Below are 55466 nucleotides of genomic sequence, written 5' to 3'. Positions count from 1 at the left end.
GGCGCGTGATTTTCACGACAGATCTCGACAAATCGATTGAACCCGCGTTCAGCCTCGTCCGGCGCTGCAGCGCTGGTGAAGCTGGGCCGCATGCCCGAACGGGTATCGGCCGCCAGGGTGAACTGGCTGACCAGCAGCAGGCCGCCGCCGGTGTCGCGCAGCGAGCGGTTCATCTTCCCCGCCTCGTCGGCGAACACCCGGTAACCCAGCAGGCGCTCGGCCATGCGCCGCAGCTGGGCTTCGGTATCGCCCGGCTCCATGCCGACCAGGGCCAGCAGGCCCGGGCCGATCTGTCCCACCGCTTCGTCATCGACATGGACGGCGGCCTGGCTGACGCGTTGGATCAGGACGAGCATCGTGGGCTTCCAATGAACAGGGCCGGCCACGATAGCAGCGGCCTTGGCTAAACTGGCGCCGATGAATCCGCAACGCAAAGCCCGGCTGGTCTACCGCGCCACCACCCTGTTCGCCCGCCTGCCCTGGCCAACGCTGCGGGGAGTCGCGCGCGCGCTGGCGTGGGCCTGGATCAATCTCAACGCCCGTGAGAGCCGTGTCACCCGGCGCAACCTGGAACTGGCCTACCCGGAGCTGGACGGCGCCGCACGCGATCGCCTGCACCGCGATCTGCTGCGCTCCACCGCGCTGCAGGCCATCGAGACCCTGCGCCTGTGGAGCCAGGCGCCGGCCGACAACCTGCGCCTGCACCTGAAGCAGCGCCACGGCGAGGCCCTGTACGACGCGGCCCTGGCCAGCGGCAAGGGCGTGATCGTGGCCGCGCCTCACTTCGGCAACTGGGAGCTGCTGAACCAGTGGCTGGCCTCGCGCGGGCAGATCGCCATCGTCTACAAGCCGCCGGAGGACGAAGCCAGCGATGCCTTCCTGCAGCTGGTGCGGGGCGGCCAGAACGTACAGCAGGTGCGCGCTGAAGGCCCGGCCGTGCGCCAGCTGTTCAAGGTGCTCAAGGACGGCGGTGCCACCGGCATCCTGCCCGACCAGCAGCCCAAGGCCGGCGACGGCGTGTTCGTGCCGTTCTTCGGCGTGCAGGCGCTGACCATGACCCTGGTCAACCGGCTGGCCGAGCGCACCGGCGCCACCGTGCTGTACGGCTGGTGCGAGCGCATCGGGCCGGACATGGAATTCGCCCTGCACATCGAGCCGACCGACCCGGCCGTGGCCGACCCGGACCCGCAGGTGGCCGCCACCGCGCTCAATGCCGGCATCGAGCGCATTGCGCGCCGCGATCCGGCGCAGTACCAGTGGACCTACAAGCGCTATACGCTGCGGCCACCAGGCAGCGGCGAGGAAGACCCGTACGCGACCGAAGAGCATCCGCACTGACGGCTGCCGCACTCAGGCCCACATGGCACCTGCGACCGGCGGCCGCACCACGTTGAATACGACGCCGGCGCCCCCATAGAGACTGCGATGTCCGCCTCCCCCGGTCCTGCCATGCCTGCTGCCCCTTCCCTGTTCGGCGATCCCGCCGCGATCCGCTGCGAACGCGCGGTGGCCGAACTGCGCGCCGGTCGCCCGGTGCTACTCCACGATGGTCAGGGCCAGCGCCTGGCGGTGATCGCACTGGACAGCGCCACCGCCAGCAGCTTCGCCACGTTCGCCAGCGCCGCGTGCGAGCGCCACTACCTGTTCCTGACCGCCACCCGCGCCCGCGTGCTCGGCGTGGAGGCCCCGGAAGGAGCACGCCTGCCGCTGGCGGGTGTTGCCTTCGATGCGCTGCCCTCGCTGGGCTACCTGCGCGAGCCGGGCCCGATGCCGGACGGCTGGAGCGCGGGTGACGCCTTCGATGCCGGCGCGGTGGAACTGGCCCGCCTCGGCCTGCTGCTGCCGGCAATGGTGGCGGTGCGCCTGGACGCCGAAGACCGCACCTTTGACGGTGCTGCCGAAGTGGCCCTGTGCGACCTGGCCGAAGGCGCTGCCCATGCGGCCCACGATTACGAACTGGTGGCACGTTCGCCGGTACCGCTGCGCGACGTCGGCATGACCACCTTCGCGGTGTTCCGCGGCGGCGTGGCCCAGCGCGACCAGGTCGCGATCATCGTCGGCGAACCGGACCTGTCGGCAGTGGTGCCTGTGCGCGTGCACTCCTCGTGCCTGACCGGCGACCTGTTCGGTTCGCTGAAGTGCGACTGCGGCGACCAGCTGCGGCGTGGCCTGCGCAAGCTGAAGGAACTGGGCGGCGGTGTGCTGCTGTACCTGGACCAGGAAGGACGCGGCACCGGCATTGCCGCCAAGATGCGCGCCTACGGCTACCAGCACGACGGCCTGGACACCATCGATGCCGATGCACAGCTGGGCTTCGGTGCCGACGAGCGCCGCTACGGCAGTGCGGTGGCGATGCTGCGTGGCCTGGGCATTTCGCGCGTGGCCCTGCTCAGCAACAACCCGACCAAGGCACAGCGCCTGCGCAACGCTGGCATCGAGGTGCTGGACTGCATTCCGGTCACCGGCGAGATCACCGCCGAGAACGAGCATTACCTGCGCACCAAGGCTGATCGCGCAGGCCACATGCTGGATGTGGACGCGCTGATCCAGGCTGCCCAGTAACGCAGCCGACCTGCTACCGTCTGCGCGGTGCGGCCACGGCCGCCACCGCCCGCCCTGCCACCTGACGGAGCCCGCGTGACCGACGTTCCCCCGCCCTCCTCGCCCACCGATGCCTGGCAGTCGCTGCCGCAACGCGCAGCCCGCCTCGCTGCACTGGAAGGCGCCTTCGGCGGCCTGTTCGTGCCGGGCCTGCCGCTGGCCGCAGCCGCGTGGTTCTTCGACCTGCCCGGCGGCCTGTGGACGGCCGCCCTTGGGCTGCTGATCGGCATCGTCTTCGGCGCCTGGCTCGGCCGCCGGCGCTTGACCCGCACCCGCTGGCGGCTGGATGCCCAAGGGCTGGGCCTGCGCCGCGACCTGATGTGGCAGCTGGAAACGCGCGTCCCCATTTCGCGCGTACAGCACCTGGACCTGCGCCGGGGCCCGCTGGAACGCCGTGCCAGGCTGGCCACGCTGATCGTGCACACCGCCGGTACCCGCATGAGCGCGGTGACCGTCAGCGGCCTGGACGAGGCCGATGCCGAGCGCCTGCGTGACACCCTGTCGCACCAGCTCGACCAGGACGCCGACGCCCTGTGAGCCTGCCGCCGCCCCTGCCCGCATCGCTGCCTGCCGGTGGCGAGGACCATCGCCTGCATCCGTGGTCGTGGCTGTTCGTGCTGCTGATGCAGCTGCGCCACTACTTCCTGCCGCTGGTGGCGTTGCTGGTATTCGGCCAGCGCGGCGACCGCGATCCAATGTGGGCGCAGCTGATCCCACTGGCAGCGATCGTCGCGCTGGTGCTGGTGTCGGTGCTGCAGTACCTCAGCTACCGCTACCGCATCGGCAGCGATGCGATCACCGTGCGCAGCGGCCTGCTGGCGCGCAACCGCCGCGAGATCCCGTTCGCGCGCATCCACAACGTGGAAGTACGGCAGAACCCGCTGCATCGCCTGTTCGGCGTGGCCGAACTGCGCCTGGAGTCGGCCGGTGGCGTGCGTCCGGAAGCCGAGATGCGGGTGCTGAAGCTGGACCAGGCGCTGGCGCTGGAGCGATTGGTACGCCAGCGTGGACAGGCGCCACAGGCCGTTGACGCCGTTGATGCGCCGCCCATTGCCGAGGTCGACAGCGAGCACGTGCTGCTGCGCCTGTCGAGCTGGGACGTGGTGCGCATGGGCCTGCTCTCCAACCGTGGCTGGGCACTGGCGCTGGCCGCGTTCGGCGTGCTGTTCCAGACCGTGCCGCGGCCAGTGATGGACGATGCCATCCAGCGTGGTGGCCGCGAGGCCTTCGGCTATGCCAGCCACCTGCATCCCGGCGTAACCGGCGCGTTCCTGCTCTTGGCCGCCGCGCTGCTGGTGGGCTGGCTGGGGCTGCGCCTGCTGTCGGTGGTGCTGACCCTGCTGCGCTACCACGGCTTTACGCTCAGCGAGCAGGATCGCCGCTTGACCGTTTCGGCCGGCCTGCTCAGCCGCACCCGCAGCAGCGTGGCGCGTCGTCGCATCCAGGCCTGGACGCTGCGCGAAGGCACTCTGCCGCGCTGGTTCGGGCTGCGCCAGCTGCGTATCGACAGCGCCGCCGGTGGCCCCTCGCGCGAAGAGGACCGCGCCCTGCGCGAACTCGCGCCACTGGCGTCGAGCGAGCGCTGCACGGAGCTGGTGCAGCATCTGCTGCCACAGCTGCAATGGCCACCGGCGCAGTGGCAGTCCGTTCCGCAGCGCGGCTGGTGGCGGCTGTGCCTGGGCGCGCTGGTGCTGGTGCCGCTGCTGGCGGCGGCCGCGTACTGGCGCTGGGGATCGTGGGGGCTGCTGGTGCTGGCGTGGCTGCCGGTGGCGCTGCTGGTCGCGCACCGGCAGATGGCACGCATGGGCTGGTATCTGGATGACCACTACGTGGCGGTGCGGGGCGGCTGGTGGAAGCGCTGGTGGCGCTGGGCCGAACTGGACAAGGTGCAGGGACTGCGCCTGCAACGCTCGCCGCTGGACAAGCTGCTCGGCACCAGCAGCCTGCAGCTGGATACCGCCGGCGCGCACGGCGATGTGGCGCTGACCCTGCACCATCTGCCGCAGGCACAGGCCCAGCAGGTGATGGAGCAGCTGGCCGCGGCACTGGCTCGGCGCAAGCTGCGCTGGTGATGGAGCACCGCGCACCCCGGCCTTGAAACAGGTAGTGCCGGCCGCTGGCCGGCATCCGCCGACATTACCGAGATTGCCGGCCAGCGGCCGGCACTACCGCGAGCGGGGTCAGCGAGGCTTCAGCGCTGCGACGGGCCCCAATACCCCAGGTCCTTGCGGATCTGCAGATCGCGCACCCAGCTGCCGAACGGCTTGCGCCGCAACGCACCCATTTCACCAGACAGGAAATCCTCGGTGGCTGCGATCACCCGTTCGCTGGAGCGGCCATCGCGGTAAGGGTGGATGGCGTCGGCGTAGCGCACGATCTCCGCCTGCAGCACGGCGTCCGGGTGCAGCGCGCGCTGCAGCATCGCCGGCAGCTGCGCAGGATCATCGAAGTCGATCATGTGCGGCTTGGGCACGCGGTTGCGGAAGGTCACCACCGGCTTGTGCTGGACGATGAACTCCGAAACGATCGACGAGGTATCCGAGACCAGCACGTCGGCGGCACGCTGCGCGGCCATCACCTGTTCCGGCTCGATGAAGCGGGCATTGGCACCGGCCAGCGCGCGGTAGCGTTCGAACAGTTCCGGCGGGCACTTCGGATGCAGGGTCAGCAGCCAGTAGTGGTCGCCGGCGGCGATATCAGCGGCGATCTGCGCATGCAGGTGAGGCGCCGCACTCAACCGTTCAGTGAAGGTCGAGCCGAACAGGATCACCGGGCGGTCTCCGGCCGGTGCGCGCAGCGCGGAACTCTCGCCACCGTCATCGCGGAACAGCGGGTCCAGCTTCGGCCAGCCGGTCTCGGCCACCGCGAAGTGGCCCTGCAGGCTGGCTATCTCCCGGAACGGCGCGGTGGTGGCCGGGCCCTGCGTGCAGTACAGGTCGAACATGCCGCGCACCCGGAAGTGGCCGCGCGCGCTGTCCCGCTTCTCCACGTTGAAGCCATGGAACAGCTGCACCTTGGCCCCGGACAGGAATGTCGGCACCCAGTTGGCCGCGCTGAACACCGCCCGCGGACGCATCGCCAGGGCCTGCTTGAGGCCGATGTTGGGCACCCCCGGCAGGCTGCTGCCAGCCGCGCCGCCTTCGAACCAGGCCGCCACCTCCTGCCCGGAGGCGTGCAAGGCCTGCGCCAACGGGGCGAGAATAGGCAGCGCATAACGCTCCGTCGCAAACAACAGGTACCCGGCCATCATGTCCTCCACGACCGCTCCCATCGAACGGCCTCGCATCTCAGCGTGCATTATCGCGTTCAACGAAGCCGGGCGCATCGGCGACTGCCTGGCCTCGCTGGCCTTCTGCGATGAGATCGTGGTGGTGGACTCGTATTCCACCGATGCCACCGTAGCCATCGCCGAGGCCGCCGGTGCCCGCGTGCTGCAGCGCCCGTTCGACGGCTTCCGCAGCCAGAAGGCGTTCTGCGTCGAGCAGGCCCGCCACGACTGGGTGCTGTGCCTGGATGCCGACGAACGGATCAGCCCGGCGCTGCGCACGGCCATCGAACAGGTCCGTGACGGCGGCTTCGCCGGCCATGTCGGCTATCGCTTCGCACGCCTGTCGGAGTACTTCGGCAAGTTCCTGCGCCATGGCAATGCCTATCCGGACCGGGTGATGCGCCTGTTCGACCGCCGCCGCGGGGGCTGGCGCGGCAAGCGCGAGATCCACGAGGCCGCCAGCGTCGACGGCAGCGTGGGCACCCTGCGCGGCGACCTGATCCACTACCCGTACCGGTCTTTGCAGCAGCAGTTGGCCAAGACCGAGAAGTACGCGCGGATGATGGCCGAGCACGAGTTCGCGCGCGGCAAGCGGGCCACGCTGGGCAAGCTGGTACTGGCCCCGGCCTGGCGGTTCTGGCGCGGATTCCTGTTCCGCGGCGGCTTCCGCGATGGCTGGCACGGTCTGGTCTACGCCTATGTTCGGGCCAACTACGTGCGGCAGAAGACCATCATGTTGTGGATGCTGGGCAATGGACAGGCGGTGGCCGACCCGGCGCCTTCCGCGGACCGGCCTTGACCACGCTGTGTCACACTGCGCGGGCGTTGCCTGAAGACCCCCCATGAAAATCCTGTACACCAACTTCCACTACGGCGACGGTGGTGGTCACACCACGTACATCGTCTCGCTGGCGCGGGCCCTGCATGGCCAGCACACGCTCCATGTCGCCGCACCGGCCGACAGCCGCCTGCTGCGGACCATGGCCGATGAAGGCCTCGCCCGCACACTGCCGATTGCGTTCGGCAGCGGCCTGCCAACGCTGCCCCGGCAGCTGGCCGAACAGCGCGCGCTGCGCAGGCTGGTGCGCGAAGAAGGCATCGACCTGATCCACGTCAACGGTGCACGTGACCACCGCTTCGTGATGCAGGGCCTGCTCGGCATGCGCCGTCCGCCGATCATCCTCACCAAGCACAACAGCAAGCCGACCAACACCCTTGGCAACGCCGTCCGTGCCCGCCTGGCCACCGACCGCGTGATCGCAGTATCGGCCGACACCAAGCGCCTGCTGGAACAGGGCCCGTACCGTCGCTGCCCGATCGACGTGGTCCGCAACGGCGTGGACCTGGAACGTTACTCGCCGCAGCCGGCCGGCACCGGTTGCGCACTGCGCCAGCAATGGACGCAGGATCCACAGGCGCTGGTGCTGGTCAGCAACGCCGGCACCGACGATTACAAAGGCTGGATCGACCTGGCCCGGGCCATCGCGCGGCTGCCCGATGCAGTGCGTCCGCACGTGCACATGGCCGTGGCCGGCCACCTGCCCAGCGCGCAGCAGCGCGAACAGGTGCAGGCGCTGGGCGAGGTCGCCGCACAGGTGCACTTCACCGGCCTGCTGGCCGATACCCGCGTCCTGATCGCTGCCGGCGACGCTGGCTTCGTACTGTCCCATGACGTCGAGACGATCTCCTTCGCCTGCCGCGAAATGATGGCAAGCGGCAAGCCGATGCTGGTCAGCGACTATGCGGGCCTGCCGGAGAACATCGAACCAGGTGTCGATGGCTGGGTGGTTGCCACCCGCGACATCGACGCCATCGCCGCACAGGTTCAGGCGCTGTACGCACAGCGCGATGCGCTGCCGGAACACGGAGGTGCAGCACGCCGCCATGCACAGCGGGAGTTCGGCCTGCAGACATTCGCCGACGCCACGCTGGCCAGCTACCACGCCGCCCTGGCCAGCACCTGAGCCGCGTTGCCCGAACGCTCAATCGGCGATCCCGGGTCCCTGCAGGCGGCGCTCGTGCTCGAGTTCCGCCGCCGACGGCCGGCAGGTGCCTGCAACCGCGTCGGCAGGCACCAGCCACCAGCGGCGACGATTGGAAATGCCCGCCATCTCGGCCCGCGCACGATCAATGCAGGCCTGCATCGCATCCTCGTTCACCAGCAGCCAGCGCTGCTGCGGAACCAGCCGCTGCCAGCGCACGGCCGCCTGCAGCTGTTCATGCCAACGCGCTTCGAATCCAAAGGTGGCCGCCGGGCGATCGGCCATCAGCAGGTTCTGCTCTTTCCATGCCACCAGTCCCAGCTCGGCCTGCGGGCCGATGCGTGCGCTGACTTCACGCATCAGGCCACGGGCCGAGCTGGAATCGTTCAACACCGGATAACCGACCAGGCTGTACAGCACCCAGACCCCGGCCAGGCTGGAAACCAGGGCCACGTGCCGACGCCGGCGCCCGCACACCCCTAGGCTCAGGGCCGCCCAGATCGCCATCGCCAGCGCCGCCCAGGCCAGCGCATCGGTGGCGCCGGGAAGCAGCCCGCGGCCATGGGTGAGGCGCACTTCGAAACCGGGATCACCCAGCAGCGCCAGCGCACCGACCAGGCCCAGCGCCAATGCCAGCACCATGGTGAAAGCGCCCAGCACGCGCTGCACGTCGCGCCGCCTCAGCAGCCCGGGCAGCAACGGCGCCAACGCCAGGCAGAACATCGGCAATGCCGGCAGGATGTAGACGTCGCGCTTGCCGTGCGGAATGGAGAAGAACAGCACGACCAGCAGCCACCAGGCCAACGGCAGCAGGTAGCGCGCATCGCGCCGACGCAGCCGCCGGAACCAGGCCGGAACTGCCCACGGCAGCAGCAGGAACGCGGGAATCCACATCGACGGCATGATCGCCAGGAAATACCACCACGGCTGGTGATGGTCCCAGGACTGCGTATAGCGCCGCGCAGTCTGCCGGAACAGGATGTCGTCCATGTAGGCGCGGTACGGCTCCGAGCCGGTGGCCAGGCCGGCCAGCAGCATCGGCGCCAGCCACAACGACACCGCCAGCAGGAAGACGAGCGGTGCCAGCCAGAAACGCAGGTCGCGCACATGCAGGCGCACCCGTGGCCAATGCAGCATGGATGCGATTGCGGCCGGCGCGATCATCATCAGCGCCAGCACGCCTACGCCCTTGGTGATCACCCCGATGCCGGCGAAGAACCAGCCGAGCCACCACCAGCGCCAGGCCGGACCCAGCAGCAGATGGCGCAGCAGGCCGTAGTTGGCCAGGGTGATGAACAGCACCACCAGCGGATCGATCTGCGCCTTCTTCGCCTGGAAGGTGAAGTGCAGCGCGAACAGCAGTGCCCAGCCCGCGTACAGCCCCACCTGCCGCGTCCACAGGCGGCGGCCGAGGTCGACCACGCACCACAGCGTGCCCAGCGCAGCCAGCAAGGAGGGCAGCAGGAACGCCACCCGCCAGTGGCCAACCAGGCTGTACAGCGTGGCCTGCCACCACATCAGCATCGGCGGCTTGTCCGAATACAGTTCGGGGCCGCGATGCGGGAACAACCAGTAACCGCTGTCGACCATCTGCTTGGCCACCAGCGCGAAACGTGGCTCATCCGAGGGCCACGGATCACGGAGGCCCAGACCGGCCCCCAGCACCAGCAGGGCCATCAGCACGAACAACCACGTCTGGCGCGACGCGTGGGTTTTCAGCATGGGACTCGAAACGGCAGCGGGGGTCAGGCTGCTTTTATCAGACGCGCGTAGAAGAAACCGTCAGCATCGTTGTCACCCGGCAGTCGCTGGCGTGCCATGCCTTCGCAATCCACGCCGAACTCGTCACCCAACGGCTGCGCCACGGCGTCCGGATGCCACTTCAGGAACGCGCGCACCTGATCGATGTTCTCGGCACGCAGGATCGAACAGGTGGCATACAGCAGCACGCCACCCGGCCGCAGCATCGACCAGCAGGCTTCCAGCAGGCGCGCCTGCACGCCGACCAGCGCATCGATGTCTTCCGCACGACGATGGAACATCACGTCCGGCTGGCGACGGATCACACCGGTGGCTGAACACGGTGCATCCAGCAGGATCGCGTCGAACGGCACGCCGTCCCACCACGAACCGGGATCACTGGCATCGGCAACCAGCGTCTGTGCATGCTCGCCCACCCCGGTGCGGGTGTAGGTGTCGCGTGCACGGGCCAGCCGGCGCGCGTCGATATCCAGCGCCAGCAGGCGCAGGCTGGGGTCACGCTCCAGCAGGTGCGCCGACTTGCCGCCCGGTGCCGCACAGGCATCCAGCACGCGCGCACCGGCCACCGGCGCCAGCGCGTCGGCCGCGCATTGCGCCGACAGGTCCTGCACCGACAGCGCACCGTCTGCGAAGCCAGGCAACTGGTTCACGGCAACGGGGGCCGCCAGGCGCAATGCGTCGGTGCAGAGCGCACTGGCTTCGGCGCCGATGCCGGCGTCGGACAGCATGGCCAGCGCCTTGTCGCGACCACCATGCTGGCGGTTGGCACGCAGCCACAGCGGTGCCGGCTGCAGGCTGGCGTTGAAGATCGCCTCGGCCTGCGCCGGCCAATCGCGCTCGATCGCATCGGCCAGCCAGTCCGGGAAGGCGTCGCGTGCAGGCTGCTCCGGGAAACCCTCGCGCTGCGCGCGGCGCAGGATCGCATTGACCAGGCCCGCCTGGCGCTCGCGACCCAGCGCGCGTGCTGCATCGACGGTGGCCGACAGCGCCGCGTGTGCCGGAAGCTCCAGCACGTCCAGCTGGGCGAAGCCGACCATCAGCAGCGTGCGCAGATCGGCGTCACGCGCCGACAGCGGCTTCTGCATCCATGCCTGCAAGGCAGCGTCATAGGTACTGCGGCGACGCAGGACAGCGAAACACAGTGCTTCCAGCAGCGCGCGGTCGCGGCTGTCGGCCAGCTTCGGCAATGCCCAGGCCAGTTCGGCCTTCAACGAACGGCCACGGGTGAACACCTGGGCCAGCACGCGTGCGGCCAGCATGCGCGTCGCCGCGCCCGGCGCCGCCTTGGCGATGGAAAAATCGTTCTGCTTCGACACCGCTTACGCTCCCACGCGCAGGTCGCGGCGAGCGTTGAGGTAGTCGGCGGCGGTGATCGCCTTGCCGCCTTCACGCTGCAGCACGCGCAGGCGCAGAGCGCCCTGGCCACAGGCGATGTCGATGCCATCGCGGCCGGCGGCCAGCACCGTACCCGGTGCCTGGCCGTGGTCCGCCTCCAGCGCCACCGCGCCATGGATGCGCACGCGTTCGCCGGCCAGCGTCGCCTCGGCGATCGGCCACGGATTGAACGCGCGCACGGTGCGCGCCAGCGCGCCCGCATCCTGCGCCCAGTCCAGCTTCGCTTCGGCCTTGTCCAGCTTGTGTGCGTAGGTCACGCCCTGTTCCGGCTGCGGTCGCGCGATCGGCTTGATGCCGGCGCGCAGCAGGCCCAGGCCGTCGGAGAGCACCTGTGCGCCCAGCTCGGCCAGCTTGTCGTGCAGCTGGCCACCGGTATCGGTGGCGGCGATCGGCAGCTCCTGGTGCAGCAGCACCGGGCCGGTATCCAGGCCGGCCTCCATCTGCATCAGGCACACACCGGTCTTTGCGTCACCGGCCTGGATCGCACGCTGGATCGGCGCGGCACCGCGCCAGCGCGGCAGCAGTGAGGCATGCACGTTCCAGCAGCCATGGGTCGGAATGGCCAACACCGCCTTGGGCAGGATCAGGCCGTAGGCCACCACCACCATCAGGTCCGGCTGCAGGTCGCGCAGTTGCTGCTGGGCGGCTTCACCCTTCAGCGACTCCGGCTGGTAGACCGGAATGCCGCGGGCCACGGCTTCGAGCTTGACCGGCGACGGCGCCAGGCCACGGCCGCGCCCGGCCGGGCGATCAGGCTGGGTGTAGACGGCCACGACCTCGTGATGGCGCGCAGCCGCGCGCAGCGATGACACCGCGAATTCCGGCGTACCGGCAAAGACAATCCTCATGGCTACCCCACTTGCAGGATGGATTCGTGCAGGAAAGAAAACGGCGCCGTCGGCCGGCGCCGTACAGCCCGCGCGCGTCGCGCAGGCACGGGCCACCCGAAGGGCGGCCCGGATTGGCGATCACGCCACGTGCTTGCGCTGCTTGGCCAGCTTCTTGCGCACCATCTCGCGCTTGAGCGGCGACAGATAGTCGATGAACAGCTTGCCGTCCAGGTGATCCATCTCGTGCTGGATGCAGGTGGCCAGCACTTCGCCGGCTTCCAGCTCCTGCTGCTGGCCATTGCGGTCCAGGTACTTCACGGTGATGGTGTCGGCGCGGGTCACGTCGGCGAAGATGCCCGGGACCGACAGGCAGCCCTCCTGGTACACCCGGCCTCCGTCCTTGGCGACGATTTCCGGGTTGATGAACACATGCGGTTCATTCTTTTCTTCGCTGACATCGATGACCATGAAGCGCTTGTGCACGTCCACCTGGGTGGCGGCCAGGCCAATGCCCGGGGCGTCGTACATGGTCTGGAACATGTTGTCGATCAGTTCCTGGAAGGCCGGCGTGGTGACTTCGGCGGCTTCGATCAACGCGGCCTTGGTGCGCAGGCGCGGATCGGGGAACTCGAGAATGGGGAGAAGGGCCATGGCTGTTTCCGGATAGGGGGCCGGCACGCCGGCATACGTCGCAGATTCTAGCTCCAACGCTTGCCTTGCGCCCCGGTTTCTGGACTATAGTGCGCGGACCTGTTGGGGAATCAGGGCTTCACACCTATGTTGCTTCGTTTTCGTACGGTCGTCGCCGCGGCGATGCTGACCGTGGCTGCCTATGCTACCGCCGTGGAAGTGAATGGCGGGCACCCGGACACCTATGTGGTCCGAAAAGGGGACACGTTGTGGGATATCGCCGCACGTTTCCTGCAGAAGCCGTGGCTGTGGCCGGAGATCTGGCAGGCCAATCCGCAGATCGCCAATCCACACCTGATCTATCCCGGTGACGTGCTCAGCCTGGCCTATCTGGACCGGGTGACCGTGGCGGCCCGGCCCGGCCCGCGCCAGGAGGCCCCGATCGACGCCATTCCGCTGGCCCAGGTCGAGCCGTTCCTGAAGCAGCTGAGCGTGGTCGACAGCGTCAAGCAGCTGCCCTACGTGGTCGGCCTGGAGGACAGCCGCCTGCGCGTGTCCGGTGGCGACACCGTCTACGTGCGCCTGGCCGATGCCCAGGTGGGCCAGCGCTGGGCCGTGGTACGCCCGACCGTGCGCTACGCCCAGCCCAAGCCGACCGAGGACCTGACCGCCAATGGCGACGTCACCCCCGGCAGCGGCAACCTGTGGAAGGCCTACAACGCGCCCAACGCACGGCGTGGCGTGCTCGGCTATGAGCTGGCCCAGGTCGCCACCGGCACCATCACCCAGATCGCCGGCGGCAAGGTCGAGGCCTCCACGCTGGTGCTGGACAAGAACGTCGGTGGCCGCGAAGTGCGCGCCGGCGACCGCCTGGTACCGGTCGAAGCCAAGCCGTACGACCTGCAGTTCGTGCCCCACGTGCCCGCTGCGGGGGTCGAGGGCGTGGACGTGCGCGTACTGGCGGTGACCGACATGTTCACCGCCGGTGGCCCGCGCGACGTGATCGCGATTTCCGCAGGTCGCGCCCAGGGCGTGGACAACGGCACCGTGTTCTCGCTGTGGCGCCCCGGCCGCCACGTGGCGCACCGCATGAAGTACCCGACCTCGTCGCGCATGGACGACTCGCTCAGCACCGGCGCAGGCCGGGTCTCGCTGCCGGACGAATATGCCGCGCACGCGATGGTGTTCCGCACCTTCGACAACGTCAGCTACGCGCTGGTGATGCAGGGCGTGAAGCCGGTGCGGGTGGGCTACAACGCGCTGCACCCGGACGCGAAGTAGCGGTGGCCGGGCTGCCCCGGCCACCGCAGGGAGTGCCAGCCGCCGGCCGGCAGGCAGGCACCTCCGGCAAAACCTGACAGTCACATGCGAAGGCGCCCTAGGGCGCCTTTGTTGTGTGCGGCCGATAGTGGGGAATGACCACGCATGCATATGAGGCGCTGCTGCGCCTGCTGATGGCGGGAGGCGCACTGGCGCCCCGACGGGCCCTGCTGCAGGCCGCGGGCGGTGCGGAAGCCGCTATCGCGCAAGGCACTGCGACCTGGCGCGCACACGGTTGCACGCCGGAGCAGTGCGCCGCGCTGGAACACCCCGATATCCGGGCATGGACAGCCGCACGGCGCTGGCTGGAAGACGACAACCACCACCTGTTGGCCTTCACCGATCCGGGATTCCCTCCACCCCTGCTGGATGTGCCCAACCCGCCTCTGGCGCTGTTCATCGCCGGCGAGCCCAGCCTTGCCTGGCGCCCCTCGGTGGCGCTGGTCGGCAGCCGCTCGCCGACGCCAGGCGGACGCGCGCTGGCCGCCCGGTTTGCTGGCTGCTTCGTCGAAGCGGGCCTGGCGGTCACCAGCGGACTGGCGGCAGGCATCGACGCGGCCGCTCACCAGGCCACGCTGGACGCCGGTGGCTGCACCGTGGCGGTGATCGGCACCGGCCCGGACCGGACCTATCCGGACAACCATGCCCGGCTGCAGGCCCGCATCGCCGCCGAAGGCGCGGTGCTCAGCGAGTACCTGCCGGGCACACCGGCACGCCCCGGTCACTTTCCAGCCCGCAACCGCCTGGTGGCCGGGCTGGCGCTGGCGACGGTGGTGGTCGAGGCCGCCCAGCGCTCCGGCGCATTGATCACCGCGCGCCTGGCCGCCGAGGCCGGCCGCGAGGTCTGCGCCCTGCCCGGTTCGGTACTCAACCCACGCGCGGCGGGCTGCCACCGGTTGATCCGCGAGGGTGCGGCACTGGTCGAGCGTCCGGAGGAGGTCCTTGAACTGCTGGCCCCCGCCCTTCGCCAGCAGTTGCCGGGCTTGCAATCACGGCTCGCCACCCCCACTGAACAGGCACCGCCGGCGCTCCTGCCGGCGCGCTGGGCCGACGACCCTGACTACCAGTGCTTGTGGCGGGCCCTGGACCACAACCCAAGCGGTATGGATTCACTGATCACGCGCTGTGGATTGACGGCGCCCCAGGTGTCCTCCATGCTGCTGGCCATGGAACTGGCGGGAATCGTGGTGTGCGTACACGGCCGCTACTGTCGAACTCCCTAGTTTCTTCACCTCCACAGCGTCGCGCGACGCAGGCCGAGGGGCAATGAAAGAGAGCATCCTGGACGTACTGCTGTACCTGTTTGAACACTATTTCAGCGAAGATGCGGACCTGATCCGTGACCGCGATTCGCTTCAGAACGGCCTGATCCAGGCCGGTTTCAGCCCAACCGAGATCAACAAGGCGTTCGACTGGCTCGATGCCCTGGCCGCGCAGCGGCCGAGCGTGGCCCAGGCGCGGGTCGATGGCCCCGTGCGCGTCTACCACGGCCCCGAGCTGGACAAGCTGGACGTGGAATGCCGTGGTTTCCTGTTGTACCTGGAACAGCACGGCATCCTCGACGCCGACCAGCGCGAGCTGGTGCTGGACCGGGCCATGGCCCTGGACCAGGACGAACTGGACCTGGACGACCTGAAGTGGGTCGTGCTGATGGTGCTGTTCAACCAGCCCGGCTCCGAAGCGGCGTATGCCTGGATGGAGACGCAGATGTTCATGGACGAGCCAGAACCCCTGCACTGACCGTACACTTGGGGGCATAGCGCATTCAGGAGCGTCCCCGTGAGCGAGTGGTTCCATGCAGAAGGCAACCGGCAGCAGGGTCCGCTGCCGGCGGAACAGTTGGTCGAGTTGTTCCGCAACAACCAGATCTCCCTGGACACCCTGGTCTGGCGCGACGGCCTGCCGCAATGGCAGCCGTTGCGCACCGTGGTGGACGAACTCGGCCTGATCGTGCCGGCACTCGACGCTTCCGCACCAACCATCGAGCCGGAACAGGAACCGGCGGCACCGCCTCCGCCGCAGCCGCCGGTGCTGCCGCCGTCCACGCCGTATGCCGCCACCCCGCCGGCCGGCATGTTGCCGCCACCGAAGAAGAAGCTGTCCGGCTGCGCCCTCACTGCGATCATCGGCGGCGGCCTGCTGCTGGTGCTGGTACCGATCCTGGCCATCTTGGCCGCCATCGCCCTGCCCGCCTACAAGGACTACACCGTGCGCGCCAAGGTCGCCGGCGCAGTGGCCGCGCTGCAGCCGTTGAAGGACCAGGTGCAGCATTTCGCCGATGACGAAGGCCGTTGCCCCGGTGCCAACGACGCCGGCTTCCCGGCCCCTGGCGACTTCACCCAGGTCGGTCTCTCGGCAGTGAACATCGGCCGCTTCAACAACGGCCACTGCGGCATCGAAGCCACCCTGGCACTGCCCGGCAAGAGCCTCGATGGCGATCTGCTGTGGCTGGAATACGATCGCGACAGTGGCCGCTGGGAATGCAGCGGCGAAAGCGACGACAAGTACCTGCCGCCGTCGTGCCGCGGCTGAACCGCGCACACACCGGCACCTCCAAGGACGATCCAACAGGGAACATGCAATGACTGAGTGGTATTACGCAGAAGGACAGCAACGCCAGGGGCCCTTGCCGGTCGAGGAGATCCGCCAGCGCTTCCAGCGCGGCCAACTGAACCTGGACACCCTGGTCTGGCGCGAAGGCATGGCGCAGTGGGCTGCGCTGCGCCAGGTGGTCGACGAACTCGGACTGCAGACACTGGCTGACGCCAGCACGGCCGCCGCCAGCGGCGGCTTCGACCTGCGTGGCGACTATGCCGCCATCGACAACGGTACGGCGCCACTGCCGGGCACCGGCGCCCTCAACAGTTCGCCCTACAGCGCCCCTGCGGCGCTCGGCGGCGGCGGCCATGCCCAGCCGGTGATGGGGGGCGAGGTGGTCTATGCCGGCTTCTGGAAGCGCGTAGCGGCCTACATGATCGACTATTTCGTGCTGGTCATCCCGGGCAGCATCATCGGCGCCATCCTCGGCGTGGTGCTCGGCGCCAGCATGGGCGCGGTGGGCAGCGGCGAATCGGCCATCGAAGTGGTCGCCCAGCTGTCCAGCGCACTGATCAACTTCGCCATCGGCATGGCGTACTACACCTGGTTCCATGCCTCGAAGGGTGGCGCCACGCTGGGCAAGATGGCGGTCGGCATCAAGGTCGTGCGCAGCAATGGCGAACGCCTGACCAAGGGCCGCGCATTTGGTCGCTACTGGGCCATGCTGCTGAGCAGCTTCACCCTCGGCATCGGCTTCCTGATGGCGGCGTTCACCGAGCGCAAGCAGGGCCTGCACGACATGATCTGCGACACCCTGGTGGTCGACCGCTGGGCCTACACCGACCAGCCGCAGCTGCAGCGCCGGGAGCTGGGAACGGTCACCGTGCTGGTACTGGTGCTGACCGGCCTGCTGTCGCTGGTGGGCCTGGCCCTGCTGGTATTCGCGGTCGGCTTCATCGCCAAGATGGCCTCCTGAACGGCCATCCTCACGACTGGCTGCTTGACAGGGGCTGGCCGGGCGTGATTCCTCTAACAAGGTGAAACCTGAACGCCCGGCACATTACCGGGCGTTCAGTTTATGGATTTGCCCGTGGCCGCTTCACTAATGCGGCCGTTTGCTCCACCCTAGCGGCCCCTTCCCCACGGTTCGCCCACAGACCCTGCTGCCATGCCCAAGCACCTGCTCATCGTCGAATCGCCGGCCAAGGCCAAGACGATCAACAAATACCTCGGCAAGGACTACACGGTCCTGGCCTCGTATGGGCATGTGCGTGACCTGATTCCGAAGGAAGGCGCAGTCGACCCGGACAACGGGTTCGCCATGCACTACGACGTCATCGACAAGAACGAGAAGCACGTCGATGCAATCGCCAAGGCCGCCAAGGGCGCCGACGACATCCTGCTGGCGACCGACCCGGACCGCGAGGGTGAAGCGATCAGCTGGCACATCGCCGAGATCCTGAAGGAACGCGGGCTGGTCAAGGACAAGCCGATGCAGCGCGTGGTGTTCACCGAGATCACCCCGCGCGCCATCAAGGAAGCCATCAGCCAGCCGCGCGCGATCGCCAGCGACCTGGTCGACGCCCAGCAGGCGCGCCGCGCGCTGGACTACCTGGTCGGTTTCAACCTGTCGCCGGTGCTGTGGCGCAAGGTCCAGCGCGGCCTGTCCGCCGGCCGCGTGCAGAGCCCGGCGCTGCGCATGATCGTCGAGCGCGAGGAAGAGATCGAAGCCTTCATCGCCCGCGAGTACTGGTCGATCGCCGCCGAGTGCGCGCACCCGTCGCAGCACTTCAACGCCAAGCTGATCAAGCTGGACGGGCAGAAGTTCGAACAGTTCACCATCACCGACGGCGACACCGCCGAGGCCGCCCGCCTGCGCATCCAGCAGGCCGCGCAGGGCTCGCTGCATGTCACCGACGTGGCCAGCAAGGAGCGCAAGCGCCGCCCGGCACCGCCGTTCACCACCTCCACCCTGCAGCAGGAAGCCTCGCGCAAGCTCGGCTTCACCACCCGCAAGACCATGCAGGTGGCGCAGAAGCTGTATGAAGGCGTGGCCATCGGCGACGAAGGCACCGTCGGCCTGATCTCGTACATGCGTACCGACTCGGTGAACCTGTCGCAGGACGCACTGGCCGAGATCCGCGACGTGATCGCCCGCGACTACGGCATCGCCTCGCTACCGGACCAGCCGAACACCTACCAGACCAAGTCGAAGAACGCCCAGGAAGCGCACGAAGCGGTGCGCCCGACCTCGGCCCTGCGTACCCCGGCCCAGGTGGCACGCTTCCTCACCGACGACGAGCGCCGCCTGTACGAGCTGATCTGGAAGCGTGCAGTGGCCTGCCAGATGATTCCGGCCACCCTCAACACCGTCAGCGTCGATCTGTCCGCCGGCAGCGAACACGTGTTCCGCGCCAGCGGCACCACCGTGGTGGTGCCCGGCTTCCTGGCCGTGTACGAGGAAGGCAAGGACAGCAAGAGCGCCGAGGACGAGGACGAAGGCCGCAAGCTGCCGGCGATGAAGCCCGGTGACCGCATCCCGCTGGAACGCATCCAGGCCGAACAGCATTTCACCCAGCCGCCGCCGCGCTACACCGAAGCGGCGCTGGTGAAGGCGCTGGAAGAGTACGGCATCGGCCGTCCCTCGACCTACGCCTCGATCATCCAGACCCTGCTGTTCCGCAAGTACGTGGAAATGGAAGGCCGCAGCTTCCGCCCGTCCGACGTCGGCCGTGCGGTGTCCAAGTTCCTGTCCAGCCATTTCACCCGGTACGTGGACTACGACTTCACCGCCAAACTCGAAGACGAGCTCGACGCCGTCTCGCGTGGCGAAGAAGAGTGGATCCCGCTGATGGCCCGCTTCTGGGAGCCGTTCAAGGAACTGGTCGAGGACAAGAAGGAATCGGTTGATCGCGCTGAAGCCAGTGGCGCGCGCGAGCTCGGCACCGACCCGAAGACCGGCAAGCCGGTCAGCGTACGCCTCGGCCGCTTCGGGCCCTACGCAGCCATCGGCAGCACCGCCGAGGACGCCGAGGAGAAGCCGAAGTTCGCCTCGCTGCGCCCCGGCCAGTCGATGCACACCATCTCGCTGGAAGACGCGCTGGAGCTGTTCCTGATGCCGCGCGCGCTGGGTGAGGACAAGGGCGAGCCGGTCAGCGTCGGCATCGGCCGCTTCGGTCCGTTCGCCAAGCGTGGCAGCACCTATGCCTCGCTGAAGAAGGAAGACGACCCGTACACCATCGACCTGGCCCGCGCCGTGTTCCTGATCGAAGAGAAGGAAGAGATCGCGCGCAACCGGATCATCAAGGAGTTCGAGGGCAGCGACATCCAGGTGCTGAACGGCCGTTTCGGCCCGTACATCAGCGACGGCAAGATGAACGGCAAGATCCCCAAGGATCGCGAGCCGGCATCGCTGACCCTGGCCGAAGTGCAGCAGCTGATGGAAGAAACCGGCAAGCCGGTGCGCAAGGGCTTCGGCGCCAAGAAGGCCGCCGCGAAGAAGGCCCCGGCAAAGAAGGCGGCGGTGAAGAAGGAAGCGGCGCCGAAGAAGGCCGCTGCCAAGAAGGCCCCGGCAAAGAAGGCGGTGAAGAAGGCTGCCGCGAAGAAGGCCCCGGCCAAGAAGGCCGTCAAGAAGGCCGCCAAGAAGTAGGTCCACGCCATGCGTGGATGAGGGGGCAGTGCCGGCCGCTGGCCGGCACCCTCCATAAGCATCAGATGCCGGCCAGCGACCGGCACTACCGGGTGCCAGGGTCCACCCCATCTGCACGCAGCGGGGGGATAATGAAGGCCCACGCCGGGCCGGTCGCCGCCATGAAAGAACTCACCCTCGACTCTGCTGTCGCCACGCTCCGCGCGGGCGGCGTGATCGCCTACCCCACCGAAGCGGTCTGGGGCCTGGGCTGCGATCCTTCGCACGAAGCCGCCGTGCACATGGTGCTGCGGCTGAAGCAACGCCCGATCGAGAAGGGCATGATCCTGGTCGCCGCCGAGTTGGCGCAGCTGGAAGGCTGGGTGCGCCTGCAGGCGCTGCCCGACGCCCGCCAGCGCGCGGTGCTGGCCAGCTGGCCCGGTGCCAACACCTGGATCCTGCCTGCCGGCCCGCGTGCGCAACCCTGGGTCACCGGCGAACACAGCGGTATCGCGGTGCGCATCAGCGCGCACCCGCTGGTGGCCGAACTCTGCCGCGCCTGGGGCGGCCCGCTGGTCTCCACCAGCGCCAACCTGGCCGGCGAGCCACCGGCCCGCAGCCGCGAAGAGCTGGATCCGCGCCTGCTGCGCCTGCTCGATGGCATCCTCGATGGACAGACCGGCGGCCTGGCCCAGCCCACCCCGATCCGCGATGCACTCAGCGGCAACGTACTACGCTCCTGAGCCGGCGATTGCGCTGCCGCGGACAATCACGCACCCTGCCGCCATGACCCTGCTGCGCGCCACCCTCAGCCTGTGCCTGCTGCTGCCGTGGACGGCACCCGCCGCCGAGGCCGAGGACGTGCGTGTCTACCGCTGCGTTGCCAGCAACGGTGCCGTCGCCCTGCAGGACAGGCCGTGCAACAGTGGCCACCAGGAAGTACGCGACCTGCAGCGCCCGCGCGATCCCGCCCCGCGCGTGGTGCGCAGTGATGCCACGCCTCCGCCGCCCAGCGAAACGCCGGTCATCCGCGAGCGCGAAGTCCGCCACGTCTACATCCAGCCGCCGCAGCCGATGTACGAATGCGTGAGCGAGGACGGCCGGCGCTATACCAGCGACAACAACGAAGGCAATCCGCGCTGGGTGCCGCTGTGGACCAGTGTCTGGCTGCCACACGGCCATCGTGGTCCAGCCTACCCCGGACCACGCCCGGCCATCGGCACGCCGATCGGCACCCCCATCGGCGAAGGTGCGGGCTATCGCCCGCCGTCGGTGGGCGTGGGTATGCAGGTTCCAGCCGGCAGCGTGCTGGTCCGCGACAGCTGCCATGCATTGCCGCCGCAGGAAGTCTGTGCACGCCTGCGCGACCGCCGCTGGGAACTGGACCGGCGCTACAACAGCGCACTGCAGAGCGAACGCACGGCCATCAGCAACGAACAGCGCGGCATCGACGCACGCCTGTCGCGCGACTGCGAGCGCTGAGCGCAGCGCTCCGTCGCAGGCTGTACGCTGTGCGCATGAACAGAGTGATCTGGCTGCTCCTGGTGCTGCTGCCCGGAAGCGCATTGGCCGAAGAGGGTGTGATCTACCGCTGTACCTCCAGCAGCAGTGACGTCCCTACCCTGCAGCGCACGCCGTGCCCGTCCGGCAGCAAGCAACAGGTGCTGCGCGTGCCCGCCCCGTCCAGTCCGCAACCTGCCGCGGTCGAGCCCTCATCAGCGCCGGCTCCTGTTTCCCCTCGGGTTCCGGCAGTGACCGAACCCGCGCCCGGCACGGCGGCCACATCGGCGCCACGGCGCGCGGACCAAGGGCGCACGATCATGGAAGCAGGCATGGTTGAACGCGAGGGCGAGAATCAGATCCTCGACAGCGCGACGCTGCGGCGCGATGCCGACGCCCGCGCCGCCGCCGGCGACGGACCACCGAAGCCGCCACTGCCGCCGATCTTCCAGTGCACCGACAGCCAGGGCAGTGGCTACCTGCACGAATACGAGCCTGCACCCGGCCGCTGCGAACTGATGACGGTGCAGGGTCTGGGCGGCGTCACGCCGGTGAATGCGGCCAGCTGCGAGGTGGTACGCGACCGCTGCGAGGAACTGCCCGAAACGCAGCGCTGCGGCAGCTGGCAGCAGCGCTTCCGCGATGCACGCGGCCGTGAGCGCTTCGCCGCCCCGGAGAACCGCGATGCCGCACGCGGCGAACGCGAGCGGCTGCAGGGCGTGCTGGAGGCCAGCAACTGCCCGGTGCCAGGGTAACGGCCACCCGGTAGTGCCGGCCGCTGGCCGGCAACCACAGGATCTTCAGATGAGTGCAGTTGCCGGCCAGCGGCCGGCACTACCTGCTGAAAGATCAGAACCCGTAGCGCAGAAAACCACCATCCACCGCGATGCACTCGCCGGTCACATAGCCGGCCGCCGGCAGGCACAGGAAGCCCACGGCTGCGGCCACTTCCTCCGGCTCGCCGATGCGGCGCATCGGCGTGCGGTTGATCACTTCCTCGTAGTAATCCGGGTCCGACAGCGGACCGGACGTGCGCCGCGTCCGGATGTACCAGGGCGCCACCGCGTTGACCCGGATGCCATCCTCGGCCCACTCGACGGCCAGGTTGCGGGTCATCTGGTGCATCGCGGCCTTGGTCATGCCGTAGACCACGCCGCTGCGCACATGGGTCAACCCCGACACGCTGCCGACATTGACGATCGACGACGAGGCGTGCCGGGCCAGCAGAGGATGCGCGTAGCGCGACAGCTCGAAGGCCGAGAACAGGTTGGTCTCGAAGATCCTGCGCCATTCATCCTCGGAGTATTCCGTCGCCGCCTTGGTGACATTGCCACCCGCGTTGTTGACCAGGATGTGCAGGCCATCGCTGTGGTCTTCCACCCAGTCCAGGATCTGCCGGCGGTCTTCGTCGTCGGAGACATCGGCGGCCAGCGCGTGCACCTGGTGCTGCGGATACACGTCCAGCAGTTCGTCGCGCGCAGTCTCCAGCATGTCGATATCGCGGCCGACGATCATCAGGTCGGCGCCGAGCCCCGCCAGTTCATGCGCGATGGCCAGGCCGATGCCGGCGCTGGCGCCGGTGATCAGGGCCGTCTGGCCGTCCAGGCGCCACCGTTGCTGGGTCATGTGTCCTCCGGGGCGGTGCCCACTGCATTTCGATGCCGCAAGGATACGCGCTCACGGCCACACCCTGCCGGGGATGCGACACTGCCGGTACGCCCACTGCGGAGAACCGCCATGCGCATCCTGATCCTGTCCATGCCCCTGCTGGCCAGCGTGCTGCTGGCGGCCTGCCAGCGGCCGCCGACACCGAACCCGGAGAAGCCGCCAGCACCACAGGCGATGGCGCGCGCGATGCATGAGCCGCTGGACCGCGCCAAGGACGTGCAGAAAACCGTGGACGATGCTGCCGCGCGTGAGCGCAAGGCAGAGGCCGACGCAACGCAGTGATCTCTGGGGTCAGAGCCCTTTGCGGGGCAGAGGGATCCGACCCCACCAACGAAAACGCCCGGCCAGGGCCGGGCGTTTTCATTCGTCACCGTTGCCGATCAGAACCCGCAGAAGCAGTACGCCAGCGCCTTCACCGGCGCGCCGTTGCCCTTCTCGCGGGCCGCGTTCTCGACGAAACGCAGCTGCGTATCCACTTCCGGCATCGTGCGTGCCAGCATCATCCGCGCCATGCCCGAGTCGGACAGCATCCAGGCACCGGCGCGGCTGCCGGCGAAACCGCTGACGAACTGCGCGAACGGCGTCGCCGCCTTCTCGATGTAGCGCACGCGGTAGGCATCGGCCTTGCCCAGCTTGGCACGGCTGGCAGCGTCGGCCACGGCATCCTTCAGGCCACCGAAGGCGTCGACCAGGCCGCGTTCCTTGGCCTGTGCACCGCTCCACACGCGGCCGCGGGCCACCTCGTCCACCGCCTCGACCGGCTTCTTGCGGGCGTCGGCGACGCGACCGGTGAAGTCGGCGTAACCCTTGTTGATCACCGTCTGGATGACCTGGCCCACGGCCGGATCCATCGGGCGGGTGACATCGAAGGCACCGGCGAAGCGGGTGGTACCGACACCGTCGGTATGCACACCGATCTTGTCCAGCGCGCGGCTGAAGTTCGGGACCATGCCGAAGATGCCGATCGAACCGGTGATGGTCGACGGATCGGCGTAGATGCGATCGGCGTTCATGCTGATCCAGTAGCCACCGGAAGCGGCCAGATCGCCCATCGACACCACCACCGGCTTGCCGGCGGCCTGCAGGGCCACCACTTCGCGGCGGATCTGCTCGGAGGCGAACACTTCACCACCCGGCGAATCCACGCGCAGCACCACCGCCTTCACGTTCTCGTCGTCGCGCGCGGCACGCAGCAGTGCCGAGGTCGACTCGCCACCGATGCGGCCGGCCGGCAGGTCGCCGCCGCTGATCTCGCCTTCCGCCACCACCACGGCCACCTGCGGACGCGAGTCCACCGGGTTGCGGCGCGCATCGAGCTGGCCCAGGTAGGTGCCGAAGTCGACGTTGCGGAAACCACCGTCGGCATCGTCGTCGGCCACGCCGCGCTCGATCATCAGATCCTCGAATTCCTCTCGGGTCTTCAGCGCGGTCACCAGCTTCTGCTGCAGCGCGAACTTGGCCAGGTCGCCACCGGCGGCAGCAATGCCTTCCGGCAGCGTGTCGATGCCGGCGGCCAGCTGTGCCGGGTCCAGGCGACGCGCCTTGGCGATGTCCGCCAGGTAGCGCTGCCACACGTCGTTCATCCAGAACAGGTCGGCTTCCTTGGAGGCCGGCGAGGCGGCGTCGAGCACGTACGGCTCGGCCGCGGACTTGTACTCGCCCACCTTGAACAGGTGCACGTCCACGCCCAGCTTGTCCTGCAGGCCGGTGCGGAAGTACTGGCGGTAGCGGCCCAGGCCCTCGAGCACCACCGACCCCATCGGGTCCAGGTAGACCTCGTCGGCCTGTGCGGCCAGCAGGTACTGCGACTGGCCCATGCTCTCGCTGTAGGCCACCAGCTGCTTGCCGGAGGCACGCAGGTCCTGCAGCGCGGTGGCCACTTCACGCAGCGAAGCGAAGCCCGACGGCTGCAGCTTGTCCAGCTCCAGCACCACGCGCTCGATCTTCTTGTCTTCCTTGGCCGACTCGATCACCCGCAGCAGGTCGCGCAGCTGGATCTCCTCGGCGCCGTTGTCGCCCACCGCCTTGGCCAGCGCGCGGCTGACCGGATCGGCGCTGAACTGCTCGACCAGGCGGCCCTCCGGCGCGATCACCAGGGTGGTGCGGTCCTGCAGCGACTTGCTGGCACCGGCGCCCATGCCGGCGGCGATGACGAACATCACCAGCAGCAGGAACAGCAGGCCGAAGAACACCAGGTTGAGGATCAACCGGCGGGTGAAGTTCATGACGTCCCACAGCCCGATGAAGAAACTGGCGACGGGGTTGCGACGCGCCGGGGGCAGCGGGGGCACGGGTTGATTCATGGAACGCTCCGGATGGCTTCTTGCCGTGGTGCCAGCATAGCCGGTGCCGCGTGATGCGGCATCGGACACAAGTCAGGGGATCGCCCGCCACGGATCATCGTGGCGGGCGGGAGGTCAGGACAGCGCGGACTGGCCGATGCGCAGGCTGCTGCGGCGCAGGCGCCAGCCCATCAGGATGGCGGCGGCGGTCAGGCCGACGATCAGGCCGATCCACATGCCCTGCGGCCCCATGCCCAACCCCAGGCCGAGCCCGGCGCCGAGCGGCATGCCCAGGCCCCAGTACGCAAACATGGCGATGAACATCGGCACGCGGGTGTCCTTCAGGCCGCGCAGCGCGCCGGCCGACAGTACCTGGATGCCATCCGGGAACTGGAAGGTGGCCGCGTACAGCAGCAGGGTCGAGGCCAGGCCGGCCACCGCCAGGTCGTTGGTGTAGACGCCGACGATGGCATCGTGGCCGAACAGCAGCACTGCTGCCGACAGCGTCTGCGTACCCATGATGATCGCGTAGCCGGCCCAGGCCGCACGCCGTACGCCGAAGCCATCGCCACGGCCGACCGCATGGCCGACGCGCACGGTGGTGGCCTCGGCCACGCCCATCGGGATCATGAAGCACAGCTGGGCGACGTTGATCGCGATCTGGTGCGCGGCCGCTTCATTGGCACCGAGGCGGCCGATCAGCAGCGCGGTGACGATGAACAGGCCGCCTTCCATCAGCACGGTGATGCCGATCGGCAGGCCGGTGCGCAGCAGGTCCCAGATCGCCTTCCAGCGCGGTCTTTCGAAGTGCGAAAACAGCTGCAGGTGGGCGAAGCGCTTGGTGAACCACAGGTAGGTGGCGAACGCGATCGCCTGCAGCCACATCATCACCGCCGAAGCGATGCCCAGGCCTTCGGCGCCCATTTCCGGGAAGCCGAGCTTGCCGTTGGCCAGCACATAGCCCATCGGTGCCAGCACCAGCAGGCCGCCGAAGCCGAGCAGCATGGTCGGCAGCGTCCAGTGCATGCCCTCGCTGAGATAGCGCATGCAGAAATACAGGGTCAGCGCCGGGCCGCCCCAGCGCACCGCGTGCAGGAATGCGGTGGCCCCCGGCACGATGTCCGGCGCGATGCCGAAGGCCGGCAGCAGCGGCGGCACCACGGTGAGGAAGGTGAACATGATCAGGCCCAGGCCCAGCGCCAGCCACAGTGCCTGGCGGAACAGCGGACCGATCTCGCGCTCGCGGCCGGCGCCATGCAACTGCGACACCGAGGCGGTGAGCGAGATCAGGGTGCCGATCGGGATCAGCATCGGCAGCCACAGCAGGGCGGTGCCGATGGTCACCGCGGCCAGGGTCGCCGTGGCGTGGTGGCCGGCAATCACGTTGTCGACGAAGGAGATCAGACCGGTGGACACATGCCCGAGCACAAGCGGCAGGGCGAGCAGACCGGTAGCGCCGACTTCCTTGCTGAAGCGCGGCGTGGAGGTTGCAGTAGACATAAGGTGCTTGACGCGAACTACGGTTGCGCGCGAAGGGCACAGGCACCGGGTTGCGGGCCGCCATCTTACGCGTGCGGCGTGCGCATTCCCATGACATGGCGTGAATGCTGGGTTTCAGCAGGCCCCGGCATCACGCGTTGCGATCACGTTACGAACAGAAAAAGGGGACGGAGGGGATTAAGTCGTTTCAAGCCCGACTGTGCCGAGTACGACTTAATCCCCTCCGTCCCCTTTGTTTACTGACCCGCCTGGCGCTTGAGCCAGGTGTCGCGTTCGGCGGGTGGCACCGCGAGGAATGCGCCGCGTACTTTGTCGCGCTCCTGCGGCGGGGTGCGCTGCGCGACCAGGGTGAGCTGGGCCAGCTGCGCCGGGCTGAGCTGGCGCAGCACGGCCAGCGCGGCCTCGCGCTGTTCCGGCGGCACGAACCCGAACAGGCCGTGCAGCTTGGGGAATTCCAGGCCCAGCTGCGGGCCCAGCCGCCAGCCTTCGCGGAACGCCTGGTCCTGCGCCTCGAACTGCTGGCGCATGCGTTGCTGTTGATCAGCCGGCAGCGCATTGAAGCGCGCCGCGGCCTGGCGGATGCGCTCACGCTCGCCCTCCGGCAATGCCCGCCATGCGGCGTAGTCGGCGCGGCGCTGTCGCTGCTGCTGGGCATCGAGCTGGGTAAACGCAGCGGGCGTCGTACTTGTGATGGCCGGGGCCGGGGCCGCCGATGAACTGCCCGGCACTGGCGGCGGCAGCGGTACGTTCAAGGTCTGCGGCGCGGCGGACAGCGACAACGGCAAGGCCAGCAGCAGGCTGGCGAATACGGTCTTATTCATCGGCAGCAGCGGTCTCCAGCGTGGCGCTGGCCGGCTCCGGCCGGCTCGGCTTGGATTGCGACTCGTCCACCGGCAGCGGGCCGCCCGCGGCGGTCCACGCATACAGATCGGCATCGGCCACCAGCGGATAGTCGCGGTCGGCCAGCATCACAGCGTCGTCCGTGGCCTGGGCCGGGGCCGCATCCGGCGTAGCGCTGACCGTGCTCGGCGGCAGTGCTTCCACCGTGACCGGACCCGCTTCACCGACCACGCCTTCCGGCAGCGGAGCGTCGCTGCCGAACGAATGCCCCTGCCAATAGCGCCAGCCCAGCGCCGCGGCCAACAGCACCGCCACCGTCACCAGCAGGATCAGCGGACCGCGCCAGCGTGGCTTGGCATTCGTACGGCGGCGCTTGCCGCTGGCAGCCGCACGCTCGTCCCGCTGCGGTGCACGCCAGCTGGAGGTCGGGGGTTCATTGTTGGCGGCCGGGGCAGCCGGTTGCTGCAGCTGCTGCAGGCGCTTGGCCGGCAGATCGCGGATGCGCAGCTGCACCTGCTCGGCAAGCTGGCGCCAGGCCGATGCATCGGGCTGGCCGTGCGCATCGCGCGGGCAGGCATCGGCCAACAAGCGCTGGTAGCTGGCCTCGTCCTGGTCGAGCACGCGCATGGCGATGCCTTCGTCCAGGCTGCCGCCCACCCGCAGCAACAGCGCCAGGCGCGGCATCGATCCCATCTCGCCCAGCGCAGCCAACGGCGGCGCCCATTGGCCGCCCACCGGTTCGCGCAATACCTGGCGCTGGCCCAGCAGGGTCCAGAAGCGGGTCGGCCACTGCGCCATTGGCAGGTCGCTGGCGACCGCCGCAAACGCGCGCATCACCGCCACCAGGGTCTGTTCGGCACGGGCGGCATCACCGCACTGCAGTTCAGCCACCACCAGGGCACGGCGCTCGACGCCACGCAGGAACGCCGACAGCGCGCCGGCCGCGGTCGAGGAAACAGGGGCGGGCACAGCCGTCATCGGTCACTCCAAAGGTCTGCCGGCATGATAGCGGCAGGCCATCGGCGCCCGTAGGACTTGCGCCCGCAGGCACTTCGTGCTGCAGGTTGTGCACAGCACCAAGGCCCCGCTGCGGAAAACTGGGGCATCCAGCTGAATTCACTCTGTTTCAGCATTGTTTCACACTTAAGTTGTTGATTTTGAATGTTTTTACTATGTGGCGATTTTTTGACCAACCCGAGTGTGAGGCCGTCGCCATCGGCCTTCTGCGTTTCCGCTGGCGGTTAACGCACAACGTTATCCACAGAACATGTGGATAAGACTGAATCTCCAATGGACACCGATATTTAGGTGACATTTATGATTCAACGGGCGTCGCCCGGCTATGCCCGCGCCCGCCATTCGCGCCCGCATGGGCCGTTACACTGGCCCGATGCTTTCACCGATTCCGACCCTGCAGGTCGCCCTGCCCGTCCCCCTGCCCCGCCTGTTCGACTACCTGTCGCCGGAGGGCGAGGCCCCCACGGTTGCGGTCGGCTGCCGTGTGAAGGTGCCGTTCGGCAACCGCGAGCTGGTCGGCGTGGTGGTCGGCCTCGGCCAGACCGACGACGGCCAGGGACTGCGCCAGGCCCTGGCCTGGTGCGACCCGCAACCGCTGCTGCAGGGTGAACTGTGGCAGAGCCTGCAGTGGCTGGCGCGCTATACCCACGCCCCCCTGGGCGAAGTACTGAGTACCGCCCTGCCCGGTCCACTGCGCCATGGCGACGCCCTGCCCGACACCCATCACTGGGGCTGGCAGCTGACTGCGGAAGGCCATGCCCAGCGCGGGACGCTGCGCGCCGGCAGCCGCCCGCGGCAGTTGGCCGAACTGCTGGCCGACGCCGTGGTGGATGAGGATGTACTGGGCGAACGCATGGAGGACTGGCGCACCGCCGCGCGCAGCCTGGCCAAGCGCGCGCTGGCCGAGCGCGTGGCGATGACGGTGGCACCGCAGCATGCGCAGCCGCTGCCCGGCCCCGCGCTCAACCCGGACCAGGCCGAGGCGGTGGCCGCGATCAACGCCGCCGACGGCTTCCAGCCCTTCCTGCTGGATGGCGTGACCGGCAGCGGCAAGACCGAGGTCTACCTGCAGGCGATCATCCATTGCCTGGCGCAGGGCAGGCAGGCGTTGGTGCTGGTGCCGGAAATCGGCCTGACCCCGCAGACCCTGGCGCGCTTCCGCGGCCGCCTCGGCATCGCCGTGCACGCGCTGCACTCCGGGTTGAACGACAACGAGCGCGCGCGCGTCTGGGCAGCGGCCTCACGCGGCGAAGCACGGGTCATCGTCGGCACCCGCTCGGCGGTGTTCACGCCGCTGCCCCAGGCCGGCCTGCTGATCGTCGACGAGGAACACGACGGCAGCTACAAGCAGCAGGACGGCATCCGTTACCACGCCCGCGATTTCGCCCTGGTCCGGGCCAAGTCGCTCGGCATTCCGGTGCTGCTCGGCAGTGCCACGCCCTCGCTGGAAACCCTGCACAACGCCTATGCCGGGCGCTACACCCACCTGCGCCTGAAGCAGCGCGCCGGCGATGCACGACCGCCGCGCGTGCGCATCCTCGATGTACGCAAGCGCCCGCTGCATGACGGCCTCTCCGCCGATGTGCTGGCCGGCATCGGCGAGCACCTGCAGCGCGGCCAGCAGGTGCTGGTGTTCAAGAACCGCCGTGGCTACGCACCGGTGCTGCTGTGCCACGACTGCGGCTGGACCGCGCCGTGCCAGCGCTGCGATGCGCCGATGACCGTGCATGGCGGCGGCCGTCGCCTGCAGTGCCATCACTGTGGCGCGCGGCAACCGGCGCCGCTGGCGTGCCCCGCGTGCGGGAGCCTGGCGCTGCAACCGCAGGGCATCGGCACCGAACGCCTGGAAGAGCACCTCACCGCCGCCTTCGCCGACTTTCCGGTGGTGCGCATCGATCGCGGCACCACCTCGCGCCGCGATGCACTGGAACAACAGCTCGCCAAGCTGGGTGACCAGCCCGGCATCCTGGTGGGCACACAGATCCTGGCCAAGGGCCACGACCTGCCCAAGCTGACCCTGGTGGTGGTGGTGGGCATCGACGAAGGTCTGTTCTCCGCCGACTTCCGCGCCAGCGAGAAACTGGCGCAGCAGCTGATCCAGGTCGCAGGACGCGCGGGACGTGCGCGTGATCCTGGCGAGGTCTGGCTGCAGACCCATCACCCCGGGCACCCGCTGCTGGAAACCCTGGTAAGCGGTGGCTACCACCCATTCGCCCAGGCCGAATTGAACCAGCGCCAGGCCGCCGGATTCCCGCCGTTCGCGCATCTGGCGCTGATGCGTGCCGAAGCGCAGCAGGTGGAGCATGCCAATGCATTCCTGCTGGCCGCGCGGCAACTGCTGGGGGAACAGAATGTGGTCGAGGCCTACGGGCCGATGCCGGCGCCGATGCCTCGGCGTGCCGGCTACCAGCGCACGCAGCTGCTGCTGTCTGCCCTGCAGCGACCGCCGTTGCATGGGGTGCTTTCGCAATTGGTGCCGCAGCTGTACGCGCTGCCGGAAGCCCGCAAGGTGCGCTGGTCGCTGGATGTGGATCCGACGGATCTGTACTGAGGGGTCGGATCCCTTTTCGCAGAAAAGGGCTCTGACCCCGACCGCCACCGCTTACGTCAGCGGCGACATCACGCCGCGCTGGTAGGCCGGCCGCTCGCGCAGGCGCGCATACCAATCGGCCAGGTGCGGCAGTTCCGGGCGCTGGATCGGCAATTCGAACCAGGCGTAGATCAGCGAGCCCAGCGGAATGTCACCCATCGCGAACGCCTCGCCCGACAGCCACGGCTGTCGGGACAGGGTGGCATCGGCCATCGCCAGGTAGTCACCGGCGCGGACGATGGCGGCATTGATGCGCGCTTCGTCACGGTCGGCCGGGGCGGTGCGCATGATGCCCCAGATCAGGTCACTGTAGATCGGTGCCATCCGCGAGGTGCTCCAGTCCATCCACTTCTCGGCCTGGGCGCGCTGCATCGGATCTTCGGCGTACAGGGTGCCCAGCGCGTAGCGCGCGCTCAGGTAGCGCACGATGGCGTTCGATTCCCACAGCGGCAGGCCATGGTCTTCGATCACCGGCACCAGGCTGTTGGGATTCATCGCCAGGTACTCCGGCGTCTGCGTGCCGCCGTGGCTGCCACCGACTTCGATGGACTCATACGGCAGGCCGATCTCCTCGGCGCACCACAGTACCTTGCGGACGTTGCTGGAATTGCGGCGGCCCCAGATCTTCAACATGCGGGTTTTCCTTGCTGGCAATGCGAGCGGCAACGATACGCCTGATCGGAGTGGAGATGTGCGTGCCGGATGCGGGATCTGGCATCTGGGGCTTGCCGGCCAGCGGCCGGCACTACCGGTTCTTTTTTGGCCAGCGGCCGGAACTACCTGTTCTTTTTTGGCAGCGCGCGGACGTAGGACGACTTGCCGTCCTTCTTCAGCTCGAACAGCCCGATCGCTGCCAGCAGATCGCTGAGCTTGCCGTAGCCGTAGTTGCGCGGGTCGAACGAGGCCTGGTTGCCGATCTGGCTGCCGACGGGGCCCAGGTGCGACCAGCCATCCTCGCCCTCGGCCGAGGACACCGCACGGCGCAGCATCTTCACCAGCCGCGTATCGCTGCGCATTTCCGCACCGCTCTTGCGCGGCCGCGCATCATCATTGGCGACAGGTTCGTTCGATGCCTGCTCACTCGATGCCTGCTCGGCATCCGGCACGCTAGCGTGGGTCTGCCCCAGCGCTTCCAGATAAGTGAATTTCGAGCACGCGTTGACGAACGGTTCCGGCGTCTTCTTCTCGCCGAAGCCATACACCTTCACGCCGTCGGTCAGCAGGCGCATCACCATCGGGGTGAAATCGGCATCGCTGGAGACGATGGCGAAGCCATCAAGGTTACGCGCGTACAGCAGGTCCATGGCGTCGATCACCATCGCCATGTCCGAAGCATTCTTGCCCTTGCTGTAGGCGAACTGCTGGATCGGGCGGATCGCGTATTCGTGCAGCACCGCTTCCCAGCCCTTCAGCCGCGGGCTCTTCCAGTTGCCATAGGCGCGGCGTACGTTGGCCACGCCGTAGCGGGCGACTTCGGCCAGGACCTCGTCGATCTTCGAGGCCGGCGCGTTGTCGGCGTCGATCAACAGGGCGATGCGCTTTTCCGGTTCGCTCATGGGCTCCTCACGGGCCGTTGCCTGAACCCGAGTATCGCCGATCCACGCAGGCGCTGACGTGACAGGCAGCCGCCGTGCGAAGATGCCAGGCGCTTCCCCCAATGCCCCCACTGGAGTGAGTCGATGAGTCGCGAGCGCGTTCCCCACCTGGTTGTTGTCGGCGGTGGTTTTGCCGGCCTCTGGGCCACCCGTGCCCTGGCCCGCGAGCGCATACGCATCACCCTGGTCGATCGCCGCAACCACCACCTGTTCCAGCCGCTGCTGTACCAGGTGGCCACCGCCGGCCTGTCCGCGCCGGACATCGCCGCGCCGCTGCGCCACATCCTCGGCCACCAGCGCAATGTAGAAGTCCGCCTCGGCGAAGTGGTGGCCATCGACAAGCAGGCCCGGCAGATCCGCATGGCCGATGGCAGCACGCTGGACTACGACAGCCTGCTGCTGGCCACCGGCGCCACCCACGCCTACTTCGGCAACGACCAGTGGGCTGATGATGCCCCCGGCCTGAAGACGCTGGACGATGCCATCGCACTGCGCCGCAAGCTGCTGCTGGCGTTCGAGCGCGCCGAAGCCGAACCGGACCCGGCGAAGAAGGCGGCATGGCTGAGCTTCGCGGTGGTTGGCGGCGGTCCCACCGGTGTTGAACTGGCCGGCACCCTGGCCGAGATCGCGCGGCATACGCTACGCAACGAATTCCGCCATATCGATCCGGCCAGCGCCAAGGTGCGGCTGGTCGAGGCTGGCCCGCGCGTGCTGTCCTCGTTCCCGGAAGTGCTTTCGCTGAAGGCACGCCGGCAGCTGGAAAAGCTGGGCGTGGAAGTGCTGACCGGTACCCCGGTGAGCGACATCGACAGCCAGGGCTTCAAGCTCGGTGAGCAGTTCGTGCCGGCCCGCACCGTGGTCTGGGCCGCCGGCGTGGCCGCATCGCCGCTGGCGCGCACGCTGGACGTGCCGCTGGATCGCGCCGGCCGCGTGCCGGTGCAACCGGACCTGACCCTGCCCGATCACCCGGAGCTGTTCGTGGCCGGTGACCTGGCCGCACTGAGCCAGGCCGACGGCAAGCCGGTACCCGGCGTGGCACCCGCTGCCAAGCAGATGGGCAAGTACGTGGCCGAGGTGATCCGCGCACGCCTGCACGGCAAGCCCGAGCCCGGCCCGTTCAAGTATGCCGACTACGGCAACCTGGCCACCATCGGTCGCATGGCCGCCATCGTGCACCTGGGCCGGCTGCAGTTGTCGGGCATCCTGGCCTGGTGGTTCTGGCTGGCCGCGCACGTGTTCTTCCTGATCGGCTTCCGCAACCGCATCGTGGTGCTGCTGAACTGGGCCGTGGCGTACTGGAGCTACCAGCGCAGTGCGCGCATCATCTTTGGAGATGATCAGGACGACCGGCGGCGAAAGTAGATCCACGCCATGCGTGGATGTTTGAACCCTGTCTCCAACCACCACTCAAAGGACTGCCATGACCACCTCCACCAACCAACAGAAGCGTGCGCGCACCGCCCTTGAACAGTTGCTGGGCACCGAAGAAGGCGACGACAGCGTCGACCTGTTCGTCCAGCATCATCTGGATGAGATCGAAGCCGACTACTGGATCGCGCATCTGGGCACGCCCACGCCGGCGGCCAGCGCGGTGCTGGGCCTGCTGCAGCCGCGCGAACCGTGGGGAGACGATGGATCGGTGCACATCGATTTTTCGCTGCCGGGCGATGTCTCGCAATATGTGCTGAGTGTCGAGCTCGATGAGGACGACGAAGTGATTGGCGTTTCAATGGACAGTTGAGCGCGGTGGCGTCATCCACGCATGGCGCGGATCTACAGCATCAAGCCCATTTCTCCCGCACCCAACTGCATGCGCATGGATGATCGCTACGACCGGCGACCGAAGCGATCTTCGTGGCACGCGTCGCTCACGGTGCCTTCGGCTTCGGGTACCACAGCGCGTTGACGATGACCCAGCGCTGATCGAAGCGGCCCATGTGGAAGTAGTCGACGAACCACGGGGTTTCCAGCCGCACCGAGGCCGCGTTGCCGGTCACGTCCAGCACCGTGCAGCGGCGGTCCCATTGATCCTTCGGGGTCTTCAACGCGCCCTGTTTCGTCAACGAGACCAGCTCTTCCTTCGACATGCGGCGCAGGCCCAGGCGTTCGTCCGGCGTATCGCCGATGACCGCGCGCTTGGCCAGGTCCGGGTGCAGGGAGCGGGCGACGCGCTGCGGATCGGCTTCCAGTTGGCCGTCGACGTAGTCATGGCAGGTGGCTTCGATGGCTGCGAGGGTGGCCGGATCGGCAGTGGGGCTCGTTGCTGCGGAGAGAGCAAACAGCAGGGCAATCGTGGACATCCGGGTCTCCAGCTCTGGGCGCGGGGCGATCATCGCATGGGCCGGGTAGCCCTTCCACGCATGGCGTGGATCTACTTTAGAGCCGAGCCCATGCTCGGCTGATCCTCGTCGCCAATCCAGCAGCCGAGCATGGGCTCGGCTACAGAACAGCCTCGGCAGGCGCCTGCAGCCAGGCCAGCTTGCGTTCGCGCGGCTGCTGCTTGAGCTGCCATTCGGCGCGGGAGGCGGCCGCGCGGTCCGGGTACTCGCGCACGGCCAGCACGCGCAGCGGCGGCCGGGCCCGGGTGTAGCGCGCGCCCTTGCCGGCCTGGTGGGCGGCAAAACGCGCGTCCACGTCGGTGCTGATGCCGGCGTAATAGCTGCCATCGCGGCATTCGAGCAGGTACAGGAACCACGGGCGGAGGGACGGGGCCATGCCCGGATTATGCCGTGCTGCACTGCAGCGGATATACTGGCGCCCGAATGCAGGAGAGAGGCGCCGCGCTGGCGCCCGCCGAAGGCGCAGGCTCCCATGATCGCTCAGGCCGGTGGGCTGGAATCCCACCAACCATGCATTCGACTCGCCGAGCTGGAGAGAGGTCACCGGGCACGCCCGGGACGATCCGCCGAAGGGGCACGCGGCCCATGCCGCTGAACTCTCAGGCAAAAGGACAGCGGGAGCGGCACCGGTCATCGTCATCCCATCATTGCGCAGGCAGTGGCGGTAGTCGCGCATGGCCGGCCCCACCGCGCCCGGAGCCTGTCCCATGCTGCTGTCCATCATCTACCTGATCGCCATTTCCGCCGAAGCCATGACCGGCGCGCTGTCCGCCGGCCGTCGCCGCATGGACCTGTTCGGGGTGGTCATGATCGCCTGCGTCACCGCCCTCGGGGGCGGTTCGCTGCGCGACATCCTGCTCGGCCACTACCCGTTGGGCTGGGTGAAGCATCCCGAGTACCTGGGCTTCACCGTATGCGCGGCGCTGATCGCCACCTGGGTGGCGCGCTGGATGCACCACTTCCGTCGCACCTTCCTGGTGCTCGATGGCCTGGGCCTGATCGCCTTCACCCTGATTGGCTGCTCGATCGCGCGCGAGGCCGGCCATGCGATGCCGATCGTGCTGATCGCCGGCATGCTGACCGGTGCCTTCGGTGGCGTGCTGCGCGACATTCTCTGCAACGAGGTGCCGCTGATCTTCCAGAAGGAGCTGTACGCGATCATCGCGCTGCTGACCGGCGCGGCGTATCTGCTGCTGCTGCACTGGGGCGTGGCCGATGCCACCGCGATCCTGTGCTGCCTCGGCGGCGGCTTCGCGCTGCGCCTGCTGGCGATCCACTACCGCTGGGAAATGCCGAAGTTCGTCTATCACGACGAAGTGCATTGAGCCTCTTCGTTGCGTCGAGCCATGCTCGACTGCGCTTTGCAGGAAACCAACGCGCTTCGCGCGCACGTCGAGCATGGCCCGGCGCTACAGAAACCGGCATCACCACCCCGGCGATGTACCTGGCGCTGTCGCTCATGCGCAGCGCCAGGCGCATCGCCGGTGCAGATGGGCCGGTCTCCAACTCCGACCGGCCCTGATCGCGGCCGCACCCCCGCAGGCGCTGGCCGCCATCCACACACGCGCCGCACTCAGGCGGCTTCCATCAAGCTGCTTCGGACACCTTCACGTCGCGACGGGCGCGCACGGCCGCAGCCAGTCGCTCCAGCACCGTCACGGTGGTGTCCCAGTCGATGCAGCCATCGGTGATGCTCTGCCCATAGACCAGCGGCTGGCCTTCCACCAGTTCCTGGCGGCCACCGACCAGATGGCTCTCGATCATCACGCCGACGATGCGCTGTTCGCCGTCTTCCAGCTGAACGGCGATGTCCTCGATCACCTTCGGCTGGTTGTCCGGGTTTTTCAGGCTGTTGGCATGGCTGGCGTCGATCATCAGGCGCGTCGGCAGCTTGGCCTTGGCCAGCGCCTGGCAGGCGTCGGCCACGCTGCCTGCGTCGTAGTTCGGCTGCTTGCCGCCGCGCAGGATCACATGGCAATCCGGGTTGCCGGTGGTCGACACGATGGCGGTACCGCCCTGCTTGGTGACCGACAGGAAGTGATGCGGATTGGACGCGGCACCCACCGCGTCAGCGGCGATCTTCACGTTGCCATCGGTGCCGTTCTTGAAGCCGACCGGGCACGACAGCCCCGAGGCCAGCTCGCGATGCACCTGGCTTTCGGTGGTGCGTGCGCCGATCGCGCCCCATGCCACCAGGTCGGCGATGTACTGCGGCGAGATCACGTCGAGGAACTCGACACCGGCCGGCAGGCCGAGCTTGTTGATGTCGCGCAGCAGGCCGCGGGCGATGCGCAGGCCCTTGTCGATCCTGAAGCTGCCGTCCAGGTCCGGGTCGTTGATCAGGCCCTTCCAGCCCACCGTGGTGCGCGGCTTCTCGAAGTACACGCGCATGACGATCTCCAGCTCACCGGCCAGCGCGTCACGCAGCGGCTTCAGGCGCTGGGCGTACTCGATGGCGGCCTTCGGGTCGTGGATCGAGCATGGGCCAACCACCACCGCCAGGCGGTCGTCACGGCCATGCAGGATCTGGTGCAGGGCCGCGCGCGAGGCGCTGACGGTGTCGGAGGCTTCATCGTCACAGGGCAGCATCGCCAGCAGCTGGGCAGGCGGTGTCAGCGGTTCGATGGTGCGGATACGCAGGTCGTCGGTGTGCGGGGGCATTGCAGGAGATCTCCGGAACGTTGGGGGTCCCCAGCGTGGCGGCATGAAAAAAGCCGCCAGGTTCGCTGGCGGCTTTCGGGAATGCGTCTGAAGCTTTCTTCAGGGTGAGCGCAGTCCTTCCTCCGCCAGTGGCTTCGGAAAGTAATACCAGTAAAAGCGGGTGGCGGCTGCGTTCATGGGATCTATTGATAGCACAGCTTTTGCGCAGTGCAAAATGTTTCATCCGCAACTGGGGACGCGGTTCAGCGAGGTGCGCGCCAGCCCTGCCTACGCGGCGGCAGCCACGCGAAGTTGCTCATTTACCATGCACTTCCACGTCCAACAGCAGGCCCTCATGGATGTCGGCCCAGCGCTCCAGCACGCGGTCCAGCTCCTGCCTGGCTTCGTCCAGCTGCTCGGGGTTGAGCAGGGAACGCGCGGTGTAGAGGTCGGAAACCAACCGCCGCAGGGCCGATTCCGGGATGGCCACCGACGGCCCCTCCAGCCCCGGCAACTGCAACGCCGGGCTGTCGCCAAGAGGGCCGAACAGCGTGACCTGGAGCGTGCTCTGCATGATCGACTTCCCTGCGGATGGACATGGGCAATGTCCTGTTTACCGTGTCTGGGTGACAGGCGCATGTGCCTCCCATGCCGAGGCCCTGGATCTGCCGGCGTCTGCCGCCCCGCTACAGGGCGCCCAGGTCGGCCAGGTGCTGGGCCATGCCGTCCGTCGCGCCTATCGCATGAGTAGTGGTGAAGTACGCATGCCAGCCGGTCGCGGCAATGCCGGCGACCAGCGCATCGACCTCCTCGCGGCTGGCGCAGCGCCAGACCGCATAGAACTGCTCATCGCTGCCGTGCGGTACGTCCGTGGCAATGCGGCCCATCGCCAGCGGCGTGATGCGGGCTGGATCGAACTGCTGCATGCCGGCTCCGATACGAGCGAAGAAGGCATTCCGCTGCTCGGGCGGGAGTGCGGTCCAGGCAGGTGTGGCGGTGTAGAGCTCGATGAAGGTATGGGACATGAGGTTCTTCCTTGAGATTTACGAGGTTGCGGGGTTGCCGGCCAGCGGCCGGCACTATCGGAACGAGCGCAGTGCGCGTTTGCGGATGTAGGTGTTGGCGTCGCTGTGGCGCTCGTGCTGCCAACGCGTGCACAGCTCGCGCAGCCACTGCGGCCGAGTCTTGCCGGCGTCATTGAGCCAGTTGCCGACCGAGTCCTGCACGTAGCGTTCCGGGTCGTCAGCCAGTGCTTCCAGCAGCGCGGAAGCATGCTCCGGATGCCTGCTTGAACAGTGCGATATGCGTGGCCCAGACACCGCGTGGGCGAAGCGCTTCACAGGCGAAGCGACGCAAGTATGGCGACGCTTCCAGCGTCCACGGTTGCAGGTACTCAAGCGCCTGCATCGGCGCGGCAACGATGTCCGTGCGTAGCGCCAGCCACGCCCATTCGCGCACACCGAAGTGTGGGTCATCGGCCAGCGTGCGCATCTGCTGCAGCTTCTCTGCCAACGTTGCGCGGGCATCGCTGCCGATCAGGTAGCAGGCCCAGCCGCGCACGGTATCGGAGCGGTGATGCTGCCAGAGCAGAGGCGCGCCCTGCCCCGCCTCACGCAACAGTTGCGCGGCCAAGGCCATGCGCAGCGTGATGCCCTTGCCTGAGGCATCCCGCATGCGCTGCAGCGCTTCCGGTGCAAGCGCAGTCGCCACCACCTGCAGCAGTGCGGCGAAATCCACTGCCAGGCATTCGCCCAGATGGGTGGCGGGGACGTTGCCGGTGTTGAGTTCATGCAGCCGTTCCGCCGCAATCGCCGGGCTCATGCTGCGGGCTCTCGTCCAGCATCGGTGTGCTGCCAGACCTTGTGCAGCAACCGCGACAGCTGCTGCTGTTCATCGGTGTCCAGACCATTGAACAGGCCACCGATCCACTGCGTGTGCTGATCGAACAGCGTCTCGGCCAAGCGTTTTCCCTGTGCGGTCAACACGATCTGGAGACGACGGCCATCTTCGGGATCGCTGCGCCGCTGCAGCTGGCCTTCGCGCTGCAGGCCATCGAGGAGGCCGCTGATGGTGGCGCGGGTGACGCCAGCGCGCTCGGCAAGCTCATGGGGCGGCAGCGAGCCACCGGCGCCGTGCAGCAGGAACAGCACGATGAAGCGCCCTTCGCTGAGCCCATGTGGCGCCAGCCGGGTGGCGCAATCGTGGTCGATGGACGACGACAACGACAGCAGCTGGAAGCACAGGCGCAGCTGCGCGACATTGGCATGGCCGCGTCGCAGCGCCTCTTCCAGCAGGGCATTGTGCTTGGCTTCGATCATCATCCATACCGATATGATTAGGCGCCTAATCATAAATCGAAAGGGCGGGGCCGCGTCAATCCGTACGTGCTGTCAGGGAGCTGTCCCCAGCAGCAGGCGGGCGATCAATCCACCGCCATCACGTTGCAGCAGCTGCAGTTCGCCTGCATGCCGCCGTGCCACGTTGGCCGCCACTGCCAGCCCAAGTCCCGCTCCGCCGGTGGCGCGACTGCGCGAACTCTCGCTGCGCTGGAACGGTTGCAGCAGGCGTACACGGTCGCCCTCGGCGATGCCCGGTCCGCGGTCCATCACATCCAGCTGCGCCCTGCGCCCCACCACCGCGACCCGCAGTTCCACTGCGCCGGCATAGCGAGCGGCGTTGTCGATGAGGTTGTCGATCGCCCGCCGCAGCAGGAGCGCATCGCCCTGCCAAGGCAGCACGTCCGGTCCTTCGGCGGAGATTTCGATGCCGCGCAGCAGAGCACTCTGCACGCACTCTTCCAGCAACGCCGCCAGGTCAAGCCGCCGCAACTCCAGCGGTTGCAGTTCGCCGCGTGCGTAGTCGAGCACCTGCTCGATCATCGTATCCATGCGTTCGATGTCGGCCACCATCCGTGCGGCCTGTGCCGGTGGTGCGAACTCCGCACGCAGGCGCAGGCCGGTCAGCGGCGTGCGCAGGTCGTGCGCTACAGCAGCCAGCATGCGGGTCATGTCCTGTGCCTGTTCGCGCAGCCGCCCACGACCCGCGCTGATCGCCGCAGCCAGCACCTGCACTTCGCGCGGGCCGTCATCCGGCAAGGGTGTGTCGGCCTGCAGATCCACACGTGCACTTGCTTCGGCCAAGCGTCGCAACGGGCGCCCCAAGCGGATTGACGCCCATGCTGCCAACGGCGCCAGCAGTACGGCACCGCCCAGCAGGGCAAGCACCACCTGGCGGCGCCAGGCCGCCAGATCGCTGTGATCGCTGCCCACCACCCGCCAACGGCCATCGGCCTGGCGCACGCCCAGTTCGAACGGCGGCCATTGCATGGCGGTCAGCACTGCTGACTGCGCCTTCAGTACGCCGGCCCGCGCCGTGGCATCCAGCACCGCGCCACCTTCGATGATCTGCACATCGGGCGCCTTGCCTTGTCCACTCCATACCAGCCGAACATCCTCCACCGGCGAGCCCAGCTGCAGCGCCGCCAGCTGCGTAAGCCAGTCGCTGGCGCTGCCTTGCGGCGGCGCTGCCTGCGTCGCCAGATGCAGGCCCAGCGACGCCGGCGCCTGTTCCCCCCGCAGCACCTGCGTGGCCTGGTCCAACCGCATCGGCGGCGGCGCGGGGCGTGGCATCCAGCCCACCACCGCGACGCTGACCAGGGTGGCCAGCAACAGGCTGGCCAGGGCCAGCACCGCGATCCAGCGCGCAGTGGACCAGCGCGTATTCACAGCACCTGGACCTCGGTACCGAAGCGATAGCCTTCCCCGCGCAGTGTCTGCACCAGGGTTTCAGCGCCGGGCACAGCGTGTCCCAGCTTGCGGCGCAACCGGCTGATCGCCAGATCGATGGCACGATCGACGCTGTCGCTGGGTTCGCCGTGCATCAGCTGCAGCAACTGCTCGCGGCCGAGCACCCGCCCGGGGCGCTCTGCCAGCACCAGCAGCAGGGAGAATTCACCACGGCTCAAGGCCAGCTCAGCGCCATCCGGCGTGATCAGGCGGCGCTGCCCAGGAAGCAACCGCCATCCAGAAAAGCGCAGCTCGCTGGCCACCTGCTCACGCAGCTTGTGCTGGCGGCGCAACAGCGCACGCACCCGTGCCAGCAGCTCACGCGGATCAAACGGTTTGGCCAGGTAGTCGTCTGCCCCCATCTCCAGACCGATCACCCGGTCCGGCGCACTGCCCATCGCCGACAGCATCAGGATCGGGATCGCCCGCGCCTGCAGCCGGCGGCAGACCGACAGGCCATCCTCGCCGGGCATCATCCAGTCGAGGATGATCACGTCCGGGCGCTCGGCCTGCAGCAGCACATCCAACGCCGCCGCACCGCCCGCCACCCGCACGTCGTAGCCATGCAGCTGCAGGCAGTCGGCGATGGCATCACGGATGCTGGCGTCGTCATCGACAACGATGACCCGGGCGGGAGCGTTCATGTGGTCAGTATCGGGCCGTTGTGTATCAGGACGGTATCAGCGCCGATATTCCCGCGATACGCCAGGGCGCGCCAATGGTCCTCATCGATCACTACGGAGATGCCCCTTGCGCCTCACCCTGCTTCCCCTGCTTGCCCTCCCGCTGCCTGCGCTGGCAGGCGATGCCCCCGAACACGTGTTGCCGATGTGGATGCAGGGCGGGCATCCGGCCGTGGCCGTCTCGCTGGACGGGCGTGCGGAGCCGTTGCGCTTCGTGGTCGACAGTGCAGCCGGTGCGACCCTGGTGGATGACCGCGTGACCCGGCGCTATGGTCTGGAAGACGCCGATGCGGCGGTGTCGCATGCGCAGGGTGCCAGTGCGAAGGCGGCCCAGCTGCGACGGATGCGCACCACGTCCTGGCGGCTGGGCAGCTGGCAGCTGCAGGCCAGTGGCGTTCAGGCCGATCTGTCCTCGTTGGCGAAGGATGATGAGGCGGTCATTGATGGCCTGGTCGGCAATGACCTGACCGGACGCTGGGATACCCGCTGGGACTTCGGCCGCAATGAGCTCGCGCTGTGGACCCCGGGCCGGCTCGCGCTGGATGGAAACGGGTGCCAGGCCAACGCGCTGCCGGATCGCAAGGCTGGACTGCGCCACTTCGGTTTCATCACGATGGCACTGGGTGATGCCGGTGTGGAAGCCATCGCCGTAGTCGATACCGGCGCGGCGCAGACCGTGCTCAATGCCGAAGCCGCACGCGCATTGGGCGTGCATACCGACGGCAGCGACCAGCGCGTGCGTGTTCGCGGGAAAGGCACTGAAGGCCTGGGTGGCGGAAGCCAGGCCACCTGGCTGTACACCCTGCCCAGCATGGCCAGCGCTGGCTGGCGACATCCCCCGATGGAAGTACGGATCAGCGAGCTGCCGGTATTCAAGGCCATTGGCCTGGAGGCACGGCCGGCGCTGATCCTCGGTGCCGACGCAATGCGCGGCGGCCAGGTGGACATCGGTGCCGCCGCCGCAAGGATCTGCCTGCGTCGGCCGGCCAACTGAGCAGCGGCCGGCGCCTGCGAACGTGCTACCAGTCCATCACCTGCGGCGCCGGCCCCGGGTGCGACGGGAACAAGGGCAGCACTTCTTCAGCCATCTCCTGCAGCACCTCGCCGGCAGGCCGCTCGGCGAACTGGATGCCCAGCGCGGCATGGTTGACGCCGGCCCGCTGCCAGGCCTGCAGCAGATCGATCAGGCCCTTGCGGCCGGTGCGCAGGGTGAAGCCACCCCGCAGCGGCATGCGTGGATGATCCGGATCGTCCACCAGGTCGATCCATTCGTTGGTCATGTGCGGACGGAAGCCGCCATCCGGAATCAGCGCGCGCCAGGCGCCGATCTTCGCGGCCAGCCGCTGCGGACCGGCGTTGTCATGGGTGGCCTCTGGATAGGTCAGCCACCCATCGGCATGCTGGCCGATCCACTCCAGTGGCTGACGTGCGCCACCGGTGACAACCAGCGGAACGCGGCCACTGACCGTGGGCGGCAGCAACTGCACGCCCTGCTCGGCACCGGCATGTGTCATCCGCCCATCCGTGCCCGGCTGCAGCCAACGGCGCATCTCGTTCATTGCGGTGGCGAAACGCTCTCCGCGCGCCGCGTGCTCCAGTCCATAGGCCGGGAACTCCAGCGGTCGATCACCGGACGCCACACCCATCACCAGCCGCCCACCGGACAGCTGATCGAGCGACGCCGCGGCCTTGGCCAGATCGATCGGATGGCGCAGTGGCAGCACCACGCTGCCGGTGGCCAGGGCCACGCGCTGCGTGCGCGCTGCCAGCCACGCAAGGTAGGTGAATGGATCGAACAGCTGGCCTGCATCACCGAACAGCGGATCGAACAGCGGCACGTCGCGCACCCATACCGCGGCAAAGTCGTGGCGGTCGATCTCCTCCACCAGCCGCGCCTGGCCCTGCAGCACGGCCATGTCGCCCTGGTAGAAGCGCAGCGGCAGGTAGATGCCCAGGGTCAGCGCGTCGGCGCGGAACATGCGCTGGTAGCCCGGGTGCGCGGCAAAGACCGGCGCCGACGCGCCCGGCATCGCAATGGAATCATTCATCAGCATGGCCTCCTTACGGACCGGTGGCCGGCTCGGGCAGCTGCACGCCGCGCTGTACCGCAGGGCGTGCTGCAACCCGCGCGTACCACGCATCCAGATGGCGATGCCGCGAGAAATCGATGTCGATGATGCGGGCGATGTGCAGCCAGCCGAAGTGGGCGATGTCGGCAATCGAGTAGTGATCGCCAGCCAACCACTCGCGTCCCTGCAGACGCTGGTCGAGTACCGCGAACAGGTCGTCGCTCAGGCGGCGGTAGCGTTCGATTGCCGCGGAATCGGGCTGTTGTGCAAAGTGCTCGAAGTGCACGCGCTGGCCGAGGATCGGGCCGACGCTGGCGGCATGGAACATCAGCCAGGTCAGCGTCTCCCAGCGCGCAGCCGGTTCGGAAGGCAGCAACGCATTGCCCTGTTCGGCCAGGTACATCAGGATCGCCGCCGATTCGAAGACAACGAGGCCGCGCGCGCGATCTTCCAGCACCGGAATGCGCCCATGCGGATTGAGCCGCAGGAAGTCGGGATGGCGATGTTCGCCATCGGCGATGTGGACGTGGTGAAGGCGATACGGCAGGCCAAGCTCTTCCAGTGCGATGGTGGCCTTGAAGCCATTGGGCGAGCTGTCGGTATACAGGTGCAGCGATGGTTCGTTCACGAGGATTCCTGGACGGCAGGGAGCAACGGCACGCACCGGCCTTCGATGAACGAGGCCAGGCGATGCGGAAACGGGCGCTGCAGCAGCCGTGCGGGCAGTCTAGGAAAGACCTGCATCGTGGGGAAACGATGTCTCCTGCACGGGGAGTTGAGCAGGGCTCAACGTGCGCGACGCGCGCGCGACAGCCTGCAGTGCGGTCGATATGCTGTCGTCGCTCGGCGGGTGCCGACGCGGTTACAGGAGAGTGGAGATGGGTGCGGTGCTGCCGCTGCTGGGCCTGCGGGCCTTCGTTGAAACCGGCCGCCATGGCAGCCTGACCGCCGCCGCCGATGCGATGGGGGTGACACCTGGTGCAATCAGCCAGCAGCTTCGACAGCTGCAGGAGCGGCTGGGCGTAAGCCTGTTCGACCGCACCCGGCATGGCGTGGTACTCAGTGCAGCCGGCGCGCGCGTGTATCCGGAGCTGCTGCAGGCCTTCGACCAGATCGCCCAGAGCCTGCAGACACTCGAACGCTGGGAAACGCGGTGCACACTACGCATCAGCGCGGCACCGAGCTTCGCCGCGCAATGGCTGGCGCCGCGACTGGGCGCGTTCAGTGCGTTGCATCCGCAGGTGGACGTGCAGCTGGACTCGAGCGCGGCATTGTCCAACCTGCGCCGCGACGGCGTGGACATCGCCATTCGCCACGGCCTCGGGCGTTACCCGGGACTGCATGCTGAGCACCTGATGGCACCGGTGCTGCTGCCGGTGGCCAGTCCAGCATTGTTGGCCGGCGCACCGACGGTCAGCTCGGTACAGGATTGCCTGCAGCTACCGCTGCTGCAGGACGCCGACCGCAGCGACTGGCGGCTGTGGTTCCAGGCACTGGATCTGCCCGTCGATGAACGACTGGAGCGCGGCCCTGCGTTCGATGACGACCTGTTGCTGATCCGCGCGGCGGTGGCCGGGCAAGGCATCGCCCTGGTGCGCGACATCCATGCGGCCGAAGAACTCGCCAATGGCCGGCTGCAGGTGGTGATTGACCAGCCCTGGCCACAGGCCTTTGCCTACTACGCGGTGACGCGTGCGGACGGCGAGGCCAACGCTGCGATACCTGCTTTCATGACCTGGTTGCATGCAGCACTGATGACGCCGCAGGAAGCAGGCACACACACCCTGCAGGACGCAGGATGAGCCGCTCGGAAAGCGATGTCATTGCAGCCGGCCACAAAAAAACCCCGCCTTGCGGCGGGGTTTTTCATTGCGGGGCGAACGTGGGGACTTAGAAGTCCATGCCGCCCATGCCACCCATGCCGCCCATGCCACCGGCGCCACCCATGGCCGGCTCGTCCTTCTTCGGAGCTTCGGCAACCATGGCTTCGGTGGTGATCATCAGGCCAGCGATCGAGGCCGCGTTCTGCAGCGCCGAACGGGTCACCTTGGTCGGGTCCAGGATGCCGAACTGCAGCATGTCGCCGAACTCGCCGGTGGCGGCGTTGTAGCCGAAGCTGCCGGTGCCTTCCTTGACCTTGTTGATGATGACCGACGGTTCTTCACCGGCGTTGGCCACGATTTCGCGCAGCGGGGCTTCCATCGCGCGCAGGGCGATCTGGATGCCGTGGTTCTGGTCTTCGTTGGCACCCTTCAGGCCGGCCAGTGCGGTGACCGCACGGACCAGGGCCACGCCGCCGCCCGGGACCACGCCTTCTTCAACGGCTGCACGGGTAGCGTGCAGGGCGTCGTCGACGCGATCCTTCTTTTCCTTCATTTCGATTTCGGTCGAAGCACCGACCTTGATCACGGCAACGCCGCCGGCCAGCTTGGCCACGCGTTCCTGCAGCTTCTCGCGGTCGTAATCCGAGGAGGTGTCCTGGATCTGGGTCTTGATCTGGCCGACGCGTGCGTCGACGGCAGCCTTGTCACCCACGCCATCGATGATGGTGGTGTTCTCCTTGGAGACCTGCACCTTCTTGGCGCGGCCCAGGTCCTTGATGGTGGCCTTTTCCAGCGACAGGCCAACTTCTTCGGAGATCACGGTGCCGCCGGTCAGCACGGCCATGTCTTCCAGCATCGCCTTGCGACGGTCGCCGAAGCCCGGAGCCTTGACGGCCACGACCTTGACGATGCCACGGATGGTGTTGACGACCAGGGTGGCCAGCGCTTCGCCTTCGACTTCTTCGGCCACGATCAGCAGCGGCTTGCCGGCCTTGGCGACGCCTTCCAGCACCGGCAGCAGGTCACGGACGTTGGAGATCTTCTTGTCGTGCAGCAGGATGAACGGGTCATCCAGGTCAGCGGTCTGCGACTGCTGGTTGTTGATGAAGTACGGGGACAGGTAGCCGCGGTCGAACTGCATGCCCTTGACCACGTCCAGCTCGTTGTCCAGGCCCGAGCCTTCTTCAACGGTGATCACGCCTTCCTTGCCGACTTCCTTCATCGCGTCAGCGATGATCTGGCCGATCGACTCGTCCGAATTGGCCGAGATGGTACCGACCTGGGCGATCGCCTTGTCGTCGGCGGTCGGCTTGGAGATGTTCTTCAGCTCGGAGACGGCGGCCACGACGGCCTTGTCGATACCGCGCTTCAGGTCCATCGGGTTCATGCCGGCGGCCACGGCCTTGGCACCTTCGCGGATCAGGGCCTGGGCCAGCACGGTGGCGGTGGTGGTGCCGTCGCCAGCGTCGTCGTTGGTGCGGGAAGCGACTTCCTTCACCATCTGCGCGCCCATGTTCTCGAACTTGTCAGCCAGTTCGATTTCCTTGGCGACGGAAACGCCGTCCTTGGTGATGGTCGGAGCACCGAAGCTCTTTTCCAGCACGACGTTGCGGCCCTTCGGGCCCAGGGTGGCCTTGACGGCATTGGCGAGAACGTTGACGCCGCGCACCATGCGCGAACGGGCGTCTTCACCGAAACGAATATCCTTGGCAGCCATTGCAATTACCTCATTGGTAGCGCCGGACCGGGCCCGGCGGCTGGGATTTGGGGATCAGGTTGAAGCAGGTCGCGCCGGGGCTCAGCCGATGACGGCGAGCACGTCGTCTTCGCGCAGGACCTTGTACTCGACGCCTTCGCTCTTGTACGAGCTGCCGGCGTACTGGCCGTAGATGACCTTGTCGCCGACCTTCAGCGACGGAGCGCGCACGCTGCCGTTGTCCAGCGGCTTGCCCGGGCCGACGGCCACGACTTCACCCTTGGTGGACTTTTCCTTGGCCGAATCCGGAATGACGATGCCACCGGCGGAGATTTCGTCGGCTTCGATCGGCTTGACCACAACGCGGTCGTGCAGCGGCTTGATGCTCATGAGAGACCTCTTAAGTTATTGATTGGTCTGAAAAAGTCTGGCGATGTTAGCACTCACCCCAGGTGACTGCCAGCATTGCTCGCGAAAAAGCCCGATGAATCGGGAGCAGGACAGAGATGGAGCTGGCCCCGGACCTTTCAAGGCCGCTCGCGGAAAAAATTTCACTGCCCCGGGCCCGCTCGATCCGCGCCGGTGTGAAGGCCTGGAGGCCGGTGCAACGCGGCAACCCTGTCGCTGGAACCCTCGACTTTTGGTGACTGGCGTCGCACTGTCAGATATCTGACGTTCATTTACGACAAAGTGTCACTGGATCGGCCTTAGGCTCGGCCGCGCATTCCCAATCACAAGGAGTAGTCGATGCGATTGCTGTCCCCGCTTGCCGCCGCCTGCCTGCTGGCGCTGGCCGCCGCGCCGGCCCAGGCCGAGGTCTTCATCAACGAACTGCACTACGACGACAGCACCGCCGCCGGTGACGTCGGCGAAGCGATCGAGGTCGTGGCCACTGCCGGTGAGGACCTGTCCGGCTACCGCCTGTATCTGTACAACGGCGCCAACGCCTCGGCCGCGGTGGTCTACGCCAACAACCCGGTCCCGGCAGGCACCGCCGCCGGCTGCGGCAGCGCCACCATCGCCGTGGTCAGTTACCCGACCAACGGCATCCAGAACGGCCCCAACGACGGCATCGCCCTGGTCGATGCCACCGGCAAGGTGGTGCAGTTCCTCAGCTACGAGGGCGCCATCACCGCCTCCGGTGGCCCCGCCGCCGGCATGACCAGCCAGAACATCCCGGTGGCCGAGACCAACAGCACGGCCCCGGGCACTTCGCTGCAGCTGACCGGCAGCGGCAGCCAGTACGCCCACTTCACCTGGGCCGAGTCGGCCAAACAGACATTCGGCAGCTGCAACAACGGCCAGACCTTCAGCGGTGGCGGCACCCCAGGCCCGAACACGCCGCCGTCAGTGTCCACCACCACCCCGGCGCAGGGCAGCAGCACCTTCCCGGCCGCGGCCGATCTGGAAGTGGTGTTCAGCGAAACGGTGAACCTGGCCAGTGGTGCGTTCGCACTGAGCTGCGGCACTTCCGGCAGCGTACCGCTGACCTACCCGGCCAGCGGCCGCAGCGTGAAACTGTCCACCAACACCGCGCTGGTGGCCGGTGAAGCCTGTCGCTTCGACATCCGCGCCGCGCGCATCACCGACCTGCAGGGCGCGCACCCCGCCGCCGACAGCCGCATCGCCTTCACCGTGGCCAGCACCGGCGGCAATCCGGACCCCGGCAACCCGGGCGTGCCGGCCGGGTACTACTCCAAGGTCAATACCAGCAGCCCCAGCCAGCTGCGCTGCTCGCTGCACGCGACCATCAAGGGCCACACCGCCTACCCGTACAGCGGCTCGGGCACCAGCACCTGGACCATCCTGGAAATCGCCGACGAGGATCCGAACAACAGCGGCAGGATCCTGGATGCGTACCGCAACCGCAGCTACGCCAAGGTGACCGATCGCGCCGGCAGTGGCAATGGCCTGAAGTACAACCGCGAGCACACCTGGCCGAACTCGCTGGGCTTTGCCAGCACCACCGGCGACAAGGGCCTGCCGTACGCGCCGTACACCGACACCCACATGCTGTACCTGACCGACGCGCAGTGGAACGCCGACCGTGGTAACAAGCCGTTCGGCAAGTGCGACGCCAACTGCGGCGAGCGCGCCACCGAGGCCAACAACGGCCAGGGCGGCGGTAGCGGCGGCTACCCGGGCAACTCCAACTGGGTGCGCACGCCGGACGGCAACACCGGCACCTTCGAGGTGTGGGGCAAGCGCAAGGGCGACATGGCGCGTGCGGTGATGTACATGGCGATCCGCTACGAGGGCGGCAAGGATGCGGCCACCGGCCAGTCCGAGCCGGACCTGGAGCTGACCGACGACCGCAGTAAGATCGTCAAGACCAGCAGTTCGCCGGCCTACATGGGCCTGCTGTCGACGCTGATCGACTGGCACCTGTCCGATCCGCCGGATGATGCCGAGCGTGCGCGCAATGACGTGGTCTACAGCTTCCAGGGCAACCGCAACCCGTTCATCGACCACCCCGAGTGGGCGACCCCGGCCCTGTTCACCTCGGCCAAGCCGGCCACCTGCCAGCTGGCCAACTGACCGCGCAACGCAGCGGTCCACTGCCTCCGCCGGGCCGTGACCCGGCGGCGGCCCTATACTCGACGGTCATGTCGACCGTCGATCCCGTCCTGCTGCTGTTGACCACCTGCCCGGACCGGGCCAGTGCCGAGCGCATCGCGCACGCGCTGGTCGGCGAGCGCCTGGCCGCGTGCGTGACCCGCCTCGATGGCGCGCAGTCGACCTACCGCTGGCAGGGCGAGGTGACCACCGACGCCGAGCTGCAGCTGCTGGTGAAAACCACCGCGAGTCGCGTCGATGACGCGATTGCCCGGATCGTCGAACTGCATCCGTATGAACTCCCGGAGTGCATTGCGGTCGAAACCCGGGCCGGCCTGCCGGCGTATCTGGACTGGATCCGGGCACAGACCCGGGAGGACACTGATTGAAGACTCTGTTTGCGCGTGGCGCCGCCCTGTGCGCCCTGTTGTGGCTCTCGCTGCCGGCGTTCGCCCTGGATGAGAAAGACCTGCTGCCGGTGGACCAGGCGTTCGCACTGACCGCGACCGCCGCCGAGCGTGGCCAGGTGCAACTGCAGTTCAAGATCGCACCGGGCTATTACCTGTATCGCCACCGCACCAGCGTCAAGGCGGATCCGGCCTTCAATGCCGGCGCGCTGCAGATGCCCAAGGGCGACAAGCACCACGACGATTTCTTCGGCGAAGTCGAAACCTATCGCGAACGCCTGCAGGCCACCCTGCCCGGTACGCCGACCGACGCCGCCGGCACCATCAGCCTGGAAGTGCGTTACCAGGGCTGCGCCGATGCCGGTGTCTGCTACCCGCCGCAGAAGCGCGTGGTGCAGGTCACCCTGCCCGGTGCCGGTGCACAGGCCAACGCCCCGGCTGCACGCACCGGTGCCGCAAGCCCGTTCAACAACCCGCTGGCCGGTGCCGGCAACAGCGGCGGCCTGCGCCTGCCGGGTGCGGCCAGCAACAGCCAGGCGCTGCCGCTGCCGTCGGAGCAGGCGTTCGGCTTCGACGCCATCGCCAGCGACGGCAATACCCTGCTGCTGCGCTTCAGCCCGGCACCGGGCTACTACCTGTATCGCGACCGCACCTCGCTGAAGCTGGAAGGCAGCACCGGTGTGCTGGCCGACAAGCCGCGCTGGCCGGCCGCGCAGTCGCATCGCGACGAGCACTTCGGCGATGTCTCGGTCTACTTCAACCAGGTGGAAGTGCCACTGCCGCTGCGCCGCTCCGTCGCCGATGCGGTCGACAGCACCCTGGTGGTGACCTTCCAGGGCTGCCAGACCGATGGCATCTGCTACCCGCCGATGACCCGCCGGGTGAAGCTGTCGATCCCTGCCGGCAAGATCAGCGCCAGTGCCGATCAGGCGCCACCGCGCAACGAGGTGATCAGCCCGCTGCCCGCTGCCAGTGGCGCACCGCGCGAAGCCGCCAACGGCGCCCCGTTGCGCCTGCTGCCGACCGTGCCCAACGATGGTGCAGCGGCCCCGGCAACCGTCGGCAGTGAAGGCGCAGGCAATGAGTTCGCCGCCGACGCGCGCGGTGACAACGCGCTGCGCACGCGACCGCCGGTGACCACGCCGAATCCGGACCGCTCGTTCGTCTGGGTGCTGCTGCTGGCGCTGGCCGGTGGCCTGGTGTTGAACCTGATGCCCTGCGTGCTGCCGATCCTGTCGCTGAAGGTCCTGAGCCTGGCGCAGAGTGGCGAAAGCCCGCAGCGCGCGCGCAGCCACGCCCTCTGGTACACGCTGGGCGTGCTGGTCGCATTCGCGGTGATCGGTGCGTTGATGGTTGGCCTGCGCGCGATCGGCAACGCCGTCGGCATCGGCTTCCAGCTGCAGCACCCGGGCGTGGTGGCGGCACTGGCCTACATCATGTTCGCGGTGGGCCTGAGTCTGTCCGGCGTGTTCACCCTCGGCGGCGGCATCGGCAACCTCGGCCAGTCGCTGGCCAGCCGCAGTGGCCCGGCCGGTGATTTCTTCACCGGTGCGTTGGCCTGCGTGGTCGGCAGTGCCTGCGTCGGCCCGTTCATGGGCGGCGCGATTGCCTACGCGTTCATTGCCCCGCCGCTGAAGGCGATGACCGTGTTCCTGTTCCTCGGCCTGGGCCTGGCGCTGCCGTTCCTGCTGATCGGCTTCGTGCCGGCGCTGGCACGCCGCCTGCCCAAGCCGGGCCCGTGGATGGAAACGCTCAAGCACGTGCTGGCCTTCCCGATGTATGCCACCGTGCTGTGGCTGCTGTGGGTGCTGGGCAAGCAGCGCGGCGTGGACGGCATGGCGCTGGTACTGGGTGGCCTGCTGCTGCTGGCCTTCGGCCTGTGGCTGTTTGAACGCAACCGCTGGACCGGCTCGCGCGCCGTCACCCTGCTCGGCGTACTGCTGGCGATCGGTGCACTGGTCCCCGCCTGGGGCGTGACCCAGCTGGCAGCGCCGGCGCGTGCCGCACAGGCCGCCAGCGACAACGTGGTGGAGTATTCGCCGCAGTTGCTGGACCGCCTGCGTGCCGACAACCGCGTGGTGTTCGTGAACATGACCGCCGACTGGTGCGTGAGCTGCAAGGCCAACGAGCGCGCCGTGCTGTCGCGGCCGGAGTTCAAGGAACTGCTGAAGCGCACCAACGCGGTGTACATGCGCGGTGACTACACCAATGTGGACCCGCAGATCACCACGTTCCTGGAAGAGCACAAGGCCGTGGGCGTGCCGCTGTACGTGGTGTACGGCCCCGGCGCACCGCCGACCGTGCTGCCGACCCTGCTGACCCAGGCGGTGGTCGAGGAAGCGCTGCTGCGCACCGCACGATGAAGTGGCAACGGCCAGCGCTGCTGTGGACAGCGGTGCTGGCCGCCGGCCTTGGCCTGTGGGCCGGGCATCGGCTGGCACCAGCACCAGCGGCATCCGACACACCGCCTGCCGCGTCCCCTGCTGCCGCCGCGACGCCTGCACTGCAGGTGGGCGACCTGCTGCCGGCGCTGACGCTGCCGGATCTCGATGACCGACCGCTGGACCTGCGCCAGCGCTTCGCCGGCCGCCCCCTGCTGATCAACGTCTGGGCCAGCTGGTGCGCGCCCTGCGTGGAAGAAATGCCCGAGCTGGCCCGCTTCGCCCGCGGCCAGGGCGACAACGGTGTGCAGGTTCTTGGCCTGGCGCTGGATACTCCGGAGGACGTGCGTGGCTTCCTGCAACGGGTGCCGGTGGGCTACCCGATCGTGATCGAGACACCCGGGCCGCGCGATGCCAGCGCGCAGCTGGGCAATACCCAGGGCCTGCTGCCCTACAGCGTGCTGTTCGATGCACAGGGGCGGCTGGTGAAGGCGAAGCTGGGACCGTTCGCCCACGGCGAGATCGACCGCTGGGTGAAGTGAGGGTGTTTTTTGCAGGGCTTGCAGCCCTGCACCCTGCTCAATGCAACGGCAACGGCAACGGCAACAACCAAAGCCAAAGCGGGCATTCCGTGGGATGGCGGGGCACTGTGGGTGGTCAGGACACGCCGTAAACCCGTCCATGGGGGCTCGATGGCGCCATCCATGGCGCCAACGGTCCTGACCACCCACACCGCCCCACCTCTGACAGATCTTCGCGGCTGTTGGTAGGTGTCGACCTTGGTCGACACATCTGTCAGATATCGATATTCAGAACGGAATCAGACCCCGTGCCGACCAACGGTCGGCACCCACCAAAGCAGAACGCCGTTCCGACAGATCGCAGGAAACTGTCGAAGGCGGGGTGGGTCCGGTTGAGGGGGCGTGAGCGCCATGGATGGCGCGACCGAGGCTACATGGACGTATTCACGCCGCACCCCGCAACCGGACCCACCCCGCCATCCCACGGATAGCCCGCTTTTGACGTTGACGTTGCCTCGGCGGGTGCCGGGCGCCGCCCGGCCGGTAACCCCCTGCTTGACCGCAGCCGGAGCGCCACGGAGAATTCCGCGACTAATTCTCATTTGCTGTTGCGCAGGATGCGGGCGGCAGCCTTCCAGGCCCTCCTCCTTCGATGTTCAAGAACGTCCTGTTCCAACTGCACTGGCTGCTGGGCATCACCGCCGGTGCCGTCCTGGCCGTGATGGGCCTCAGCGGCGCCGTGCTGTCCTTCGAGGACGAACTGCTGCGCGCAGCCAACCCCGGCTTCGCCGAGATCGCCGAACACCATGCCGACGGCCAGCTTCCACTTGCGCTCAGCGAGCTGGTGCCGCTGCTGCAGGCTGGCAGCGAACGCCCGCTGCAGCGCCTGCGCGTGGATGCCACCGGACAGCGGCCGTCGGTGGCGCGCTTTGCCGGCGGCAAGGAACACTGGGTGTACTTCGACCCGTACAGCGGTGAGCGCTTCAGTGCCTTGCGCGGGCAGGCGTTCTTCGACTTCGTCGAAGACCTGCACCGCCACCTGGCCGCGGGCGAGCGCGGCAAGTGGATCACCGGCAGCTGTGCGATCGCGCTGCTGTTCTTCACACTGTCCGGCCTCTACCTGCGCTGGCCTCGCCGCTGGTGGCACTGGCGCAGCTGGCTGGCGGTGGAATGGACGCGCAGCGGCCGTGGCTTCCTGTGGAGCCTGCACTCGGTGATCGGCACCTGGGTGCTGCTGATCTATCTGATGAGTGCGCTGACCGGCCTGTGGTGGTCCTTCGACTGGTATCGCAGTGCCGCCAACACCCTGTTGGGCGTCGCACCGGCCGCCAAGCACCAGGTTGCCACCGACGCCGCCCTGAACCTGGAGCGCATCGAAGCCACGCTGTATGCACTGCCCGGCGTGCGCACCGGCTACATCGACCTGCGCCTGCCGGAGAAGCCCGGGCAGGCACTGAATGTGCGGGTGATGGCCGGTGATCCGTCGCAACGTGGCGGCCACCACGATCGTGCGCATGATCTGCTGCAGCTCGATCCGGCCAGCGGTGCGGTTCTCGAGGCCCGTCCGTACGTGCGCCAGGGCGCGGGCGGACAGCTGGCCACCAGCGTGTTCGCGCTGCAT

54 protein-coding genes and 2 riboswitches (2 of these 56 only partly in view) are annotated in these 55466 nt (G+C 68.0%); of the genes, 27 read left to right on the top strand and 27 right to left on the bottom strand.

All coding sequences use genetic code 11. The features are described from left to right. Positions 1-356, bottom strand: partial view of a D-aminoacyl-tRNA deacylase gene (gene dtd, locus VPH47_RS02260; protein WP_110713866.1) — the 5' portion only. The gene continues 85 nt to the left of window position 1, outside the view; 356 of the gene's 441 nt are visible here — the first part of the coding sequence; its start codon is at positions 354-356; its stop codon lies beyond the left edge, outside the window. A 61-nt stretch (positions 357-417) separates the two neighbouring features. Here dtd and VPH47_RS02255 point away from each other — a divergent pair, with 61 nt between their 5' ends. The 4 genes from VPH47_RS02255 to VPH47_RS02240 all read left to right on the top strand — a co-directional run bounded on the left by VPH47_RS02255 (position 418) and on the right by VPH47_RS02240 (position 4673). After that, positions 418-1338, top strand: a complete 921-nt coding sequence (locus VPH47_RS02255; protein WP_368850031.1) for a lauroyl acyltransferase — start codon at positions 418-420, stop codon at positions 1336-1338. 87 nt (positions 1339-1425) lie between these two features. Beyond that, the gene (gene ribA, locus VPH47_RS02250) at positions 1426-2562 is read left to right on the top strand and encodes a GTP cyclohydrolase II RibA (RefSeq protein WP_153854615.1); all 1137 of its coding nucleotides are present in this window, start codon (positions 1426-1428) and stop codon (positions 2560-2562) included. A gap of 75 nt (positions 2563-2637) precedes the next feature. Next, complete coding sequence (locus VPH47_RS02245) at positions 2638-3138, top strand: PH domain-containing protein (protein WP_248858349.1); 501 nt, start codon at positions 2638-2640, stop codon at positions 3136-3138. Further along, positions 3135-4673, top strand: a complete 1539-nt coding sequence (locus VPH47_RS02240) for a PH domain-containing protein (protein WP_368850030.1) — start codon at positions 3135-3137, stop codon at positions 4671-4673. Before VPH47_RS02245 ends, VPH47_RS02240 begins: the two co-directional genes overlap by 4 nt. Positions 4674-4792: 119 nt before the next feature. Here the strand turns inward: VPH47_RS02240 and VPH47_RS02235 are convergent, their stop codons facing one another. Then, a complete protein-coding gene (locus VPH47_RS02235) occupies positions 4793-5851 on the bottom strand; it encodes a CDP-glycerol glycerophosphotransferase family protein (protein ID WP_248858351.1) in 1059 nt (352 codons plus the stop codon). Here VPH47_RS02235 and VPH47_RS02230 point away from each other — a divergent pair. Next, positions 5850-6668 (top strand): glycosyltransferase family 2 protein, encoded by an 819-nt coding sequence (locus VPH47_RS02230; RefSeq protein ID WP_368850029.1) that lies wholly within the window; start codon positions 5850-5852, stop codon positions 6666-6668. The two genes, VPH47_RS02235 and VPH47_RS02230, sit on opposite strands and share 2 nt — an antisense overlap. A 43-nt stretch (positions 6669-6711) precedes the next feature. Next, the gene (locus VPH47_RS02225) at positions 6712-7833 is read left to right on the top strand and encodes a glycosyltransferase family 4 protein (RefSeq protein ID WP_368850028.1); all 1122 of its coding nucleotides are present in this window, start codon (positions 6712-6714) and stop codon (positions 7831-7833) included. A gap of 18 nt (positions 7834-7851) precedes the next feature. On the opposite strand, the gene VPH47_RS02220 is transcribed toward VPH47_RS02225, so the two are convergent. From VPH47_RS02220 to def, 4 genes are all read right to left on the bottom strand, one after another. Further along, positions 7852-9573 carry a glycosyltransferase family 39 protein gene (locus VPH47_RS02220; protein WP_110713873.1) on the bottom strand — a complete coding sequence of 574 codons (1722 nt, stop codon included), beginning with the start codon at positions 9571-9573 and terminating at the stop codon, positions 7852-7854. Between the two features lie 23 nt (positions 9574-9596). Next, entirely contained in the window at positions 9597-10928 is a 1332-nt protein-coding gene (rsmB, locus tag VPH47_RS02215) for a 16S rRNA (cytosine(967)-C(5))-methyltransferase RsmB (RefSeq protein ID WP_368850027.1), read from the bottom strand. A 3-nt stretch (positions 10929-10931) separates the two neighbouring features. Next, positions 10932-11855 carry a methionyl-tRNA formyltransferase gene (fmt, locus tag VPH47_RS02210; protein WP_153854620.1) on the bottom strand — a complete coding sequence of 308 codons (924 nt, stop codon included), beginning with the start codon at positions 11853-11855 and terminating at the stop codon, positions 10932-10934. A 120-nt stretch (positions 11856-11975) separates the two neighbouring features. After that, a complete protein-coding gene (gene def / locus VPH47_RS02205; RefSeq protein WP_110713876.1) occupies positions 11976-12488 on the bottom strand; it encodes a peptide deformylase in 513 nt (170 codons plus the stop codon). A gap of 126 nt (positions 12489-12614) precedes the next feature. Here def and VPH47_RS02200 point away from each other — a divergent pair, with 126 nt between their 5' ends. The 9 genes from VPH47_RS02200 (at position 12615) to VPH47_RS02160 (ending at position 22208) form a co-directional block, all read left to right on the top strand. Continuing rightward, on the top strand, positions 12615-13748 hold the full coding sequence (locus tag VPH47_RS02200) for a LysM peptidoglycan-binding domain-containing protein (protein ID WP_110713877.1): 1134 nt from the start codon (positions 12615-12617) through the stop codon (positions 13746-13748). 134 nt (positions 13749-13882) lie between these two features. Continuing rightward, on the top strand, positions 13883-15010 hold the full coding sequence (dprA, locus tag VPH47_RS02195; protein WP_368850026.1) for a DNA-processing protein DprA: 1128 nt from the start codon (positions 13883-13885) through the stop codon (positions 15008-15010). 43 nt (positions 15011-15053) lie between these two features. Then, positions 15054-15527, top strand: a complete 474-nt coding sequence (locus VPH47_RS02190) for a DUF494 family protein (RefSeq protein ID WP_005411195.1) — start codon at positions 15054-15056, stop codon at positions 15525-15527. A 39-nt stretch (positions 15528-15566) separates the two neighbouring features. Further along, complete coding sequence (locus VPH47_RS02185; RefSeq protein WP_368850025.1) at positions 15567-16319, top strand: pilin; 753 nt, start codon at positions 15567-15569, stop codon at positions 16317-16319. Positions 16320-16368: 49 nt separating this feature from the next. Continuing rightward, entirely contained in the window at positions 16369-17301 is a 933-nt protein-coding gene (locus VPH47_RS02180) for an RDD family protein (protein WP_368850024.1), read from the top strand. Positions 17302-17493: 192 nt separating this feature from the next. Next, positions 17494-19974 carry a DNA topoisomerase I gene (locus tag VPH47_RS02175; protein ID WP_110713882.1) on the top strand — a complete coding sequence of 827 codons (2481 nt, stop codon included), beginning with the start codon at positions 17494-17496 and terminating at the stop codon, positions 19972-19974. A gap of 131 nt (positions 19975-20105) precedes the next feature. Next, on the top strand, positions 20106-20696 hold the full coding sequence (locus VPH47_RS02170; protein ID WP_019338925.1) for a Sua5/YciO/YrdC/YwlC family protein: 591 nt from the start codon (positions 20106-20108) through the stop codon (positions 20694-20696). 43 nt (positions 20697-20739) lie between these two features. Continuing rightward, positions 20740-21435, top strand: a complete 696-nt coding sequence (locus VPH47_RS02165; protein WP_368850023.1) for a DUF4124 domain-containing protein — start codon at positions 20740-20742, stop codon at positions 21433-21435. Positions 21436-21470: 35 nt separating this feature from the next. Beyond that, positions 21471-22208 carry a hypothetical protein gene (locus VPH47_RS02160; protein WP_368850022.1) on the top strand — a complete coding sequence of 246 codons (738 nt, stop codon included), beginning with the start codon at positions 21471-21473 and terminating at the stop codon, positions 22206-22208. Between the two features lie 94 nt (positions 22209-22302). Here the strand turns inward: VPH47_RS02160 and VPH47_RS02155 are convergent, their stop codons facing one another. Beyond that, positions 22303-23079, bottom strand: a complete 777-nt coding sequence (locus VPH47_RS02155) for an SDR family oxidoreductase (protein ID WP_180853998.1) — start codon at positions 23077-23079, stop codon at positions 22303-22305. A gap of 111 nt (positions 23080-23190) precedes the next feature. On the opposite strand from VPH47_RS02155, the gene VPH47_RS02150 reads away from it, so the two are divergent. Next, positions 23191-23403 (top strand): hypothetical protein, encoded by a 213-nt coding sequence (locus tag VPH47_RS02150; protein ID WP_153854624.1) that lies wholly within the window; start codon positions 23191-23193, stop codon positions 23401-23403. 98 nt (positions 23404-23501) lie between these two features. Here VPH47_RS02150 and sppA read toward each other — a convergent pair whose 3' ends face one another. The 4 genes from sppA to VPH47_RS02130 all read right to left on the bottom strand — a co-directional run bounded on the left by sppA (position 23502) and on the right by VPH47_RS02130 (position 28721). After that, the gene (sppA, locus tag VPH47_RS02145) at positions 23502-25424 is read right to left on the bottom strand and encodes a signal peptide peptidase SppA (protein ID WP_197611061.1); all 1923 of its coding nucleotides are present in this window, start codon (positions 25422-25424) and stop codon (positions 23502-23504) included. A gap of 114 nt (positions 25425-25538) precedes the next feature. Beyond that, the gene (locus VPH47_RS02140; protein WP_368850021.1) at positions 25539-26903 is read right to left on the bottom strand and encodes an MATE family efflux transporter; all 1365 of its coding nucleotides are present in this window, start codon (positions 26901-26903) and stop codon (positions 25539-25541) included. A gap of 236 nt (positions 26904-27139) precedes the next feature. Continuing rightward, on the bottom strand, positions 27140-27724 hold the full coding sequence (locus tag VPH47_RS02135; protein ID WP_180847443.1) for a DUF3106 domain-containing protein: 585 nt from the start codon (positions 27722-27724) through the stop codon (positions 27140-27142). Next, positions 27717-28721 carry a hypothetical protein gene (locus VPH47_RS02130; RefSeq protein WP_110713890.1) on the bottom strand — a complete coding sequence of 335 codons (1005 nt, stop codon included), beginning with the start codon at positions 28719-28721 and terminating at the stop codon, positions 27717-27719. Before VPH47_RS02130 ends, VPH47_RS02135 begins: the two co-directional genes overlap by 8 nt. A 412-nt stretch (positions 28722-29133) precedes the next feature. On the opposite strand from VPH47_RS02130, the gene VPH47_RS02125 reads away from it, so the two are divergent. After that, a complete protein-coding gene (locus tag VPH47_RS02125; RefSeq protein WP_368851560.1) occupies positions 29134-31311 on the top strand; it encodes a primosomal protein N' in 2178 nt (725 codons plus the stop codon). Between the two features lie 51 nt (positions 31312-31362). Here the strand turns inward: VPH47_RS02125 and VPH47_RS02120 are convergent, their stop codons facing one another. Together VPH47_RS02120 and VPH47_RS02115 are read right to left on the bottom strand one after the other, a co-directional pair. Next, complete coding sequence (locus VPH47_RS02120; protein WP_368850020.1) at positions 31363-31983, bottom strand: glutathione S-transferase family protein; 621 nt, start codon at positions 31981-31983, stop codon at positions 31363-31365. Positions 31984-32126: 143 nt separating this feature from the next. Further along, the gene (locus tag VPH47_RS02115) at positions 32127-32906 is read right to left on the bottom strand and encodes an NYN domain-containing protein (protein ID WP_014648580.1); all 780 of its coding nucleotides are present in this window, start codon (positions 32904-32906) and stop codon (positions 32127-32129) included. 123 nt (positions 32907-33029) lie between these two features. On the opposite strand from VPH47_RS02115, the gene VPH47_RS02110 reads away from it, so the two are divergent. Both VPH47_RS02110 and VPH47_RS02105 read left to right on the top strand, forming a co-directional pair. Continuing rightward, the gene (locus tag VPH47_RS02110; RefSeq protein WP_197611057.1) at positions 33030-34307 is read left to right on the top strand and encodes an NAD(P)/FAD-dependent oxidoreductase; all 1278 of its coding nucleotides are present in this window, start codon (positions 33030-33032) and stop codon (positions 34305-34307) included. 58 nt (positions 34308-34365) lie between these two features. Then, on the top strand, positions 34366-34686 hold the full coding sequence (locus VPH47_RS02105) for a DUF2004 domain-containing protein (RefSeq protein WP_153854629.1): 321 nt from the start codon (positions 34366-34368) through the stop codon (positions 34684-34686). A 127-nt stretch (positions 34687-34813) separates the two neighbouring features. Here VPH47_RS02105 and VPH47_RS02100 read toward each other — a convergent pair whose 3' ends face one another. Both VPH47_RS02100 and VPH47_RS02095 read right to left on the bottom strand, forming a co-directional pair. Then, positions 34814-35245, bottom strand: a complete 432-nt coding sequence (locus VPH47_RS02100) for a nuclear transport factor 2 family protein (protein ID WP_368850019.1) — start codon at positions 35243-35245, stop codon at positions 34814-34816. 139 nt (positions 35246-35384) lie between these two features. Then, a complete protein-coding gene (locus tag VPH47_RS02095) occupies positions 35385-35660 on the bottom strand; it encodes a GIY-YIG nuclease family protein (protein WP_164160842.1) in 276 nt (91 codons plus the stop codon). A gap of 40 nt (positions 35661-35700) precedes the next feature. Then, positions 35701-35790, top strand: a riboswitch (glycine riboswitch). 13 nt (positions 35791-35803) lie between these two features. Next, positions 35804-35907: riboswitch (glycine riboswitch) on the top strand. Between the two features lie 84 nt (positions 35908-35991). Between VPH47_RS02095 and VPH47_RS02090 the strand changes: the two genes are divergently transcribed. Then, positions 35992-36609: a trimeric intracellular cation channel family protein gene (locus tag VPH47_RS02090; protein WP_005411215.1), complete on the top strand. Its 618-nt coding sequence runs from the start codon at positions 35992-35994 to the stop codon at positions 36607-36609. Positions 36610-36871: 262 nt separating this feature from the next. Here VPH47_RS02090 and VPH47_RS02085 read toward each other — a convergent pair whose 3' ends face one another. The 8 genes from VPH47_RS02085 to VPH47_RS02050 all read right to left on the bottom strand — a co-directional run bounded on the left by VPH47_RS02085 (position 36872) and on the right by VPH47_RS02050 (position 42353). Then, a complete protein-coding gene (locus VPH47_RS02085) occupies positions 36872-37945 on the bottom strand; it encodes a 3-deoxy-7-phosphoheptulonate synthase (protein WP_368850018.1) in 1074 nt (357 codons plus the stop codon). Positions 37946-38240: 295 nt separating this feature from the next. Further along, positions 38241-38498 carry a hypothetical protein gene (locus tag VPH47_RS02080; RefSeq protein ID WP_005414620.1) on the bottom strand — a complete coding sequence of 86 codons (258 nt, stop codon included), beginning with the start codon at positions 38496-38498 and terminating at the stop codon, positions 38241-38243. A gap of 112 nt (positions 38499-38610) precedes the next feature. Continuing rightward, complete coding sequence (locus VPH47_RS02075) at positions 38611-38949, bottom strand: DUF6616 family protein (RefSeq protein WP_368850017.1); 339 nt, start codon at positions 38947-38949, stop codon at positions 38611-38613. 54 nt (positions 38950-39003) lie between these two features. Beyond that, on the bottom strand, positions 39004-39243 hold the full coding sequence (locus tag VPH47_RS02070) for a DNA alkylation repair protein (protein ID WP_368850016.1): 240 nt from the start codon (positions 39241-39243) through the stop codon (positions 39004-39006). Then, positions 39167-39745, bottom strand: coding sequence for a DNA alkylation repair protein (locus VPH47_RS02065; protein ID WP_368850015.1), 579 nt, complete (start codon positions 39743-39745; stop codon positions 39167-39169). Before VPH47_RS02065 ends, VPH47_RS02070 begins: the two co-directional genes overlap by 77 nt. Next, entirely contained in the window at positions 39742-40242 is a 501-nt protein-coding gene (locus tag VPH47_RS02060) for a MarR family winged helix-turn-helix transcriptional regulator (protein ID WP_368850014.1), read from the bottom strand. The genes VPH47_RS02065 and VPH47_RS02060 overlap by 4 nt, the downstream gene beginning before the upstream one ends. Before the next feature lie 72 nt (positions 40243-40314). Further along, a complete protein-coding gene (locus VPH47_RS02055) occupies positions 40315-41613 on the bottom strand; it encodes a sensor histidine kinase KdpD (protein WP_180854027.1) in 1299 nt (432 codons plus the stop codon). Positions 41614-41645: 32 nt separating this feature from the next. Continuing rightward, entirely contained in the window at positions 41646-42353 is a 708-nt protein-coding gene (locus VPH47_RS02050) for a response regulator transcription factor (protein ID WP_368850013.1), read from the bottom strand. Between the two features lie 106 nt (positions 42354-42459). On the opposite strand from VPH47_RS02050, the gene VPH47_RS02045 reads away from it, so the two are divergent. After that, entirely contained in the window at positions 42460-43386 is a 927-nt protein-coding gene (locus VPH47_RS02045; RefSeq protein ID WP_368850012.1) for an aspartyl protease family protein, read from the top strand. A 25-nt stretch (positions 43387-43411) separates the two neighbouring features. Here the strand turns inward: VPH47_RS02045 and VPH47_RS02040 are convergent, their stop codons facing one another. Both VPH47_RS02040 and VPH47_RS02035 read right to left on the bottom strand, forming a co-directional pair. After that, complete coding sequence (locus VPH47_RS02040; protein ID WP_153854638.1) at positions 43412-44440, bottom strand: LLM class oxidoreductase; 1029 nt, start codon at positions 44438-44440, stop codon at positions 43412-43414. Positions 44441-44453: 13 nt separating this feature from the next. Further along, on the bottom strand, positions 44454-45089 hold the full coding sequence (locus VPH47_RS02035) for a glutathione S-transferase family protein (RefSeq protein WP_110713903.1): 636 nt from the start codon (positions 45087-45089) through the stop codon (positions 44454-44456). A gap of 250 nt (positions 45090-45339) precedes the next feature. Between VPH47_RS02035 and VPH47_RS02030 the strand changes: the two genes are divergently transcribed. Next, positions 45340-46263, top strand: coding sequence for a LysR substrate-binding domain-containing protein (locus VPH47_RS02030; RefSeq protein WP_197611041.1), 924 nt, complete (start codon positions 45340-45342; stop codon positions 46261-46263). Between the two features lie 88 nt (positions 46264-46351). Here the strand turns inward: VPH47_RS02030 and groL are convergent, their stop codons facing one another. Together groL and VPH47_RS02020 are read right to left on the bottom strand one after the other, a co-directional pair. After that, positions 46352-48001: a chaperonin GroEL gene (groL, locus tag VPH47_RS02025; protein WP_110713905.1), complete on the bottom strand. Its 1650-nt coding sequence runs from the start codon at positions 47999-48001 to the stop codon at positions 46352-46354. 81 nt (positions 48002-48082) lie between these two features. Further along, positions 48083-48370 (bottom strand): co-chaperone GroES, encoded by a 288-nt coding sequence (locus VPH47_RS02020; RefSeq protein ID WP_006396661.1) that lies wholly within the window; start codon positions 48368-48370, stop codon positions 48083-48085. 357 nt (positions 48371-48727) lie between these two features. On the opposite strand from VPH47_RS02020, the gene VPH47_RS02015 reads away from it, so the two are divergent. The 5 genes from VPH47_RS02015 to VPH47_RS01995 all read left to right on the top strand — a co-directional run. Then, the gene (locus VPH47_RS02015) at positions 48728-50518 is read left to right on the top strand and encodes an endonuclease (RefSeq protein ID WP_368850011.1); all 1791 of its coding nucleotides are present in this window, start codon (positions 48728-48730) and stop codon (positions 50516-50518) included. A gap of 68 nt (positions 50519-50586) precedes the next feature. After that, positions 50587-50925, top strand: coding sequence for a divalent-cation tolerance protein CutA (cutA, locus tag VPH47_RS02010; RefSeq protein WP_010481118.1), 339 nt, complete (start codon positions 50587-50589; stop codon positions 50923-50925). Further along, entirely contained in the window at positions 50922-53306 is a 2385-nt protein-coding gene (locus VPH47_RS02005) for a protein-disulfide reductase DsbD domain-containing protein (protein WP_153854643.1), read from the top strand. Before cutA ends, VPH47_RS02005 begins: the two co-directional genes overlap by 4 nt. Continuing rightward, positions 53303-53866 (top strand): TlpA family protein disulfide reductase, encoded by a 564-nt coding sequence (locus tag VPH47_RS02000; RefSeq protein WP_368850010.1) that lies wholly within the window; start codon positions 53303-53305, stop codon positions 53864-53866. The genes VPH47_RS02005 and VPH47_RS02000 overlap by 4 nt, the downstream gene beginning before the upstream one ends. Positions 53867-54497: 631 nt before the next feature. After that, positions 54498-55466, top strand: partial view of a PepSY domain-containing protein gene (locus VPH47_RS01995; RefSeq protein ID WP_368850009.1) — the 5' portion only. Its footprint extends 1554 nt past the window's final position; only the first 969 of its 2523 coding nucleotides appear in the window; its start codon is at positions 54498-54500; its stop codon lies beyond the right edge, outside the window.

Source organism: Stenotrophomonas sp. WED208 (assembly GCF_040984485.1).
GTDB classification, from domain to species: domain Bacteria; phylum Pseudomonadota; class Gammaproteobacteria; order Xanthomonadales; family Xanthomonadaceae; genus Stenotrophomonas; species Stenotrophomonas riyadhensis.
The sequence above is the reverse complement of the archived record's forward strand: the minus strand, read 5'-3'. Positions and strand labels throughout refer to the sequence as shown.

Bases quoted from the DNA above. Each gene is read 5' to 3' on its own strand.
- VPH47_RS02095 (WP_164160842.1), bottom strand. From the start codon at position 35,660: ATGGCCCCGTCCCTCCGCCCGTGGTTCCTGTACCTGCTCGAATGCCGC.
- VPH47_RS02110 (WP_197611057.1), top strand. From the start codon at position 33,030: ATGAGTCGCGAGCGCGTTCCCCACCTGGTTGTTGTCGGCGGTGGTTTT.
- VPH47_RS02220 (WP_110713873.1), bottom strand. From the start codon at position 9,573: ATGCTGAAAACCCACGCGTCGCGCCAGACGTGGTTGTTCGTGCTGATG.
- VPH47_RS02150 (WP_153854624.1), top strand. From the start codon at position 23,191: ATGCGCATCCTGATCCTGTCCATGCCCCTGCTGGCCAGCGTGCTGCTG.
- dprA (WP_368850026.1), top strand. From the start codon at position 13,883: ATGACCACGCATGCATATGAGGCGCTGCTGCGCCTGCTGATGGCGGGA.
- VPH47_RS02085 (WP_368850018.1), bottom strand. From the start codon at position 37,945: ATGCCCCCGCACACCGACGACCTGCGTATCCGCACCATCGAACCGCTG.
- VPH47_RS02225 (WP_368850028.1), top strand. From the start codon at position 6,712: ATGAAAATCCTGTACACCAACTTCCACTACGGCGACGGTGGTGGTCAC.
- VPH47_RS02200 (WP_110713877.1), top strand. From the start codon at position 12,615: ATGTTGCTTCGTTTTCGTACGGTCGTCGCCGCGGCGATGCTGACCGTG.
- VPH47_RS02160 (WP_368850022.1), top strand. From the start codon at position 21,471: ATGAACAGAGTGATCTGGCTGCTCCTGGTGCTGCTGCCCGGAAGCGCA.
- VPH47_RS02125 (WP_368851560.1), top strand. From the start codon at position 29,134: ATGCTTTCACCGATTCCGACCCTGCAGGTCGCCCTGCCCGTCCCCCTG.
- VPH47_RS02180 (WP_368850024.1), top strand. From the start codon at position 16,369: ATGACTGAGTGGTATTACGCAGAAGGACAGCAACGCCAGGGGCCCTTG.
- VPH47_RS02060 (WP_368850014.1), bottom strand. From the start codon at position 40,242: ATGATCGAAGCCAAGCACAATGCCCTGCTGGAAGAGGCGCTGCGACGC.
- VPH47_RS02175 (WP_110713882.1), top strand. From the start codon at position 17,494: ATGCCCAAGCACCTGCTCATCGTCGAATCGCCGGCCAAGGCCAAGACG.
- VPH47_RS02100 (WP_368850019.1), bottom strand. From the start codon at position 35,245: ATGTCCACGATTGCCCTGCTGTTTGCTCTCTCCGCAGCAACGAGCCCC.
- VPH47_RS02155 (WP_180853998.1), bottom strand. From the start codon at position 23,079: ATGACCCAGCAACGGTGGCGCCTGGACGGCCAGACGGCCCTGATCACC.
- VPH47_RS02065 (WP_368850015.1), bottom strand. From the start codon at position 39,745: ATGAGCCCGGCGATTGCGGCGGAACGGCTGCATGAACTCAACACCGGC.
- VPH47_RS02120 (WP_368850020.1), bottom strand. From the start codon at position 31,983: ATGTTGAAGATCTGGGGCCGCCGCAATTCCAGCAACGTCCGCAAGGTA.
- VPH47_RS02030 (WP_197611041.1), top strand. From the start codon at position 45,340: ATGGGTGCGGTGCTGCCGCTGCTGGGCCTGCGGGCCTTCGTTGAAACC.
- VPH47_RS02255 (WP_368850031.1), top strand. From the start codon at position 418: ATGAATCCGCAACGCAAAGCCCGGCTGGTCTACCGCGCCACCACCCTG.
- cutA (WP_010481118.1), top strand. From the start codon at position 50,587: ATGTCGACCGTCGATCCCGTCCTGCTGCTGTTGACCACCTGCCCGGAC.
- def (WP_110713876.1), bottom strand. From the start codon at position 12,488: ATGGCCCTTCTCCCCATTCTCGAGTTCCCCGATCCGCGCCTGCGCACC.
- VPH47_RS02040 (WP_153854638.1), bottom strand. From the start codon at position 44,440: ATGAATGATTCCATTGCGATGCCGGGCGCGTCGGCGCCGGTCTTTGCC.
- sppA (WP_197611061.1), bottom strand. From the start codon at position 25,424: ATGAATCAACCCGTGCCCCCGCTGCCCCCGGCGCGTCGCAACCCCGTC.
- VPH47_RS02230 (WP_368850029.1), top strand. From the start codon at position 5,850: ATGTCCTCCACGACCGCTCCCATCGAACGGCCTCGCATCTCAGCGTGC.
- groL (WP_110713905.1), bottom strand. From the start codon at position 48,001: ATGGCTGCCAAGGATATTCGTTTCGGTGAAGACGCCCGTTCGCGCATG.
- ribA (WP_153854615.1), top strand. From the start codon at position 1,426: ATGTCCGCCTCCCCCGGTCCTGCCATGCCTGCTGCCCCTTCCCTGTTC.
- VPH47_RS02000 (WP_368850010.1), top strand. From the start codon at position 53,303: ATGAAGTGGCAACGGCCAGCGCTGCTGTGGACAGCGGTGCTGGCCGCC.
- VPH47_RS02080 (WP_005414620.1), bottom strand. From the start codon at position 38,498: ATGCAGAGCACGCTCCAGGTCACGCTGTTCGGCCCTCTTGGCGACAGC.
- VPH47_RS02235 (WP_248858351.1), bottom strand. From the start codon at position 5,851: ATGATGGCCGGGTACCTGTTGTTTGCGACGGAGCGTTATGCGCTGCCT.
- VPH47_RS02050 (WP_368850013.1), bottom strand. From the start codon at position 42,353: ATGAACGCTCCCGCCCGGGTCATCGTTGTCGATGACGACGCCAGCATC.
- VPH47_RS02135 (WP_180847443.1), bottom strand. From the start codon at position 27,724: ATGAATAAGACCGTATTCGCCAGCCTGCTGCTGGCCTTGCCGTTGTCG.
- VPH47_RS02190 (WP_005411195.1), top strand. From the start codon at position 15,054: ATGAAAGAGAGCATCCTGGACGTACTGCTGTACCTGTTTGAACACTAT.
- VPH47_RS02105 (WP_153854629.1), top strand. From the start codon at position 34,366: ATGACCACCTCCACCAACCAACAGAAGCGTGCGCGCACCGCCCTTGAA.
- VPH47_RS02075 (WP_368850017.1), bottom strand. From the start codon at position 38,949: ATGTCCCATACCTTCATCGAGCTCTACACCGCCACACCTGCCTGGACC.
- fmt (WP_153854620.1), bottom strand. From the start codon at position 11,855: ATGAGGATTGTCTTTGCCGGTACGCCGGAATTCGCGGTGTCATCGCTG.
- VPH47_RS02115 (WP_014648580.1), bottom strand. From the start codon at position 32,906: ATGAGCGAACCGGAAAAGCGCATCGCCCTGTTGATCGACGCCGACAAC.
- VPH47_RS02090 (WP_005411215.1), top strand. From the start codon at position 35,992: ATGCTGCTGTCCATCATCTACCTGATCGCCATTTCCGCCGAAGCCATG.
- VPH47_RS02020 (WP_006396661.1), bottom strand. From the start codon at position 48,370: ATGAGCATCAAGCCGCTGCACGACCGCGTTGTGGTCAAGCCGATCGAA.
- VPH47_RS02140 (WP_368850021.1), bottom strand. From the start codon at position 26,903: ATGTCTACTGCAACCTCCACGCCGCGCTTCAGCAAGGAAGTCGGCGCT.
- VPH47_RS02165 (WP_368850023.1), top strand. From the start codon at position 20,740: ATGACCCTGCTGCGCGCCACCCTCAGCCTGTGCCTGCTGCTGCCGTGG.
- VPH47_RS02130 (WP_110713890.1), bottom strand. From the start codon at position 28,721: ATGACGGCTGTGCCCGCCCCTGTTTCCTCGACCGCGGCCGGCGCGCTG.
- VPH47_RS02170 (WP_019338925.1), top strand. From the start codon at position 20,106: ATGAAGGCCCACGCCGGGCCGGTCGCCGCCATGAAAGAACTCACCCTC.
- VPH47_RS02015 (WP_368850011.1), top strand. From the start codon at position 48,728: ATGCGATTGCTGTCCCCGCTTGCCGCCGCCTGCCTGCTGGCGCTGGCC.